General features: G+C 71.9%; 56 protein-coding genes and 4 pseudogenes (1 of these 60 only partly in view). 27 read left to right on the top strand and 33 right to left on the bottom strand.

The window, feature by feature from the left end; all coding sequences use genetic code 11:
* The coding region (locus RM445_RS11925; protein ID WP_311556266.1) for a hypothetical protein at positions 1-296 on the top strand (296 nt) is incomplete at its 5' end.
* A 65-nt stretch (positions 297-361) separates the two neighbouring features.
* Here RM445_RS11925 and RM445_RS11930 read toward each other — a convergent pair.
* Entirely contained in the window at positions 362-580 is a 219-nt protein-coding gene (locus RM445_RS11930) for a hypothetical protein (RefSeq protein WP_311556267.1), read from the bottom strand.
* Positions 581-906: 326 nt separating this feature from the next.
* Between RM445_RS11930 and RM445_RS11935 the strand changes: the two genes are divergently transcribed.
* The gene (locus tag RM445_RS11935; protein ID WP_311556268.1) at positions 907-1,200 is read left to right on the top strand and encodes a sigma-70 family RNA polymerase sigma factor; all 294 of its coding nucleotides are present in this window, start codon (positions 907-909) and stop codon (positions 1,198-1,200) included.
* A gap of 16 nt (positions 1,201-1,216) precedes the next feature.
* Here RM445_RS11935 and RM445_RS11940 read toward each other — a convergent pair whose 3' ends face one another.
* Entirely contained in the window at positions 1,217-2,323 is a 1,107-nt protein-coding gene (locus RM445_RS11940) for a MerR family transcriptional regulator (protein ID WP_311556269.1), read from the bottom strand.
* Between the two features lie 156 nt (positions 2,324-2,479).
* Here RM445_RS11940 and RM445_RS11945 point away from each other — a divergent pair, with 156 nt between their 5' ends.
* Entirely contained in the window at positions 2,480-2,797 is a 318-nt protein-coding gene (locus RM445_RS11945; RefSeq protein ID WP_311556270.1) for a WhiB family transcriptional regulator, read from the top strand.
* Positions 2,798-3,121: 324 nt separating this feature from the next.
* Here the strand turns inward: RM445_RS11945 and RM445_RS11950 are convergent, their stop codons facing one another.
* From RM445_RS11950 to RM445_RS11970, 5 genes are all read right to left on the bottom strand, one after another.
* Positions 3,122-5,389 (bottom strand): helix-turn-helix transcriptional regulator, encoded by a 2,268-nt coding sequence (locus RM445_RS11950; RefSeq protein ID WP_311556271.1) that lies wholly within the window; start codon positions 5,387-5,389, stop codon positions 3,122-3,124.
* A 68-nt stretch (positions 5,390-5,457) separates the two neighbouring features.
* Entirely contained in the window at positions 5,458-5,697 is a 240-nt protein-coding gene (locus RM445_RS11955) for a helix-turn-helix domain-containing protein (protein ID WP_311556272.1), read from the bottom strand.
* Positions 5,698-6,327: 630 nt separating this feature from the next.
* A complete protein-coding gene (locus tag RM445_RS11960) occupies positions 6,328-7,836 on the bottom strand; it encodes an ATP-binding protein (protein ID WP_311556273.1) in 1,509 nt (502 codons plus the stop codon).
* Between the two features lie 2 nt (positions 7,837-7,838).
* The gene (locus RM445_RS11965) at positions 7,839-8,669 is read right to left on the bottom strand and encodes a hypothetical protein (RefSeq protein WP_311556274.1); all 831 of its coding nucleotides are present in this window, start codon (positions 8,667-8,669) and stop codon (positions 7,839-7,841) included.
* A 213-nt stretch (positions 8,670-8,882) separates the two neighbouring features.
* On the bottom strand, positions 8,883-9,221 hold the full coding sequence (locus RM445_RS11970; protein ID WP_311556275.1) for a hypothetical protein: 339 nt from the start codon (positions 9,219-9,221) through the stop codon (positions 8,883-8,885).
* A gap of 259 nt (positions 9,222-9,480) precedes the next feature.
* Here RM445_RS11970 and RM445_RS11975 point away from each other — a divergent pair.
* Positions 9,481-10,056: pseudogene (locus tag RM445_RS11975) on the top strand (SDR family NAD(P)-dependent oxidoreductase).
* A gap of 28 nt (positions 10,057-10,084) precedes the next feature.
* Here RM445_RS11975 and RM445_RS11980 read toward each other — a convergent pair.
* Positions 10,085-10,897: a helix-turn-helix transcriptional regulator gene (locus tag RM445_RS11980; RefSeq protein WP_311556276.1), complete on the bottom strand. Its 813-nt coding sequence runs from the start codon at positions 10,895-10,897 to the stop codon at positions 10,085-10,087.
* A gap of 29 nt (positions 10,898-10,926) precedes the next feature.
* Here RM445_RS11980 and RM445_RS11985 point away from each other — a divergent pair, with 29 nt between their 5' ends.
* Both RM445_RS11985 and RM445_RS11990 read left to right on the top strand, forming a co-directional pair.
* A complete protein-coding gene (locus tag RM445_RS11985) occupies positions 10,927-12,075 on the top strand; it encodes an MBL fold metallo-hydrolase (protein WP_311556277.1) in 1,149 nt (382 codons plus the stop codon).
* 148 nt (positions 12,076-12,223) lie between these two features.
* A complete protein-coding gene (locus tag RM445_RS11990) occupies positions 12,224-12,565 on the top strand; it encodes a histone-like nucleoid-structuring protein Lsr2 (protein ID WP_311556278.1) in 342 nt (113 codons plus the stop codon).
* 43 nt (positions 12,566-12,608) lie between these two features.
* Here RM445_RS11990 and RM445_RS11995 read toward each other — a convergent pair whose 3' ends face one another.
* The 3 genes and pseudogenes from RM445_RS11995 to RM445_RS32375 all read right to left on the bottom strand — a co-directional run.
* Entirely contained in the window at positions 12,609-13,172 is a 564-nt protein-coding gene (locus tag RM445_RS11995; RefSeq protein ID WP_311556279.1) for an NADPH-dependent FMN reductase, read from the bottom strand.
* A gap of 56 nt (positions 13,173-13,228) precedes the next feature.
* A complete protein-coding gene (locus RM445_RS12000; RefSeq protein WP_311556280.1) occupies positions 13,229-13,684 on the bottom strand; it encodes a PPOX class F420-dependent oxidoreductase in 456 nt (151 codons plus the stop codon).
* A 440-nt stretch (positions 13,685-14,124) separates the two neighbouring features.
* Positions 14,125-15,261 (bottom strand): annotated as a pseudogene (locus tag RM445_RS32375) (peptidoglycan-binding domain-containing protein); the annotation flags it as partial.
* Between the two features lie 57 nt (positions 15,262-15,318).
* On the opposite strand from RM445_RS32375, the pseudogene RM445_RS12010 reads away from it, so the two are divergent.
* A pseudogene (locus RM445_RS12010) lies at positions 15,319-15,642 on the top strand (thiamine pyrophosphate-binding protein); the annotation flags it as partial.
* 248 nt (positions 15,643-15,890) lie between these two features.
* On the opposite strand, the gene RM445_RS12015 reads toward RM445_RS12010, so the two are convergent.
* A complete protein-coding gene (locus RM445_RS12015) occupies positions 15,891-17,663 on the bottom strand; it encodes a right-handed parallel beta-helix repeat-containing protein (RefSeq protein WP_311556282.1) in 1,773 nt (590 codons plus the stop codon).
* Positions 17,664-17,948: 285 nt separating this feature from the next.
* Between RM445_RS12015 and RM445_RS12020 the strand changes: the two genes are divergently transcribed.
* Positions 17,949-18,812: a hypothetical protein gene (locus RM445_RS12020; protein ID WP_311556283.1), complete on the top strand. Its 864-nt coding sequence runs from the start codon at positions 17,949-17,951 to the stop codon at positions 18,810-18,812.
* Positions 18,813-19,028: 216 nt separating this feature from the next.
* Here the strand turns inward: RM445_RS12020 and RM445_RS12025 are convergent, their stop codons facing one another.
* Positions 19,029-20,480 (bottom strand): hypothetical protein, encoded by a 1,452-nt coding sequence (locus RM445_RS12025; RefSeq protein WP_311556284.1) that lies wholly within the window; start codon positions 20,478-20,480, stop codon positions 19,029-19,031.
* Positions 20,481-20,679: 199 nt separating this feature from the next.
* On the opposite strand from RM445_RS12025, the gene RM445_RS12030 reads away from it, so the two are divergent.
* From RM445_RS12030 to RM445_RS12050, 5 genes are all read left to right on the top strand, one after another.
* Positions 20,680-21,180: a GNAT family N-acetyltransferase gene (locus RM445_RS12030; protein ID WP_311556285.1), complete on the top strand. Its 501-nt coding sequence runs from the start codon at positions 20,680-20,682 to the stop codon at positions 21,178-21,180.
* Between the two features lie 119 nt (positions 21,181-21,299).
* Positions 21,300-22,361 carry a glycosyl hydrolase family 28-related protein gene (locus tag RM445_RS12035; RefSeq protein WP_311556286.1) on the top strand — a complete coding sequence of 354 codons (1,062 nt, stop codon included), beginning with the start codon at positions 21,300-21,302 and terminating at the stop codon, positions 22,359-22,361.
* Positions 22,362-22,418: 57 nt separating this feature from the next.
* Positions 22,419-22,754: an ArsR/SmtB family transcription factor gene (locus RM445_RS12040; RefSeq protein WP_311556287.1), complete on the top strand. Its 336-nt coding sequence runs from the start codon at positions 22,419-22,421 to the stop codon at positions 22,752-22,754.
* Between the two features lie 3 nt (positions 22,755-22,757).
* Positions 22,758-23,258, top strand: coding sequence for an SRPBCC family protein (locus RM445_RS12045; protein WP_311556288.1), 501 nt, complete (start codon positions 22,758-22,760; stop codon positions 23,256-23,258).
* On the top strand, positions 23,258-23,878 hold the full coding sequence (locus RM445_RS12050) for a dihydrofolate reductase family protein (RefSeq protein ID WP_311556289.1): 621 nt from the start codon (positions 23,258-23,260) through the stop codon (positions 23,876-23,878). The genes RM445_RS12045 and RM445_RS12050 overlap by 1 nt, the downstream gene beginning before the upstream one ends.
* A 10-nt stretch (positions 23,879-23,888) precedes the next feature.
* On the opposite strand, the gene RM445_RS12055 is transcribed toward RM445_RS12050, so the two are convergent.
* From RM445_RS12055 to RM445_RS12065, 3 genes are all read right to left on the bottom strand, one after another.
* The gene (locus RM445_RS12055) at positions 23,889-24,782 is read right to left on the bottom strand and encodes an arginase family protein (protein ID WP_311556290.1); all 894 of its coding nucleotides are present in this window, start codon (positions 24,780-24,782) and stop codon (positions 23,889-23,891) included.
* Between the two features lie 7 nt (positions 24,783-24,789).
* Entirely contained in the window at positions 24,790-25,248 is a 459-nt protein-coding gene (locus tag RM445_RS12060; RefSeq protein WP_311556291.1) for an ABC transporter permease, read from the bottom strand.
* Positions 25,249-25,316: 68 nt separating this feature from the next.
* The gene (locus tag RM445_RS12065) at positions 25,317-26,363 is read right to left on the bottom strand and encodes a medium chain dehydrogenase/reductase family protein (protein WP_311556292.1); all 1,047 of its coding nucleotides are present in this window, start codon (positions 26,361-26,363) and stop codon (positions 25,317-25,319) included.
* A gap of 104 nt (positions 26,364-26,467) precedes the next feature.
* On the opposite strand from RM445_RS12065, the gene RM445_RS12070 reads away from it, so the two are divergent.
* The 3 genes from RM445_RS12070 to RM445_RS12080 are packed head-to-tail and all read left to right on the top strand — an operon-like array spanning position 26,468 to position 27,740.
* The gene (locus RM445_RS12070; protein WP_311556293.1) at positions 26,468-27,106 is read left to right on the top strand and encodes a TetR/AcrR family transcriptional regulator; all 639 of its coding nucleotides are present in this window, start codon (positions 26,468-26,470) and stop codon (positions 27,104-27,106) included.
* Between the two features lie 38 nt (positions 27,107-27,144).
* Positions 27,145-27,471 carry an alpha/beta fold hydrolase gene (locus tag RM445_RS12075; RefSeq protein ID WP_311556294.1) on the top strand — a complete coding sequence of 109 codons (327 nt, stop codon included), beginning with the start codon at positions 27,145-27,147 and terminating at the stop codon, positions 27,469-27,471.
* A complete protein-coding gene (locus RM445_RS12080; RefSeq protein ID WP_311556295.1) occupies positions 27,411-27,740 on the top strand; it encodes a hypothetical protein in 330 nt (109 codons plus the stop codon). Before RM445_RS12075 ends, RM445_RS12080 begins: the two co-directional genes overlap by 61 nt.
* An 8-nt stretch (positions 27,741-27,748) precedes the next feature.
* On the opposite strand, the gene RM445_RS12085 is transcribed toward RM445_RS12080, so the two are convergent.
* Positions 27,749-28,606, bottom strand: coding sequence for an NAD(P)H-binding protein (locus RM445_RS12085; RefSeq protein ID WP_311556296.1), 858 nt, complete (start codon positions 28,604-28,606; stop codon positions 27,749-27,751).
* A gap of 71 nt (positions 28,607-28,677) precedes the next feature.
* On the opposite strand from RM445_RS12085, the gene RM445_RS12090 reads away from it, so the two are divergent.
* Positions 28,678-29,397 carry a TetR/AcrR family transcriptional regulator gene (locus RM445_RS12090; protein WP_311556297.1) on the top strand — a complete coding sequence of 240 codons (720 nt, stop codon included), beginning with the start codon at positions 28,678-28,680 and terminating at the stop codon, positions 29,395-29,397.
* A 423-nt stretch (positions 29,398-29,820) separates the two neighbouring features.
* On the opposite strand, the gene RM445_RS12095 is transcribed toward RM445_RS12090, so the two are convergent.
* Both RM445_RS12095 and RM445_RS12100 read right to left on the bottom strand, forming a co-directional pair.
* Positions 29,821-31,311, bottom strand: coding sequence for a gluconokinase (locus RM445_RS12095; RefSeq protein WP_311556298.1), 1,491 nt, complete (start codon positions 31,309-31,311; stop codon positions 29,821-29,823).
* Positions 31,312-31,374: 63 nt separating this feature from the next.
* Positions 31,375-32,034 (bottom strand): hypothetical protein, encoded by a 660-nt coding sequence (locus tag RM445_RS12100; protein WP_311556299.1) that lies wholly within the window; start codon positions 32,032-32,034, stop codon positions 31,375-31,377.
* Positions 32,035-32,255: 221 nt separating this feature from the next.
* Here RM445_RS12100 and RM445_RS12105 point away from each other — a divergent pair.
* Positions 32,256-32,591: pseudogene (locus RM445_RS12105) on the top strand (histone-like nucleoid-structuring protein Lsr2); the annotation flags it as partial.
* A gap of 147 nt (positions 32,592-32,738) precedes the next feature.
* On the opposite strand, the gene RM445_RS12110 reads toward RM445_RS12105, so the two are convergent.
* Positions 32,739-32,954: a DUF4332 domain-containing protein gene (locus RM445_RS12110; protein ID WP_311556300.1), complete on the bottom strand. Its 216-nt coding sequence runs from the start codon at positions 32,952-32,954 to the stop codon at positions 32,739-32,741.
* Between the two features lie 154 nt (positions 32,955-33,108).
* On the opposite strand from RM445_RS12110, the gene RM445_RS12115 reads away from it, so the two are divergent.
* Positions 33,109-34,101, top strand: coding sequence for an NADPH:quinone reductase (locus RM445_RS12115; protein WP_311556301.1), 993 nt, complete (start codon positions 33,109-33,111; stop codon positions 34,099-34,101).
* Between the two features lie 282 nt (positions 34,102-34,383).
* On the opposite strand, the gene RM445_RS12120 is transcribed toward RM445_RS12115, so the two are convergent.
* Both RM445_RS12120 and RM445_RS12125 read right to left on the bottom strand, forming a co-directional pair.
* Positions 34,384-35,955, bottom strand: a complete 1,572-nt coding sequence (locus tag RM445_RS12120; RefSeq protein WP_311556302.1) for a Na+/H+ antiporter — start codon at positions 35,953-35,955, stop codon at positions 34,384-34,386.
* Positions 35,956-35,999: 44 nt separating this feature from the next.
* On the bottom strand, positions 36,000-37,175 hold the full coding sequence (locus RM445_RS12125; RefSeq protein WP_311556303.1) for a macrolide family glycosyltransferase: 1,176 nt from the start codon (positions 37,173-37,175) through the stop codon (positions 36,000-36,002).
* 153 nt (positions 37,176-37,328) lie between these two features.
* Between RM445_RS12125 and RM445_RS12130 the strand changes: the two genes are divergently transcribed.
* Positions 37,329-38,168 (top strand): amidohydrolase family protein, encoded by an 840-nt coding sequence (locus tag RM445_RS12130; RefSeq protein WP_311556304.1) that lies wholly within the window; start codon positions 37,329-37,331, stop codon positions 38,166-38,168.
* A 15-nt stretch (positions 38,169-38,183) separates the two neighbouring features.
* Here the strand turns inward: RM445_RS12130 and RM445_RS12135 are convergent, their stop codons facing one another.
* Genes RM445_RS12135 through RM445_RS12150 form a run of 4 tightly spaced genes read right to left on the bottom strand, consistent with a single transcriptional unit; the run spans position 38,184 to position 42,125 of the window.
* Positions 38,184-38,582: an ATP-binding protein gene (locus RM445_RS12135; protein ID WP_311556305.1), complete on the bottom strand. Its 399-nt coding sequence runs from the start codon at positions 38,580-38,582 to the stop codon at positions 38,184-38,186.
* Positions 38,582-38,935 carry an STAS domain-containing protein gene (locus tag RM445_RS12140; protein WP_311556306.1) on the bottom strand — a complete coding sequence of 118 codons (354 nt, stop codon included), beginning with the start codon at positions 38,933-38,935 and terminating at the stop codon, positions 38,582-38,584. Before RM445_RS12140 ends, RM445_RS12135 begins: the two co-directional genes overlap by 1 nt.
* Positions 38,932-41,034, bottom strand: a complete 2,103-nt coding sequence (locus RM445_RS12145) for a SpoIIE family protein phosphatase (RefSeq protein ID WP_311556307.1) — start codon at positions 41,032-41,034, stop codon at positions 38,932-38,934. Before RM445_RS12145 ends, RM445_RS12140 begins: the two co-directional genes overlap by 4 nt.
* A complete protein-coding gene (locus tag RM445_RS12150; RefSeq protein ID WP_311556308.1) occupies positions 41,031-42,125 on the bottom strand; it encodes an ATP-binding protein in 1,095 nt (364 codons plus the stop codon). The genes RM445_RS12145 and RM445_RS12150 overlap by 4 nt, the downstream gene beginning before the upstream one ends.
* 172 nt (positions 42,126-42,297) lie before the next feature.
* Between RM445_RS12150 and RM445_RS12155 the strand changes: the two genes are divergently transcribed.
* Entirely contained in the window at positions 42,298-42,741 is a 444-nt protein-coding gene (locus RM445_RS12155) for a hypothetical protein (protein ID WP_311556309.1), read from the top strand.
* Positions 42,742-42,749: 8 nt separating this feature from the next.
* Here the strand turns inward: RM445_RS12155 and RM445_RS12160 are convergent, their stop codons facing one another.
* On the bottom strand, positions 42,750-43,178 hold the full coding sequence (locus RM445_RS12160) for an Lrp/AsnC family transcriptional regulator (RefSeq protein WP_311556310.1): 429 nt from the start codon (positions 43,176-43,178) through the stop codon (positions 42,750-42,752).
* 173 nt (positions 43,179-43,351) lie between these two features.
* Between RM445_RS12160 and RM445_RS12165 the strand changes: the two genes are divergently transcribed.
* Positions 43,352-44,191, top strand: coding sequence for an EamA family transporter (locus tag RM445_RS12165; protein ID WP_311556311.1), 840 nt, complete (start codon positions 43,352-43,354; stop codon positions 44,189-44,191).
* Here the strand turns inward: RM445_RS12165 and RM445_RS12170 are convergent.
* Both RM445_RS12170 and RM445_RS12175 read right to left on the bottom strand, forming a co-directional pair.
* A complete protein-coding gene (locus RM445_RS12170; RefSeq protein ID WP_311556312.1) occupies positions 44,182-44,742 on the bottom strand; it encodes a TetR/AcrR family transcriptional regulator in 561 nt (186 codons plus the stop codon). The genes RM445_RS12165 and RM445_RS12170 overlap by 10 nt on opposite strands.
* The gene (locus RM445_RS12175) at positions 44,735-45,058 is read right to left on the bottom strand and encodes a DMT family transporter (protein WP_311556313.1); all 324 of its coding nucleotides are present in this window, start codon (positions 45,056-45,058) and stop codon (positions 44,735-44,737) included. Before RM445_RS12175 ends, RM445_RS12170 begins: the two co-directional genes overlap by 8 nt.
* A gap of 310 nt (positions 45,059-45,368) precedes the next feature.
* Between RM445_RS12175 and RM445_RS12180 the strand changes: the two genes are divergently transcribed.
* Complete coding sequence (locus RM445_RS12180; protein WP_311556314.1) at positions 45,369-46,154, top strand: SAM-dependent methyltransferase; 786 nt, start codon at positions 45,369-45,371, stop codon at positions 46,152-46,154.
* On the opposite strand, the gene RM445_RS12185 is transcribed toward RM445_RS12180, so the two are convergent.
* Positions 46,126-47,817 (bottom strand): IucA/IucC family protein, encoded by a 1,692-nt coding sequence (locus tag RM445_RS12185; RefSeq protein WP_311556315.1) that lies wholly within the window; start codon positions 47,815-47,817, stop codon positions 46,126-46,128. The genes RM445_RS12180 and RM445_RS12185 overlap by 29 nt on opposite strands.
* 62 nt (positions 47,818-47,879) lie before the next feature.
* On the opposite strand from RM445_RS12185, the gene RM445_RS12190 reads away from it, so the two are divergent.
* Together RM445_RS12190 and RM445_RS12195 are read left to right on the top strand one after the other, a co-directional pair.
* Entirely contained in the window at positions 47,880-48,491 is a 612-nt protein-coding gene (locus RM445_RS12190; protein ID WP_311556316.1) for an SDR family NAD(P)-dependent oxidoreductase, read from the top strand.
* Between the two features lie 136 nt (positions 48,492-48,627).
* On the top strand, positions 48,628-49,239 hold the full coding sequence (locus RM445_RS12195) for a hypothetical protein (RefSeq protein WP_311556317.1): 612 nt from the start codon (positions 48,628-48,630) through the stop codon (positions 49,237-49,239).
* 9 nt (positions 49,240-49,248) lie between these two features.
* Here RM445_RS12195 and RM445_RS12200 read toward each other — a convergent pair whose 3' ends face one another.
* A complete protein-coding gene (locus RM445_RS12200; protein WP_311556318.1) occupies positions 49,249-50,280 on the bottom strand; it encodes a Gfo/Idh/MocA family protein in 1,032 nt (343 codons plus the stop codon).
* A gap of 182 nt (positions 50,281-50,462) precedes the next feature.
* Here RM445_RS12200 and RM445_RS12205 point away from each other — a divergent pair, with 182 nt between their 5' ends.
* Together RM445_RS12205 and RM445_RS12210 are read left to right on the top strand one after the other, a co-directional pair.
* Positions 50,463-51,311, top strand: a complete 849-nt coding sequence (locus tag RM445_RS12205; protein WP_311556319.1) for a class I SAM-dependent methyltransferase — start codon at positions 50,463-50,465, stop codon at positions 51,309-51,311.
* Between the two features lie 103 nt (positions 51,312-51,414).
* Positions 51,415-52,008 (top strand): DUF5698 domain-containing protein, encoded by a 594-nt coding sequence (locus tag RM445_RS12210; protein WP_311556320.1) that lies wholly within the window; start codon positions 51,415-51,417, stop codon positions 52,006-52,008.
* 16 nt (positions 52,009-52,024) lie between these two features.
* Here the strand turns inward: RM445_RS12210 and RM445_RS12215 are convergent, their stop codons facing one another.
* Both RM445_RS12215 and RM445_RS12220 read right to left on the bottom strand, forming a co-directional pair.
* A complete protein-coding gene (locus RM445_RS12215) occupies positions 52,025-54,598 on the bottom strand; it encodes an ATP-binding protein (protein ID WP_311556321.1) in 2,574 nt (857 codons plus the stop codon).
* 50 nt (positions 54,599-54,648) lie between these two features.
* Positions 54,649-55,782, bottom strand: the 3' end of a protein-coding gene (locus RM445_RS12220; protein ID WP_311556322.1) for an ATP-binding protein. The gene runs 1,428 nt beyond the window's last position; 1,134 of the gene's 2,562 nt are visible here — the last part of the coding sequence; its start codon lies beyond the right edge, outside the window; its stop codon occupies positions 54,649-54,651.

Consider the following 55,782-nt stretch of genomic DNA (forward strand, 5'->3'; position numbering starts at 1 on the left):
GCGACGCCGACGCGCTGGTGGCGCCGGTCAACGCCGACAACCTCGTCACCGCCCGCCTCGCCACCGCCGGCCCGGTGACCGCGGCGACCGACCGCGACGACCGGGCGAGGCGGGACGCGACCCGCACAGTGCACACCGACACCGAGGGCGTCGTGGTCGTGGAATCGTGGACGGTGCACGGCGGCGGGCACGCCTGGTACGGCGGCAGCCCGGTCGGCTCCTACACCGACCCGATGGGACCCGACGCGTCCGCGGAGATGATCCGCTTCTTCCTCGCCCACCCCCGCCGGCCCTGACCCCAGCACACGGGACGGACGGCCCACGCCGTCCGCCCCGCACCGGCTTCGCTGCGGCCGATGGCCTACGCCACCGGGCTCTGCTCCACGGTGACCATCGAACTGGCCAGCACGAAGAACGCGGGGGCCCACAGGCCTACGAAGATCGCGGAGCGTTCGCCGTGGCCCGCGTCGTCGTGCTGAGCGCGGGCCCAGATCGTGACGCTCGCCAGGATCGAGGCGAGCCCGAGGCCGTTGAGGACGTCGCTGGACAGTCCGAGCCCGCGGAGTCTGTTCGTGATCATGATGTGTCCTTCTGTGGAATCGGATCAGCGCGGGTGCATGCCGTCTGCCCAGCGGTCACGTGCTGCTCGGTGACGCCGTGAGTTCACGAATGAATCGGCCGATCGATCGCCGACCCCGCTGAATTGCGGGGGGATCGCGATGGCCACGAGTGGGCCCTGAACGACTGTCGCACAGTCGCAACAGGACGGCGAGGTGGCGCCGGACTGCGGCCGAGTCGAGTTGCAGCGGCTCTGGCGCGGTTCTACCGTCAGGTTCTGAGTCGCAGGCTCAGCTCTACGCCCCGGACCCGGTGTAGTGCCTCTGCCGATGTCGGGACGGGCTGATCGTGGGTCGAAGCGCCGTGGAGCTGGACGAGGTCGACGAACTGTTGCAGGCCGCCGGGCGCGGGGATTTCGACGCCTTCGCTTCGTTCTACGATCGCACCGCACCCGCCGTGTTCAACCACCTCCACCACGTGCTCGGTGACACGACCGCGGCGGAGCGGGCCACCGTGCGGGTCTACGTGCGGGTGTGGCGGACCGCCCCCGACTTCGATCCGGCGGTGATGTCGGGAGCGTCCTTCCTGCTGCGCGCATGTCGGCCTGCCCCGGAGGCGCACCGACCGGGCGTGATCCCCTGACCGGGACCGCGTCCGGTCACCCTGTGGCTGCGGCGCTCAGCGCGTCGGTGGCCTCCTCGAGCGACCCGAGCCGTCCGATCTGCGGCGGGAGGTCCACTCCCGCCCAGCCGGGGCCTGCGACGAAGCTGCGGTAGGCGGGCCGCGTGCGCGGCAGCGACTGCACGATCTGCGCGTCGGCGGTGGATCTCAGCTGTGACCACAGGAGAAGTGCGGCCGGCGCGGTGCGCCGGATCGCCGTCGCCAGCGCCGTCGGAGGTAGATCGGCGCCCAGCGACCTGCAGGACACGCCCCGCTGCGCGAGTGTCGTGGCGAGCACGACCAGGGGTAGCCGGTGGTGATCGCCCGCCATCCCGGCGAGCAGTACCGGCCGCGCGGTAACTGTGGGAGCGGCGGTTGCCGCCACGGCGCTGAACACTGCCGTCACGCAGTCGCTGAGCAGGTGTTCGATCTCGATGCCGGTGCCGGTCTCCACCCAGCGCTGCGCCACCGCGGCCAGCACCGGTCGGGTCACGTCGTTCCAGGTGGCCGGCACTCCGGTCGCGGCGATCGACTCGGCGAGCAGTCCGCGGACGGTGTCGGCGTCGAGCGCGAGCGCGGCCCGCCCGACGGCCCGGGCTCGCCGTCCGGCGCCGGGCAGGCGCAGCGCCGTCCCGCCGGTGCGGGTCCGGCCCGGGTCGCCGTCGCCCACGCCCAGGCCGGCCTCGGTGTCGCCGATGGACTGTCCGGTGCCGCCATCTCCTGTACCGGGGGAGCGTCCGGTGGTGGTCGCCGGCGGGCGTCCGGCGTCGAGGTGGGGCGGCAGCGCGGTGAGTGCGTGGGCGGCGGCGTCGGCGGGGCTGGCACCCCGGATCAGGGCGCGGTGCATGAGATCGAGGCGGGCCAGGTCGTCGGGGGAGTAGCGGCGGTGCCGGCCGGGGGTGTGGTCGGTGGGTCCGATGCCGTAGCGGCGGTCCCAGGTGCGCAGCGTGGAGGGGGCGACCCCGACCCGCCGTGCGGCCGCGGACACCTGGAGTCGGAGCCTGTCGGTCTGCTCGGTGGCGGCGTGGGTGATCGCGACGGATGAGGAGGCGGGCGGCGGCCGGGGCACCGGCCCGGGCTCAGCGGCCGGGGTCGGAGGCTGCACGCCTCATCGTGCGGTGCCTGGACAGGGCGGGCAACCCGACCGTCTCGCGGTGGTTCCGCGAGTCACATGTGAACAAGGTTTGGCGCGATTCGGATTAGTGTATTCCGTGTACGAACTCATCCGAGCACGTGGTGCACGACAGGCGAAGTGGTGGACATGGCAGACACCCGAAGGCTCCCGGTCCCGGTCACCGACGTCTGGGACTGGCAGATGCGCGGCGCGTGCCGCGGTATGGACAGCTCGCTGTTCTTCCATCCCGAGGGAGAGCGCGGCCCGGCCCGATCCGGGCGGGAGGCCCAGGCCAAGCAGATCTGCGCGAGCTGCCCGGTCCTGGCGCAGTGCCGTGCACATGCCCTGGCCGTGCACGAGCCCTACGGGGTGTGGGGCGGGCTCTCGGAGTCCGAGCGCGACGTCATCGTGCGCCGCCAGGACCGACCGCTCCGCGTGGTCGGCCCAGGCGTTCCTGCGGTCTGAGCGGCGCGACCGGGTCGTGGTCGGCCCGACCGACTGGTGGGATCAGCGGCCGGGCCTGGGTTCCGGGGCCTGCGCGCCGACCCGGGTTCCGTGGGGTGAAGGTGATCCGCGGTGGTCGGGTCCAAACACCCGTCGGCGATGCGCCGTCGTCGCGGCGGATTCAAGTGGCCCGGTCCGGGCGTGAGTCTCACTCACGGCCGGCGCCGGGTCACCGCCGCGTCGGGGCGAGTGGAGGGGGTTACGCGCCACGACGCAGGTCCTCCGACCGCGAACCGCGCCCGACGAACCGACCGAAGAGTACCGGAGTTACCTAAGTAATGTCAGTCAGGACCGGGCGGGTGCGAGGCCCTGTTCGACGGCGTAGCGGGCCGCGGCGCCGCGTCTCTTGACACCGATCTTGCGGTAGATCGTGGCGAGGTGGGCCTCGACGGTGCGTCGGCTGAGCCCGAGCCGGGCGCCGATCTGCTGGCTCGTGAATCCCTCGGCGACCAGGACGATGACGTCGATCTCCCGGAGGCTCAGCGGCATCGGCGGAACTGGTGGGGACGGGTTCAGCGACGTCCGGCGGGGGTCGACGAGCAGGTGCCCCGGGTCCGGACAGCGCTCGAGCAGCTGTTGTGCCTCGACGAGGTGCCGTCGACCCGCCTCCGCGTCGCCGAGCCGGTGCTCGACGACGGCCAGCACGGTGAGGACTTCGGCGGTGTCCACCAGCAGGGGACTCCGCCGCACGAGTTGCAGGGCGCGGCGCAGCAGATCACGTGCCGGCTCCATGTCTCCTCGCTCGAGCGCCAGCCAGCCCCGGGCGAGCGGAACGTAGAACCGGTCGTAGTGCTCGGCCAGAGCGTGCACCTGGCTCCGGCCGTCCGCCTCGGCCGCCAGCCGCTCGGCCTCGTGGGCCGACCCGCCGACGGCGGCGATGACGGACTGCGCCCCGCGAATGGTCATGACCCCGAGATCGTTGCCCAGCTCGTGGGCCAGCGCACCGGCCCGGGTGAGCGCGACGTCGGCAGCCTGCAGCCGGCCGGCGCGAAGGCGGCTCAGACCTACGGCGCTCAATCCGCCGAGCCTGCGCACCGGAGACCCACCTTCGGCGAGCCGCTCGACGTTCTCGGCATGATGCAGCGCGGTCACCGAGTCGCCTGCGAACGAGGCGATCGACCACTGCGCCAGGGCGAGGCGGAACCGCACCTCGTCCTCGAGGTCGGGTTCGAGGTCCGAACGGTCGAGGACTGTCTGCGCGAGGTCGGTCCACCGCACCAGCTCCGCAGGGCGGGACGCGAGCGTGGCGACCGTCATGCCGGCCAGGCAGAGCCGGACGTCCGTGGTCCAGGCGTCCTCACCGAGCGACTGGAGCCATCCGAGCGCCGTGTCGGCGTACCCCTGAAGGGCCGCGACGGGGCCGTGCTCGGCCACCAGCTCGGCGGCCCGGACGGTGTCGCCGCTGGTGAGTGCGTGACGTACCGCGTCGAGCGGGAGGTCGTGGTCGGCGAACCAGTCGGCGGCGTGTCGGTGCAGCTGCGGAACGACGTCGGGCTCGGCGCGGTGCAGCTCCTGCCGCAGGACGTCGGCGAACAGATGGTGGTAGCGGTACCACTCGCCCCTGGTGTCGAGCGGGACCAGGAAGAGGTGCGCCCGTTCCGCGCGCGCCAGCAGCTCGGCCGAGTCGGACCGGCCGGTGAGGGTGTCGCACAGATCGGGGCAGAACCGGTCGACGACGGCGCTGCGCCGCAGGAACAGTCGCAGGTCGTCAGGGAGCTGGGCGAGGACCTCGGTGTGCAGGTACTCGCCGACGAACCTGTCGTCGCCGCCGAACCCGGCAGCGATCTCGACGGTGTGCTCGGCGTGGGTCCGCAGGGACAGCGCCGCGAGATGCAGTCCGGCGAGCCACCCCTCGGTGCGGGCGTGGAGCAGGTCGACCTCGGCGGGTGCACGTTTCGTGCCGGTCTCGCGACGGAGTAGTTCGGCTGCGTCGGACGCGGACAGACGGAGCTGCGCGACGGTCAGTTCCGCCAACCGCCCCTGGCCCCGCGATCGCGTCAGCGGGAGCGCAGGCGTGGTTCGGGAGGCGATCACGAGCCGCAAACCTGAGGGCTGCTGCTCGACGAGCAGCTGCATGCTCCGGTGCACCTCGACGTTGGTCAGCACGTGGTAGTCGTCGACGACCAGCGTCAGCGGCTCGGTCACCACGGACAGTTCGTTGAGCAGCGCCGGCACGACCTCGTCGACGACGGTGACCCCCGGCGCGGCGAGCAGCCGGGCAGAGGCGGCCAGAGAGCCGGGATCGTGGGCCCCCAGCGCGGCGATGACGTAGGACCAGAAACGCACGATGTCGTTGTCGCCCTCGTCGACCGACAGCCAGGCGTGCCGGTGGGCGTCCGGTTGCCGGTCGACCCACGAGGCGAGCAGGGTGGACTTGCCCCAGCCCGCTCCCGCGACGACCAGGGTCAGCCGGCCGGGTGCGGACACGGCCGACAGATGTTCGATCAGCTCCGTACGTGGGAGCGCCGCCGGACGCGGACGCGGAACGGTCAGCTTCGTGCGCAGCAGTCCTCCCGGCTGCGGAACGTCCGCGCGCTCCGGAGGCCTACCCACGACCCTGACGACCTCCCCCGCACCCCGACTCCGACCTGGGCGCCCACCGTACCTGCCGCTCGGCTTCTCTACGTCGGGCGGACGAACCCTGCCCGCACCGCCGTGGCGACCGCACGGGCCCGGTTGGGTTCTCCGAGCTTGCGTAGCACCGCGGAGACGTGGTGCCCGACGGTCTTCTCCGAGAGCACGAGACGGGCGGCGATATCGGCGTTGGACAGGCCCTCGGCGAGCGCCCCCAGGACCTCCATCTCGCGCTCGGTCAGCCCGGCCGGATTGGCACGGCTGGACGCACGGGGACCACGGGGCACGGACACCCCCGGCGGCGCAGGTCGCGGACGACCGCCGCATGTGCAGCCACCACAGCAGCTCACCGACGTCCCACGGGTTGCCGCGCGCGACCGCGAGGCCCCAGACCGTGTCGACCCGACGGCGGATGTCGTCGGGATCGTCGAGGGTCCAGGCCGCCTCGGCGAGCCCGGCCGCGCAGACCAGGAGCCGCTGCGCCTCGCCCGACGGCTCGGCCAGTCGCCAGGCCTCGGCAGCGGCCTTCGGCGTAGCCCCCGTGCGGGTCTCGAGCCGACCTCGCACCATCGTGGCCGTAACCACGCTGACGACGTCGGTGGACCTGCCCACGACGGCATTGGCATGGCGTCCCGCCTCCTCCCACCGCCCGGTCTCGAGGAGGAGGAAGGACAGCACTCCGCGCATGTAGGTCGACCACGAGTCGAGGTCGCGCTCGGTGCAGAAGTCGAGGCCGGCGCGTACGACATCCTCCCCGGCGGAGAACTGGCGGAGGGCGGTCTGTGCCGAGCCCAGGTTGGTGTAGGCGCGGGCTGTGTGCTCCTGCATGTCGTGGAGGAGCGCCTTGTCCAGGCTCTGGTGCAGCAGCGCAGCGCCCCGTTCATCGCCTGCCAGGAGCAGGGCCGTCCCGACGTTGTTCAACGCGTGCACCTCGGTGTCGACGTCGCCGAACCGCCGGGCCAGCTCGATGGCCCGGTTCCCCCAGACCTGTGTATCGGCCAGGTCCGCCGCGAGCATCCGGAGCTGGCGAGGTTGCTGTAGGCCATGGCCAGCTCCGGCCCCTCCGGTAGCTGCGACAGCGTGGCGACGGCCTCCTGCGCGTATCGCTCCGCTTCCGAGTTGCGCAGCCGGTACCAGGACAGCCGGGAGAGCCAGCGCAGGGATGTGCCGGTGCGGAGTGCGTCGCCACTGTCGCGACGCAGCGCGAGCTCGGCCCCTCGAGCCTCGACGGCCTCGGTCAGCTGACCGGTCAGGTAGCACTCGTAGGACAGTCGTTCGAGCAGGTCGCCGCGCTCCGCGGGGCCGAGCAGATGCCCCCAACGCAGAGCGGCGCGGTAGTGCTCGGCCGCTTCCCGATGGGCACCGAGGGCGGCCGCCCTCGCCGCGGCGCCCGGAGCGTGGGCGATCAGGTTCGGGCCGTCACCCGCGGCAGCGGCGTGGTGGGCGAGCTGCCGGTCGTCCGCCCCCGACTCGTGGAGCACCGCGTAGGCCGCACGGTGCAGCATCCGCAGCCGCCCCGGCAGCACGCTGGAGACCAACGCCTCCCTCGCCAACTCGTGCCGGAACGCGACCTCGGCCCCACCCCCGAGCAGGACCCCCGCCGCAAGACACTCGTCGACCGCGTCGAGCGCCCCACCGGAGACCGCCGCGAGCACGTCGATCTCCGCCCGGCCCCCGAGTACCGCCGCCGCGGCGAGCGTGTCCTGCGCGGCGGGGGAGAGCCGCGCCGTCCGGGCCAAGACGGCGTCGCGCACCGTCGGCGGCACCGCCCCGTCTTCTCCAGCGAGCACCTCGGTCACGTAGAAGGCGTTGCCGCCGGTGCGTTCGCACAGGGCGGCGACGTCGACGTCGACGCCGGATCTGCGGGCGAGCTCCGCCATCGCGGCCCGGCTCAGCGGCGGGACGCCGAGCCGGTGGACGCTGCGGACGGTCGCGAGCTCGCCGAGCAGTACACGCACCGGATGGCCCACGCCCACCTCGTCGTCGCGGAAGGTGAGCAGCAGCATCACCGGGCTCCCCTCACCGCGTCGCGAGAGGTAGCGGACCAGGTCCAACGTGGCCGCGTCCGCCCAGTGCACGTCCTCGATCAGCCAGACGGTGGGCTCGGCGACGAGCGCCGCGCGCACGGCCGCGAACAGCCGGACCCGGTCGACCGGCGCCCCGCCGTCGGCGGGTAGTTCGACGGCCAGGGCTTCCGCTACCTCGACGAGCGGGCCGAGCGGTGCCGCCGTGGTCGCGCCGTCGCAGCCGCTGCGCAGAACCCGGCACTCAGCCGTCGCCACGAAGTGTGTGGTCAGGGTCGTCTTGCCCGAGCCCGCCTCGCCCCCGACCAGTACGGTCGTGCCCGTACCGGTGCTGGAGTCGGCCAACGCGGATGCCAGTGCGCGCAACTCCGCGGCCCGCTCCAGAATCACGGGGCCGGCCACCGCTAGTGGATCTTGCTCAGCAACGGGCTCAGTTGCTCGGCCATGTCGCCAGCGGTGATCAGGTGACCGGTGACGGTGTCGACGTCGTTGGGGCCGGTCATGTTCTGCTCGGTGGTCACGACGGCTTCGGTGACGAATGCGATGACCGCCGCGATCCGCGTCTGCAGTTCCGGGTCGTCCTTCACCGATTCGCGGATGATGACGGCGATGTTGCGCATGTCCTCCAGCTTGTTGACGAGGATCCTGGAGTCGAGCGCCGTCTTCGGTTCGCCCTTCGCGGTGATCTGGTCGACGACCTCCTTGGCGTCGCCGGAGAAGCTCTCCTTCCATGCGCCCAGCAGATGGCTGTCGTCGGGCTTGGCCGCCACCCGCTTCTTCAGGAGGTCGTCGATCCACGTGGCGCTGTCGACCAGATGTCCGGGGAAATCCGATGCGTAGGGTGAACGCGTCCCCCGTCCCTTGCCGGGATCGACGTGGAGCTCCCAATAGAGGGAGTGGACCAGCCGGAGCAGTTGGTACACGGCCTCGTGCTCGGGACGCTGTTCGTCCAGGGTGCGCGTGCTGAACTCGGCGACGGCGTCGCCCACGCCGTCGGCGATCTTCGCCGCGGCTTCGAAGTGCTTCGGGCCCTGCTTCGCCAGCTTCAGAGCCTGCTGCAGTGGCGTCACGACCATCTTCTGCCAGTCGAGCCGCTTCTTCGACTTCGGCGGTGGTGGCGTCGGCTTCGCCGGCTCGGGTTCAGGTTGCTTCTTCTGCGACGGCCTCGGCCTGAACACCTGACGCTGAAGTACACCGACCACAGCCTGGTTACCGACGGTGCGCTGCAACTGCACGAGGAGTGGGACGGGTCGTCGATCTCCGGCCGCCGAGGTACCGGCATGCCCGCGTGATCGACCCGCGACGTCGCGGGACTCGAACGAACGTGCCACGTGCCGGCCTCCAGACGGTGGCCGTGCTGACCGCCAGGGCCGAAGCTTCCCACTCCGCACGTGACTGCGCTACGGAGCAACCTGGTGGTGTGGCCCGCTCCCGCCCTGCGGTCGAGGTCACCTGCGGCGGTTCGGCCGTCCCCGGGACTCGTGCCTGATCAGAACGGTCGTCTCGGACGCCTGCGAGTAGACGGCGATGGTCGGCAGGCCCGATCCGTCCGGCGGGAGCCAGCGCATGATCGATTGCTCGGGGGTGGCGTCGAACGAGGTCGTGTACCAGCGGGACGGATCGATGACCTCGACGGCCTGCGCGAACGGGTCCCAGTCGTCCGACTCACCCGAGTCTCCGTCGGAGGAGGGTGCCAGATACTCGATCAGGTCGCTGCCGAGCACGTGCGGCAGTGTGGTGATGTCGCGCGGCAGGACGTCCACAATGGTGAAGTCGGTCGACCGCACACACTTGTTAACGCCGGGTGGCGCTGTTTCAGGCTGCCGGTTGCAGGCGCTTCCGGGCCTCGGTGAGATGAAAGCGCTGCTGTCCCAGCCGCCGTCGGTGCTCTACGCGCCCTTCACCACCGGGGCGGACGAGCGGCGGGTGCCGGCCGGCCGCCGGTGACGCTTCGAGAGCGCGGCCTTCCCTGCGTGATCGGTACCGTCGCACACGACGAGAGGGGGCTGGGGTGGCACTCGGCATCGACCTGGGCGGACGGCTCGCCTGGTGACGGCATCGATCGAGGGCATCGGTCAGGCCATCGCGACGCGTCTGGCGGAGGCCGGTGCGGCGGTGGTGGTCAACGGGCGCGACGGATCGCGGGTCGACGCCGCGGTGGCGCAGATCCGCGACGCCGTGCCCGACGCGACCGTGCGGGGCGTTGCGGCGGACCTGGCCGACGCCGCATCCGGGTCGTGTCGATCGCGAGCGACTCGGCGGTCGTGACACCGGTCGAGATGGTGCACTACGGCGTCACGAAGACCGCGCAGCTGGCGGTGACACGCGGGTTCGCGAAGGTCGCCAAGGGGACGGGTGTCACCGTGAACTCGGTGGTGGCCGGCCCGACACACCGCAGGGGTGGAGGAGTTCGTCGAGCAGCTGGTCGGCTCGGACCTGCCGTGGGACGAGGCGCAGCGCACCTTCATGCGTGAGCACAGGCCGCAGTCGTTGCTCGAGCGGCTGATCGAGCCGACCGAGATCGCGAACATGGTCGCCTACCTGAGCTCGGACCTGGCGTCGGCGACGACCGGGGGAGCGGTGCGGTCCGACGGCGGGTACGTCGACTCGATCCTGCCCTGAGCGGATCGAGAAAGGTCGTCGGAGAAGGTCACTGTTCGACGAGCGTCTGTGTACCGAGGACGACCGCGAGTGCGAGGCGCTCGGCGTCCTCGGTGCCGGGCTCGGCGGTGAAGACCATGATGCGCACGTCGTCGGCGGCGACGACGAGGATGTCGCAGTCGAGGGTGATGCGGCCGACCGCGGGATGATCGATGATCTTGTGTCGGGACTGTTCCTGGCGCGGATCGGGGGCGCCGGACTCCCAGAGCTCGACGAATCGCGGGCTCTGCGCGGCGAGCTCCTTGACGAGCCGCGTGAGCGTCCGGTCGGCGGGGTACCGGGCGGCGCTCAGCCGCAGGTCGGCGACCAGTCCTGCTTCGAGGTCGGCATGCTCCTCCGGCGTCTGGACGGCCCGGGTGCCGGGGCCGACGAGGTGGCGCCAGATGGCGTTGCGTTCGATCGCGCGCAGGGTCGAGGTCTCGCCCATGAGCGCGTCGTAGGGGGCGTTGGCGACGAGGAGCGTCCAGGTGGCGTCGTAGACGGCCACCGGCGTGTTCGCCAGCCGGTCGAGGAGGCGCTGGACGCTCGCCGTGATGCGTGACGGAACGACGTCGCGCGCGGGGGCGGCGTGCCCGGCCAGCCGGTAGAGGAGGTCATGTTCCGCGTCGGGCAGGCGGAGGGCGCGGCCGAGCGACTCGACGACTTGCACCGAGGGCGAGGTGGCACGTCCCTGCTCGAGCCGGGTCAGGTAGTCGGCCGATATCCCGGCGAGCCCGGCGAGCTCCTCGCGGCGCAGCCCGGTGGCCCGGCGGCGCCCGCCTGCCGCGGCGTTCATCGGAAGCCGCAGGTCGGTTGGAGACACAATGAAGCGGTGCACGCCATAGTGACGACGTGCCTACGACACCTGCGCTCGGAGACGTCCTCGAAATCGACGACCGTACCCTCCTGGTGTTCGGTCAGGCGCTCGACGTCGCGCACGACCAGCCTGACGCCGCGAACGCCCTGGTGCACCGCGCCGGCGACACGCTGTTCCTGGTCGACACCGGTGTGACGGACGCCTTCCGGGTGGCCTTGCGGTCGGCGGTCGACCGCGTCGGCCCGTGGACCCGCCTGGTCGTGCTGACCACGCACGGCCACCCCGACCACGTCGGCAACAACGATCTGGCCGACGAGCTCGGCCGCGAGCGGAACGTGCCGATCGAGCACTACGTGCCGGCGCGCGACCTGCCGCAGATGCTCGACCCGGCCGCCTACTGGATCCGCTCGTTCTCCCGGGTCGCGGGCATCGTCGCGCTGCCGGCGCCGCCGAAGCTCGCCGGCGACAAGGTCGTGTCGCTCTTCCAGCCCCTGCGTCCCTTCGCCGCGGTCACCCGCACCTACGAGGAGTTGCCGCTCGAGCGGATCGCTCTCGGTGCGGTGCCGATGACCGGATGGTCGTTCGCCGACGGGGCGGTCCAGGTGCTGCGCAGCCAGGGCCACACCGCCGGGCACGTCGTCGTGCACCTGCGCGACAGCGGCCTCGTGCATCTGGCCGACGAGGGCAACGGGCCCTGCGGAGTCATGCAGGACGCCGACCAGCTCAAGCTGCAGACGGTGCTCGGGGCCGTCGCGGCCCTGTTCGAGAACGGCCAGGCCACGGTCCTGACCGACGGCCACACGTTCGCCGTCCGTCGCGCCGACGAGGCCGCCTCGTACCTGAACGGGCTGCTCGACCAGGCGATGGCCCTGCAGCAGCTCGCCTTGTCGGCGACGAAGGACAAGACGCCGGTGGACCCCCACGAGTTCGCCGAGCGGTATGGGCGCGGGGTCACGGAGCTCGGGGTGGGCGGCGCCAATCCCAACCCGATGTTCACCGGGATGACGGCGGTCAATCAGCTCGCCGAGATCGGCCTGCGCCCCGACGGTTCGGAGAGCGGTGCATCGTGGTCGCGACCCGCGCTGGCTAATCCCGCCCCGGTCGCCGGCATGCCCCGCGGCCTCGCCCTTGTTCCCGCCGCGATCGCCATGCTCCGCTGGAAGCTGCAGAAGAAGGACCGGTGAGCACACTCAAATGGGTGACGCCGTGCATCGGCCCGTGACCGTCCGCACATTCTCCGTATCTTCTTGACGGGAAAGTTGCGCTTTGTTGCTGTGATCCGCAGAATGGCGGCGACTCCTCACAGCACCGCAACACGGATGGAAGTGCGCAATGGCACAGCAGACGACCGTCAGGTTCATCGACGACCTCGACGGGTCGGACGCGTCGGGCACCTTCGATTTCTCCCTCGAAGGACGTCAGTACCAGATCGACCTGTCGGACGAGAACGCCGCCAAGCTCCGCGATGTGCTGGAGCCCTATATCGGCGCAGCGCGTAAGGCCGGCGGCCGTGGCCGCACGGCGCGGCAGACGGTGGTGGCGGAAAAGCCGGCCCGGTCGAACCGCGACCAGACGGCTGCGATCCGTGAATGGGCGCGCGAGAACGGCCACCAGGTCAGCGACCGTGGCCGCATTCCGAAGTCGGTCATCGAGGCGTACCAGGCCGCGCACTGATCACCGGCCCTGCCCGTTGCCGCCGAACCGGAGCGGCGACGGGTCAGGGGCGGTCCGTCAGCGATCTGACGTGCTCGGCCACGGCGCCGAGTACGGAAGCGAGCCGTGCACGAACGTCGGCGTCGTCGACGGTGCCGTCGGGCCTGACGGCATCCCGCTTGACCGGAATGCGGATGCAGGCCTGCTCCACGACGTCGGCGTCGACATATCCCAGAACCGTGGCCAACGTCGCCTCGGCGCCTGCTCCCCGGCCGGGATTCCCGACATTGATCCACGCCACCGGGGTGCGGTAGAGCTCGCCGCTTCCCACGAGCCAGTCGATCGCATTCTTGAAGCTTCCGGGCAGCGTCCCGGCGTACTCGGGCGTGCAGAACACCACGGCGTCGGCCGACGCCAGGAGGAATCGCAGCGCGCTCACGGCGCGAGGTGGTTCGGCGTCGTCGTCCGGAACGAAGGCGGGGACGTCGACGAGACGGTCCCAGAGAGTGGCGGCGACGCCGGGGATCTCCAATTCGGCAAGGGTGCGCAGCGCGGCGGTGTTGGTGGACCCGCTTCGCGTGCTTCCCGAGATGAGGACGACGTTCACCGAGTCGTCAGGCGTGGCCATCGGTGACCGACCCTCTCATCAATCGCTCGATCCGGACCGAGATCATGGTTCCGGGGTCAGGAACCGGGCGGGAAGCCTCCTGTGGCGATCGGGCCCCAGCGGTCGATGGTGACGCGGATCAATGACTTGTTCTGCCGGTGCATCGCGGCGCGGTAGTCGTCCCAGTCCGGGTGCTCGCCGGAGATGGAACGGAAGTACTCGACGAGGCCGTCGAGTGCTTCCGGCATGTCGAGCACGTCGGCGTGGCCGTCGATGTGGACGTAGGGGCCGTCCCAGTCGTCGGAGAGCACGCAGAGCGAGACCTTCGGGTCGCGGCGGACGTTCGCGGTCTTCGCGCGCTGGGGATAGGTCGAGATGACGATCCGTCCTGCGGCGTCGACGCCGTACGACAGCGGTGAGCTCTGAGGGCGTCCGTCGCTCCGGGTGGTGATGAGGACGGCGCGGTGGCGGGGCCGGATGAACTCGAGCAACTCGGGGAGTTCCACCCGCTCGGCTTGGGCGATGCGCGGCAACGTCTTCTCCTGGTCCGGCGAGGGTGAGTACGACGAGTGTCCACCTCTGCCCACGTCACCGACGTCTGGGCTCCCAGATGCCGCCGAGGCCTGCAGCGACGATCCGCGCGAGATGCCGGACGTGGCGCGGCTCGACCAGGAGTGCGTTCGTGCCCTGGGCCGACACCGAAGAGCACGACGTAGCGTCGGGCCACCTGCTGGGCGAAGGCGCCCTGCTCGAGTTTGTGGCCCTGCACCACGTCCTTGGCCTTCGTGCCCCGGCCGGCGATCGGTGTGCTGTGCACGGCGGTGTGCAGCTCGCGGGCGATGTCGACGGGATCGGCGTCGCCGCGGACCTGACCGACGGGAGCGGCCTTCCCGGTCTGGCGGAGATGGTCGGCGGCGGACTGCTGGTACTCGTCGGGCAGCCCGACATGGTGGCCGAACTCGTGCGCCGCGATCTCGGTGACGTCTTTGACGCCGTCGATGAAGTAGTGCGCGGCGTCGGTCTGACCCGTGCCCTTGACGAGCGTGACGGTGTTGTCAGCGGGCGAGGCCTCGGTCGGCTGGAAGTCGATCTCCACGGGCGGCCGGGCGGCCGCCGGGGGCACGGGAGACTCGGCCGCGGCGAAGACGTTCCACACCGTCCGGATCCCAGAGAGGATCTTCCCGACCTCGGTCGCCTTGTCGTCGACCGGTCGCGCCGGGTCGTTCTGGAAGTCGTAGGTCACGCGGGCGGCGAGTCTGGCGGGGGCCGTCCGGTCCGGCTCCAGAGCCCAGTCGAAGCCGGAGGGGGTCGCGAACTCCTTGCCCCGCGCCTTGTCGGGGGTGCCCTCCTGCTGCACCCGGCCCGCCCCGGCGCCGGGCACGAGTCGGTCGAGTGCGGCCCACGTGTTGAGGCCGACCTGCCCGTCGACGACGAGCGGGGGGTTGGCCCGCTGGAACGCTCGAACGGCCGTGTCGGTGGCGGCGCCGAAGACGATCGCGTCCGCCCCGGCGAGGGCAGGACCGACGGGGAGTCCACCGCCGACGCCGACCGCGTTGAGTTTCTCGTGCAGTTCGGAGACCGCGGGACCGTGTGACGTGAGCTTCACCGTGGGGTGGGTCGGGACGCCGGGGCGTGGCTGCGGTGTGGGATCAGCGGGGCCGAGCCCGGGAACGGGGCTCACCGAGCCGTCGGGCTGCAGGACTCCGCCGGGTGCCTTCACGTCGAGCTGCGCCCACGTGGCGGCGTCGAGCGTCCCGGACGGCGTCACGCCGTTGGCCGTCTGGAACTTCCGCACCGCGAGTTGTGTCCGCGATCCGAACTCGGCGTCGATCTTGAGTTCGGGCGTCGTTCCGAGGACGTTCAGCTTCTGTTGGGCGACGCCGACCTGCTGGTCGATGTCGCCCAGTCGGAAGATCGGGCGGGTGGTGGCCGCCGGCGCGGTGACCACCTGGCGCGCCGCTATGAGCCCGGCGACGGCGGCGTTCCCCGCTGCCCGCTGGAGCTGCAGGAGCCCGACCGGCGGTCGGGCGACGGCGGACGCCGATCCTGGCTGCGCACCCGGGCCGACCGCCAGAATGATTGCGCTTTCGGGCAACTCCGTCGACCGCACCAGCGGGAGGGGGGCCAGGGTTCAGCCATGGACGAGCGTGTGCCGGGTGGCAACGGGATGAACGGCGCCGAGGCGCTGCTGCGCACCGTTGCGGCCGCCGGCGTGGAGGTCTGCTTCGCGAACCCGGGGACGACCGAGCTGCCGCTGGTGACGGGGTTGGATCGGATACCGGAGATCCGGGCCGTCCTCGGTCTGTTCGAGGGGGTGTGTACCGGGGCGGCCGACGGCTATGCCCGGATGGCCGGCAAGCCGGCGTTGACGCTCCTGCATCTGGGCCCGGGTCTGGCCAACGGGCTCGCGAACCTGCACAACGCGCGCCGGGCCGGCTTCTCGGTGGTGAACCTGGTGGGGGAGCACGCAAGCGGGCATCGCCCGCACGACCCGGCGCGTGTGCGCCAACCACGGCTACCGCATCCTGCAGTTCGAACTGGCCCGGGCCGGGCAGGAACGGCTCGGCCCGGCTGCCGCGGCCCTGACCGACCTCGGCGGTCCCGGGATCGACTGGGTGAGCCTCGCCCGGGGCCTCGGCGTGCCGGCCAGGCAGGTCGGCACCGCCGAGGAGCTCACCGCTGGCCTGGAGTGGGGCTGGCCGAGTCCGGCCCGCACCTCCTGGAGGCCACGTTGTGACGTCAGCGGTACTCGAACGGCCCGACGTCGATTCGTCCGCCCTGAACGCGCGCGGCGCCGTCGACGTCCGTGGTCAGGCCGGTGCTGTTCGGTGTGCTCCCGGCACCGACGACGGTCGGCTTGGCCCGGCTCACGCTGTCGCGGTAGAACGTGGTGAAGTCGGTGGGCTTGACCGGCGGGTAGGAGACGGTCGTCGACCGGGCGAAGGCGTCGTGCGACGACTTGACGGCCGGATCGACCAACGTGCGGTTCGCGGTGTTGTCCGCCGGAGTGCCGTCGATGTACCGCGAGCCGCTCGTCGCCCGCACCAGCACGCTGTTGCGGACCTTGACGTTGGTCGACCGTTTGCCGCCGCCTCCGGCGTTGGTGAAGTTCAGAACGGTTCCCTGGACGCCGGCGACGTAGTCGTTGTCCATGGTGATGTTCGGGATGCCGGTCATCTCTATGGTCTGCCAACCGTAGGTCTCGCAGACGTTGCCGCGGATGACGTAGTCGTGCAGTTCGGCGGCGTTGCGCAGGTTGTTCTGGGCGATGAAGCACTGGCCGGTGACCCGGACGCAGTAGTTGTTCTCGTACAGGATGTTGCTCGAGAGCCGCGGTGAACCGCTGGCCTGGTAGGACTGGTAGCAGTCGGAATGCGGCGAACCGGCACTCTTGCCCGCGTTGATGTCGTGAAAGTAGTTGTTGCGTATGACGTGGTTCGTACCCCATGCCCGCATGGCGTCGACGTCGTCGACGCTCTGGGACTGGAAGAGGTCGAACACATTGTTCTTCTCGACGGTGATGCGGTCGCCACCCCACAGGAAGATGCCGAAGTTGTGCACCCCGGTGATGGTGTTCCCGGCGATCAGGACGTTGCGCCCGCAGCCTGCGCTCTGCTCACAGCCGATGGCGTACCAGATGCCGCGACCACGGACGAGGTTGTTGACGATCTTGTGGCCGGTGCCGCTGAACTTGATGGCGTAGTTCGGGTTCCCGAGCGTGCCGCCGACGACGTTGAAGCCGTCGACGACCGCGTTCGAGCCGGTGACGACGATGTTCTTCAGGCTGACCACACCGTTGGCCCGCACCGTCACGGCCTTGTCGACCGTGAGCGTCGCTGTGGAGTAGTTGCCCGGCTTGACGCAGATGACCGCACCGGCACGGGCGTTCTTGACGGCCGTCTGCGGGTTCGTCGCGGTGGTCACCGTGCAGTCGTCGGTCTTCGGGTTGCCTCGTCCGACCGTTCCGTAACGGATGGGCGTGGCCAGCCCGTTGGGCGCCGTGTTGACGGCGCTGTAGTCGCTGTAGGTCGGCAAGGGTGCCGCTTTCGCGGCGGAGCGCGCGGCCGTCGCCGACGTGCATGCCAGGTTCGACACGGCGCGGCGCACCTGGTTGTCCACGAACGCCGCGCCCTCGTCGAACGTGCACGTGACGTCGCCTGCGACGACGACCCCGGCGCGTGAGGCCTCACCCTGGGAGCTGCCCGACCTGCGGGTCAGGTCCAAATCGAGATGTTGCTCCTCGCTCCGGTGCAGAAGGGCGCCGTTGTGCTTCAGCTCGCGGGTACCCGTCAGACTCAGTGTGTAGAACGGCGCGCCGGCAGGCGGCACGACCTGCTGCGCCGTGCCTTTCTCCGTCGTACAGAGTTGGTAGCCGGCCGCATTGACCGGTGTGCATCCCGTGTTGTCGAAGCCCTGTGGCCCCGGCGGTTGCGCCGCTGCGAGGCCGGAATTGCCGAGGGCGCCGGTGACCAACACGAGCAGGACGACAAACGGGCGGGTAATGCGGAGCAAGGAGTTCTCCGAATGGGTACGCGAAAGCGGAGTACGACCGGGGTGCGCGGGGAGATGTGGTGTGGTTCGCGTGCAGTCTGGCCAGCACGCATGCCGTCGGCACACCGGCGCCGTCGGTTTCACCGGATCGTGGCGCGCCGTCGTGTCCACCGGCCTCGGGATCTGTTAGGCCGAATGGCCGTACCGTTCGGCGACGGAGAGAACCTGCAGCCGAATGACCGTGACCTCGGTCGTTCCCGGGCTTCGCGCGAGTCGTTGAGCGCGGCGATGAGACGATCCGCGCAGGTGCCGGTCTTGCAGGCAGCGCCGCAGTTCTCCGGCCACATCCGTCCGACCGGAGTGCCGCGGCACGCACAGCGGCGCGCACCGCTGATGACGCTTCTCGGCGGGCCCGCGCAGAAACGGACCCTCGCGGTCGGGGGGTTGGCCGTCGGTCTCGTGGCCACGCTGATCATGCTGGCTCATCCGCTCCCCGCCTGGTGCGCGGCGATCGCGATCGCGGTGCGGCTCGTCGGCAGCGGTCAGTACGCCGTCGCCGTCGCGCGGAGGCGGGCGCGCCCGAACATCGTCACGTGGTTCCTGTGGGGCGTGACCCCGATGATCGCCGTCGCCGCACAGGTCGACGGCTATCTGCGCCCGGAGGTCGCGGTCACTTTCGTGCTCGGACTCGGCCCCCTCGTCGTCTCCGCCGTCGCGTTCCGCACGGATCGCTCCGCATCCCACCTCACGCCGTTCACGCTGAGTTGTGCCGCTGCGTCGGTCGCGGGGATCGTCGCGTGGCAGGTCACCGACAATCCCGCCCTGGCCATCGCTTCCTGCGTCCTCGCTGATCTCCTTGCGTCGCTGCCGACGCTGCGGAAGGCGTACGGCGCCCCCGAGAGCGAGTACGCACCGCCGTACCTGCTCTCGATGCTCGCCATGCTGGTCACGCTCGGCACCATCGACGGCGGCGACTTCACCTCGTACGGCTTCCCGCTGTACATCCTGCTGATCAACGTCGCGCTGTTCGCCTTCGCCGCGATGCCGGTCGCCCGGATCGTCGCGGGAACGACGGACACCGAACGGCTGGCGGACGTGGTCAGTCCGGCACGCCCGCGGCGGCACGGGATTCCTCCGGGCTACCGACCGGTGGTGCCGTCGCCGCGGTGACCGCGTCCGCTGCGTGCGTTGACCGTGGTCAGCTGATCGTGCGGCGCGAATCGGCCGGGTTTGGTGCCCGGATGGCTCCCGACGATCAGCCTGGTTGATCGTGCGGCGGGTACGGGCGGGACTTGGCGCCTGGATGGCCCCGGAAGATCAGCTTGGTTGATCGTGCGGCGCGTACCGGCCCGCTTCCCGCGCGCGACTCATGGCCCGGGCCCGCGGTCAGTACCGCGGAGCCCCGCGTCCGTGTCCGGGAACGGCACCGGCGGGAAGGACGCCGGGGGGAAGCTGGCCGTTCACGCCCGGGGTGACACCCGCGACCTGCGCGCCGTGCCGACCCGGACGCGCCGTTCCGGCCGCCTGCTGCTGGGCCGCCCGCTTGGCGGCTGCGGCCTTCTCCCGCGCAGCGTTCTGCTGAGCGCGTTGGGCGGCCGCTTCCTTCTGTGCGGCTGCCTTCTGCGCCGCCTTCCGGGCCTCGGCCTGTGCTGCCTTCGCCTGCGCCGCCTTGGCTTGTGCGGCCTTCTCCCGCGATGCCTTCTCGGCGGCTCGCTTCGCAGCCGCCTTCTCGGCGGCCCTCGCCGCGGCGGCCTTCTGCGCCTCGGCCGCCTTCCGGGCTGCGGCCTTCTCCTGCGCGGCGGCCGCCTCCCGAGCTGCAGCTTTCTCCTGCGCGGCGGCCTGCTCCCGCTCGGCAGCCTTCTGTCGCGCTGCTGCCTTTTCCTGGGCTGCTGCCTCTTCCTGAGCGGCCGCCTTTTCCTGAGCAGCGGCCTGCCGTTGCGCCAGGGCCTGCCGTTGCGCGGCCTCCTCCTGCGCGACCAGCTGCTGCTGCGCGGCGGCCTTCGCCTGTGCGGCTGCCTGGCGTCGTGCGGCTGCCTGCTGTTCGGCTGCCCGGTTCGCCGCGGCCTTCGCCGCAGCTGCCTTCTCCGCGGCGGCCTGGTCCGCTGCCTCGCGCCGGTCGGCTTCCTGCTTGGCCGCGGCCTTGTCCTCGGCGGCCTCCTGCTCCGCGGCCCGCTCTTCGGCGGCCTGGTCGTCGGCCGCCTTCCGGGTGGCCACCCTCTGCTCGGCCTCGCGGTCCTGCGCGGCCTGAGCTGAGGCGGCGCGCTCGTCAGCAGCCTTCTTCGCGGCCGTTCTCGCCGCATCTTCCTTCTCGGCGTCTTCGCGAGCGGCCGCGCGTCGCGCGTCAGCCTGCCGGTCGGCCTTCTCGCGCGCGTCCGCCTCGCGGGCCGCAGCCTTCGCCGCGACCGCCTGCGCCGCGAGCCGGCGGAACGCCGCCTGCTCGGCCGCCGCTCGCTGCTCGGCCGCCGCTCGCTGCTCGGCCGCCGCTCGCTGCTCGGCGGCCTGCTCCGCCGCCGTCGCCTCGTTCACGGCCCGCTGCGCCGCGACTTCGTCCACCACGGCTGCCGCGCGCTGGCGGGCGTCGGTGGCAGCGCCGGCCACGGGCAGCTCCGGCGCCGGATCCACGCTCAGGACCGCCGCGCGTGCCACCTGCCGGGGTGGCGACGCGGCGTCGGGCAGGCCGGCCGTGACCCGGGCCGCACTCAGGGCTCTCAACGGAACGGGCGTCCGTCCGGTGGCGACGGCCGTGGCGCTGAGGGCGACCACGACGACCAACGCGGAGAGCCCAACCCGGCTCGCCGCCCTGAGCATGTCGAGCACGTGCGTCCACCGTGCCATCACGCGGTCAAGGTACGGCAGAGCGAACGGCGTTGACCAATTGAAGGAAAACCGCAAAACGTACCGCGGATGGCGGTTTCGCGACGATCAATCATCACATCGTGCGACGGGCAACCTGCCGCCCATGCGGTGGCGGCCGCTCCGGTCCGGATGCCTTCGGTCGTCGTACCGTGATCGGACTGTCGACGGGACGAGGTGAGAGATGATCTTCGAGGGACTGGTGAAGAGTCTCGTGCTGCCTGCGGGATTCCACCCGCCGACCGAGCTCGTCCACGACGACCTGCGGGCCACCGTGCTCGGTCGCGCGGACCTGGACGAGGACGTGCGCGGCATCAACGACAGCCTCGAGCTGATCCAGCGGACCCGCGGCGGCGGGTGGCCGACCGAGGCGGTGACCGAGGAGTTCGATTTCGTCGACCTCGTGTGGCACGAGTGCGAGTTCCGGGAGGGCTACTCGTTCTCCTACGCCGTCTACGACACGGGCGGCGACTACGTGGGCTGCTGCTACCTCTACCCGATCGGCAGGCGCACGCCGCTCTCCGAGCAACTGCTCGCCCACGACGTCGACGTGAGCTGGTGGGTCACGCCTGCAGCCTACGAACGCGGGCACTACGTGACGTTGTACCGGGCGTTGCAGCGCTGGGTCGGGGAGTCGTTCCCGTTCGTCAACCCTCACTACTCCAACCGCGAGATCCCGGCCTGACCCGTGCGGCCCGGCAGACACGATGGGGGGTCGGCACTGCCGGCACGGTCGGGTTCTCCGGCAGCATGACCGCCGATGCCGATCGGCGTCACCTGGGTCGGCTGACTGGAGGCCGCTGCGTGTCGGACGCCGGGGCGACACGGGGCGACGCCTGCTTCGACGTCCGGCTCGACTACGGCGCGGTGGGCGACGGCGGTGCCAACGACGGGCCGGCGGTGCAGGCAGCGCTCACCGCGGCGGGCACGGCCGGGGTGCCGGCCGTCGTCCACCTCCGCGCGGGCACCTACAGCACCGACCGCTGCCTCGACGTGCCCGACAACGTGACCGTCAGAGGCGACGGCATCGGTCGGACGATCATCAAGGGCCGCTCCGGGCTGGCGTCGGTCCGGTCGGTGAACGGCGGATACACCCTGCTCGGCCAGGCGTCGGGCGCGTCGGAGAACATCGCCGTGCGGGACCTGACGGTCGACGCACATCACGCCGGTGTGGGCGTGACCTCGTCGTCGACCTACCGCGAGCATTCGTCGATCGTCGACTTCCGCGGCATCGCCGGGCTGACCTTCGAGAACGTCGAGGTCAAGAACGGCTGGTTCTGGCATCTCACCTCGTGGCACTCGAGTGACGTCATGGTCCGCAACTGCCGAGTCACCGGTCCGGGGACGACCGGGATGTACGACCAGTGCGACGGCATCCACCTCGCGAGCGTGACCCGGGGCAGCATCATCGGCTGCCACGTCGATCAAGGAGCCGGGCAGGACGGCGACGACGGAATCGCGATCCACGTCTTCCCGGGCGACGGCGCCTGCACGGACGTCGTCATCGCGGACAACATCGTCCGCGGCGGCCACCACGGCTCGGGGATAGATCTCGCGAACTCCGACGGCGTCATCACCGGCGTCACGATCGGTAACAACGTGATCTGGGGATGCCGTCGCGAGGGCATCGCGACGAACTGGTTCTCCTCGTTCACCGGCTCCACGCAGGACGTCGTGATAGCGAACAACGTGGTACGCGACTGCGGGGCCGGCATCGTGCTCGGCGACAGTTCGGGAAACGACGCCCCGTACAGGAACTTCGTGGTGAGCGGGAACCTGTGCAGCCGCAGCGGAGGCGCACCGTCGCAGGTGTCGACGGCCAACTCGTCGAACATCAACCTCGTGAACAACTACACCGGCGCGTGACGGTCCGCCGGACCCCGACCGGTTGACGTATTCCCGTATGGGAATACGATCGGCGGCGTGGCACGCGCAGCGACGACGTCGGACGTCTTCAACGCGATCGCCGAGCCGCAGCGTCGGGACATCCTGGCGCTGCTGCGGGCCGGTGAGCGGCCGGTGACCGACCTGGCTCAGGAGCTGGGGATGAGCCAGCCGGGGGCGTCCAAGCACCTGCGGGTGCTCCGGGAGGTGGGGCTGGTGCGGGTCCGCGAGGCCGGCAAGCAGCGCCTCTACGGCCTGGACGCCGGCGGGCTGCGGCCGGTCCACGAGTGGGTCGGCGGCTTCGAGCGGTTCTGGAACGAGAGTTTCGACCGGCTCGACACCTACGTGCAGGACCTCAAGCGGACGGAGGAATGACCGATGGCAGGGGCGAGGCAGGAAGCGGAGCCGTCGACGGCCGACCGGGAGATCGTGATCTCCCGGGTCGTCGACGCCCCGCCGGAGCTGGTGTTCGAGGCGTTCACACAGGTCCGCCACCTGTCGCGGTGGTGGGGTCCGGAGGGGTTCAGCACCACCACACGGTCCTTCGAGTTCCGCGAGGGTGGAGCCTGGGACTTCGTGATGCACGGGCCGGACGGGACGGACTACCAGGAGTGGATCACGTGGACCGAGATCGCCGCGCCGGAGCGGATCGCGCTGCTGCACGGTGAGTCCCGCGACGACCCGAACGCCTTCGAGTCGGTCCTCACGTTCGCGCCCGACGGTGCGGCGACCCGGATCGAGATGCGCACGGTCTTCCCCACCAGGGAACTGCGCGACGAGGCGGTCGAGAAGTACCGCGCGATCGAGGGCGGCCGGCAGACCCTGAGCCACCTGGCGGCCTACGTCGTCGAGATCGTTGCGAAGAGAGGGGAGGGCTGATGGCCGGCAAGGTGTTCTTCAGCGTGTCGATGTCGCTGGACGGTTTCATCGCGCCGGAGTCCAGCGAGGACCTGATGGGGCGGCAGTGGATGGAACTGCAGCGGTGGATATTTCCGACTCGGTTCTTCCGGGAGAACCTGACGATCGGGAAGGGCGGCGAGGAGGGGCGCGACAACGACATCGTGCAGGAGACCTATCTGCGCACCGGAGTAAGTGTGATGGGCAAGCGCATGTTCGACGCCGGCGAGCGGATGTGGCCGGAGGAGGCGCCGTTCCACACGCCGGTCTTCGTCGTGACGCACGAGAAGCGTGACCCCTGGGAGCGGCCGGGCGGGACCACGTTCCACTTCGTCAACGACGGCATCGAACCCGCGCTCGAGCAGGCCCGCGAGGCCGCCGGTGACCGGGACGTCCGCATCGCGGGCGGCGGCGAGACGATCCTGGAGTACGTGAACGCCGGCCTCGTCGACGAGTTCTCGATCGCGCTCTCACCGGTGCTGTTCGGCTCCGGGATCCGCCTGTTCGAGGGCGTGGACGCGGGCCGCGTGGCCCTGGAGCCGGTCCGTTCCGAGGCGTCGTCGCGGGTGACGCACCTGACCTACGCCGTGCATCCGCGGTAGGCGCGAAGGTTCAGCCCAGTGCCGGCGCGATCGTCCGGATGAGCTCGACGACGGTGCGTGCCCCGCTGCGGTCGGGGTCCTGGTCCGGGTCGTAGATCGCCAGACTGAGCCCGGCGCATCCGCCCGCACCGGCTGCCGTCGACAGCAGCGTCGCGAGTTGTGCTCCGGTCAGCCCGCCGGGATCGTCGGCGACGTCGGGCAGGCCCTGGGCGGGGAACTCCACGGGGTCGAGCACGTCGAGGTCGACGTGCAGCCACCAGCGATCTGCTGCCGAGGTCACGTGCTGCACCGCCGCGCGGGCGGTGCCGATCGGGTCCGCGGCGACGTCGTCGACGTCGGCGAGCCAGATGCCGTGGTCGCGGAGCGAGCCGACGTTGAACTGCCGGCGCCAGTCGCGGTCACGCGGGCCGAGCACGGCGAGCCGGTCCGCGGTGAGTGTTCCGCGGCGGTGCGTGAGCGGCCCGCGGAGGAGGCGGCCGGTCAGTCCGAGCAGCAGCCCGATCTCGGTGTTGGCGGCCTCGCCGTCCTCCGACACGTCCAGAGGCATGGTGTCCTCGTGGCCGTCGACGAACAGGAGGCCGCCCCCGAAGGCGGGGACCGAGCCGAGAAGGGTGGTGCAGTCGCCGCCGTACAGCACCGGCATCCGTCCCTCGGACAGCGCGGCCCGGACTCGGGTCTCCACGGCGCCGGTCATCGCGACCAGCGCAGCCTCGTTGATCAGGCTGGTCGCTGCACCGCGTTCCGGCCGGCCTGCCGGGATGTCGAGGTCGCCGCCGTCGTGGACGTCGTGCCCGGCGAACGAGCCGGCGATGCCCGCCTCGCGCAGTACCGCTGATGTCCGGGCCTGGTTCCCCGGCCGTCCGTAGCCGTCGAACGGCACGCCGATCAGCTCGATCCTCGCCATGGCTGGATCATGCCCGGCGAACGAGCCGGCGGGTCTCCAGGAGGGCCGCGACGGCGAACCCGCCGCCGCCCGCGACGGCGAGGACCCAGAACAGGCCGGGCGTGCCGAGGAAGAGGGCCGCGGTGGAGGTGAGACCGGTGATGGCGAGGAACAGTGCGGCGAAGGCGCTGACCCACGAGAGTCCGAGCAGCTTCGCGGAGAGCACGTCGTGTCGGCCGGCGCCGCGCTGAGCCCTGTTGGCGGCGAGAGCAGCGAAGACGGTGCCGGCGGCGAGGCTGATGCCGAGGAGGGTCGTCGGCAGCCAGGGCGGCAGGGCGATCAGCGGGTCGGGCCCCAGTGAGACGGCGGAGGCGCCGTGGCCGAGCACGTAGGCGAGCCCGAAGCTGGTGTAGGCGGCGCGGCTGTCGATGTCGATGCTGCGGGTGGACGCGGGCGCGGCGGGGGAGGGCAGGGTGGCGGTGGTCATGACGTCTCCTCTGAGGTGGGCCTCGGTCGGTGCCGCGGCCGGATGGGGTGGGTGACGGTGGCGCGCGGTCAGGCGTCGGGGACGATGACGACCTTGCCGGCGACGGTGCGTGATTCGGCCAGTGCCAGCGCCGATCCGGCCTCGGACAGCGGGAACCGCGCGGCCACCTGAGGGCTGAGGACGCCGTCGGCCAGCAGCGTCAGCACCGAGGTGAGGTCGTCGCGCAACCGGTCGCGGAAGGCGCCGAGACGGCGGCGGCCCGCCCAGAAGTTGTAGAACGTCGCCGACCGGCCGTTGGGCAGGACGTTCCAGGCCACGAGCCGGGCGATCAGCGTCAGCACCGGGAGCCGGGAGTCGCCCTCCGCGTCCTTCGTTGCCGCCGTCCCGTAGGACACCAGTGCTCCGCCACGGCGTAGCAGGCGCCACGAATCGACGATGCCGGGGCCGCCGACGTGGTCGAACACCGCGTCCACGCCGTCCGGCGCGATCTCGCGAATTAGCCGGTACATGTCGGGATCGTGGTAGTCGACGGGGGTCGCGCCCAGCTCGCGCAGGGCCGGATGGTGGCGCGGCGAGGCGGTTCCGATCACGGTGATCCCGGCGTGGCGGGCCAGCTGCACGAGCGTCGACCCGACACCACCGTTGGCACCCAGGACCACGATCGTCGCTCCGGGGCGGACCCGGGCGGTCCGATGCAGCATCTGCCAGGCCGTGATCCCGTTGACCACGACGGTCTCGGCGTCGGCCGCGTCCACTCCGTCCGGCACGGGTACCAGGTCGGCGACGTCGATCAGCTGGTGGGACGCCCAGCTCCCGGTCTTGGTGACCGCGGCGAACCGGCGCCCGATCATGGCGGGATCCACGTCGGGTCCCGTGACGGTCACCGTGCCGACGACGTCGTAGCCGGGCACGAAGGGAAACGGCGGCTGGTTGTAGTACTTGCCGAGGCGCATCTGCTGCTCGGCGAACGAGACGCCGGTCGCATCCATCCGCAGAACGGCCTGGCCGGCCGCAGGAGCCGGGAGGTCCCGGGCGTGGACCTGCAGGCCGCTCGACTCGACCCTGCCCGGCAGGACGATCTCGGTGGTGCGGGTGGTGAGCGTGGTGTCGTTCATGGAAGCCTCCCGGAGCTCGTTGAGCTAACAGATGTAAGGCTACGCATGTTCGTCTTCGAAATACAAGGCTAACGCCAGTAAGCTTTGGATTGTAAGGTGATGTCATGCCCAGTGAGCGGATGACCGCGACCCGTACCCGCAACCGCCGTGGTGAGGGTGCGCAGCTGCGGGACGACATCGTGGCCGCGGCCGTCGCCCTGCTCGACGAGACCGGCGACGAGTCGGCCGTGACCCTGCGCGCGGTCGCCCGGCGGGTCGGGATCGCAGCGCCCTCGATCTACCGCCACTTCGCCGACCAGCCCAGCATCATGCTGGCCGTCGTCCAGCAGGCTTTCGACGAACTGAACGCGGAGCTGTACGGCGCGCTGGACGTCGCAGGCGACGACCCCCGGACGCGGTTGTTCGCCGTCTGCACCCGCTACCTGGAGTTCGCACGCAGGCATCCCGGGCGCTACCGCACGATGTTCGGCGGCCTCTGGATGCCGGACCTCGAGGCGAGCTCGCTGACCGAGGCCGACCTGCACGCGCTGGGGCGGGTCAGCATGGAGGTGCTGGTCGAGGTCCTCGGCGGGTGCGTCGCAGCGGGGATCGCCACGACGACGGACGTCTCCGCCGATGCGGTCGCGCTCTGGGTGGGCCTGCACGGGCTGGCTCACCAGCAGTCGGTGACCGTCAGCTTCCCGTGGCCGCCGGACATCGAGGAGCGTCTCGTCGTCGCGCTGGCGCACCTGACCGACGGCTGAGCCGGGCGGCGGTGCGGCAGGCTGAGGAGATGGTGGCGGTGCGGTACGCACAGGTCCACGGACTGCGGATGGCCTATCGGGAGGTCGGGCGCGGCGATCCCGTCGTGTTCCTGCACGGCAACCCCACGTCGTCGTACCTGTGGCGGGACGTCCTCGGCCGGGTCGAGCACCGAGGCCGCTGCCTCGCGCCGGACCTGGTGGGCATGGGTGCGTCGGACAAGCTGCCCGGAGCCGGACCGGGCAGCTACCGGTACGTCGACCACCGCCGCCACCTCGATGCCCTGGTCGACGAGCTCGGTGTGCAGTGCTCGCCGAGAACGTCTTCGTCGAGAAGGTGCTGCCGGCGGGGACCCTGCGCCGGCTGACGACCGACGAGATGGACGCTTATCGCACTCCGTATCGCGAGCCGGGGGAGTCGCGGCGGCCGACGCTGACGTGGATGGCGGCGTCGCCCGTGCCGAAGCTGTTCGTCAACGGCGACCCCGGTGCACTGCTCACGGGGCCCCTGCGCGAGCAGTGCCGACGGTGGCCCGCGCAGGAGGAGGTCACCGTGCCGGGCCTGCACTTCCTGCCGGAGGACTCGGCACCGGCGATCGCGAGCGCGCTGGACGCCTGGCTCGGGCGACTGGCCTGAACACGGCTCTACACGGCGACGGGCTGGGCCAGTAGGTCGCGCACGGTCTGCGGTTCGCGACCGAGGAGCTCGCCGAGCAGTGGGTCGACGCCGGCGAACCGGCCTTCGGCTGCGGCCAGGTACATGCCGAGGGTGAAGTGCGCCGCGAACTCGTTCATGCCCTGGGTCACCTGCGCCGCGATCCACTCGTCGGGATCGGAGACGACGCACGTGATCTCGTCGCCGGTGAGCTCCGAGGCGATCACGGCGACGTCCTGAAACGTCGGTGCGGAACCGGCGGTGAGGGTCGTCGGACCGTCGTAGGCGCCGTTCGAGGCGATGACGACGGCGGCCGCCTCGGCGGCGTCTTCGCGTGCGGTCCACGAGACCGGCCCGTCGGCCGGAACGGGGATGACGCCCGTCTCCCGCCACGACCCTGCCAGCCAGTTCAGGCTGTGCGCGTAGAAGCCGTTGCGCAGGGACGTCCAGGCGACGCCGGATTCGGCCAGCAGCCGCTCGGTCGCGGCGTGGACGCGCGCGGGGGCGAAGGCGCTGTCGATGCCCGCGCCCTGGTGGCTCGTGTAGAGGATGCGTCCGACGCCGACGGCCATGGCCGCCTCGATTGCGGCACGGTGCAGGCTCACGGCGTCGGCACCCGGGTCGTTCGACGACACGAGGAGCAGCTGGTCGGCGCCCTCGAAGGCACACGGGAGCGAGCCCGGATCTCCGTAGTCCCCGCGGCGGACGCCGACCCCTCGCTCGGCGAACCGCTCGGCCTTCGCCACGTCGCGGACGGCGACGGTGATCTCGTCGGCGGGAACCCGTTCGAGGAGGTGGTCGACAGTCGCGCCGTTGAGTGCGCCGGTGGCACCGGTGACGATGATCATGACGAAGCCCTTCGTCGGCGGGGATCCCGCAGCTGTTATCGACGGTATCACGACGGTGATATCGTCGATACATGACCGACGTAGCAGCTCGTCAGGACGTTCGATCGAGCATCGTCGACGCGGCGTCACGTCTGCTGCAAGACGAGGGCGCGCAGGCGGTAACGACACGCGCCGTCGCGCAGGCGGCCGGGGTGCAGGCGCCGACCATCTACCGGTTGTTCGGCGACAAGGACGGCCTGATCGACGCCGTGGCTGAGCACGTCATGGCGACCTACGTGGCTGAGAAGACCGCCGTGGCGGACGCCGAAGCTCGAGCTGAGGGCGATCCCGCCACGGACCTGCGATCGGCGTGGCAGATGCATGTCGAGTTCGGTCTGGCGAACGCCCAGCTGTATGCGCTGCTCAACACCCCGGACCGCGCGTCGCGGTCGCCGGCGACGACAGCCGGCCTCGACGTACTCCGCAAGCGCGTGCGGCGGATCGCCGCCGCCGGACTGCTGCGCGTCGACGAGCAGCGCGCCCTGGACATGATCCATGCCGCCGGGACCGGCACGATTCTGGCCCTGCTGGGCACACCCGCACACGAGCGCGACCTCGACCTGCCCGACGCGATGTTCGACGTCCTCGCCGCCGGCATCCTGGCCGCGCGGCCGGCGACGGACGACTCGTCAGTGGGAACGGTCGCCGTCACGTTCATGACCGTGCTACCCGAGCTCCCGGCACTCACCGACGCCGAGCGCACGCTCATGGCCGAGTGGGTCGCCCGATCCCTCGTCGGCCTGCGACCCTGAGCCGGTGGGTCCGTGGTTCGGTCAGAAGGGCACGCCCGTGGTGTGTGCGGCACGGACCGCCGTCGCCACGCACGTCACGAACCGTCGGATGCGCCGCACCCGCGGCACCGTCCGGGGGCCTGCCGCAGTGGGCTGCGCAGGCTGATCAGCGGATCCCGGCGACGCGGTGGCAGCCGGGACAGGAGCGGCGCTCATGGTGCTCTACCTCGAAGACTCGATCAGTCGGACGGCGCTGTTCCGCGGAGAGACCTCGGCGGGAGGTCAGCGACGCGGCGAGGCTCCGCGACACAGACGGTCGTCGATCGACAGTTGGTCCATCGCCAGCAGGCACACGCAGAACGCGTGACGCGTGGCGGGACCGGTGGGCACGCGACAAGTTCATCACCCCGCCGACCCCGCGCGCAACGTCGTCGTCGGTGCAGTTCACGGGGTGGCGATCACCGCGCGGTAGAGCCGGTCGTACTGCTCGGCCCGGTCGCGGTAGTACTCGCAGTGCGCGGACACGGGGTTCAGCGTCGCCGCGGTCGGGACCGGGGCTCGCGGCGTGTCCGGCGCCAGCACCTCCAGCGCGTGCAGCGCGGTGCCGTGCAGCGTCGCGCGCTTGAGCGTCACGGGTTCCACCGGGGTGCCGAGGACGTCGGCCAGTACCTGCAACCAGCTCGGCAGGTCCTGGGTCACCCGGCCACTGGCCAGGATGCGGGTCGGGTTGGCGGTGGTGCGCAACTGCTCGGCGATCCGTTGGTAGGACAGGGCGACGCCCTCCATCGCTCCGCGGAACAGCTGAGCGCCGGTGGTGGCGGTGGAGGCGCCGGTGATCACGGCACGGGCGTTGGCGGCCCACCCGGTCGAGCGTTCGCCGGACAGGTAGGGGAGGACCAACGGCGTCGTCGGCTCGGGGGCGGCGGTCATCAGCTGGTCGGGGTCGACGCCGGCCAGTTGCACGGTGTCGTGCAACCAGGTGACGACCCGGCCGACGTCGTTGAGCGCTCCGCCCAGCAGGGATCGGCGGGCGTCGACCCGGTAGCACCACAGACCCGACGGGATCTGCTCGGGAATCTCGGGAACCAGCACACGGATCGCTCCGCTGGTCGCCGCGGCCACTGCGGCGGTGGTCTCGTCGGCGGCGCCGGCACCGAGATTGCTGGCGAAGCCGTCGGAGATGGGGGCGAACCAGTGCGCGCCGGCGAGGACGGGCCAGCGCTGCGTCACGGCGTCGTCGACGTCGATCAGCGGTCGGTCCGGATCACGCACCTCCGACAGCTGGTCGGCGCCGATCCCGGCGGTGGCGAGCATCCCCGGGTCCCAGCGTCCGGTGCGACGGTCGAGCAGACCCGTCCAGGCCGCCGTGGCCGTGCCGGCTGCCGTCGACCCGAGCAGGCGGAGGTAGGCGTACTCACCCAGCGACAGCCAGCGCCGGGCCGCGGCGAACCGGTCCGGGTCGGTCTCCCGCAGCCATCGCAGCCGGGCAGGGAGGTAGCTGCTGTGCAGCCGGCAGCCGGTGCGCTGCTGCACCTCCGCCTCGTCGAGCTCGCTACGCAGGGCCGCCACCTGCTGTCCGCACCGGGAGTCGGCGTAGGTGTAGCAGGGGGTGACAGCCCGCCCGTCGGCGTCGACCCCGATCAACGAGGAGGCGAACGTGTCGAGTGCCACGCCGGCGATGCGGCCCTGCAGCGGCTCGACGGCCAGCCCGGCGATGATCTGTCCCAGCTCGTCGACCACCTGGTCGGGGTCGATCTCGCTCGCGCCGTCCGCGCCGGTGCGGAACGCGTGCGGCACCTTTTTCCGACCGCCCTGCACCGGTCGGCCTGCCGCGTCGTAGACGTCGCCCCGGCTGGCCGTCGACCCGACGTCGAGAGCCAGGACGAGGGGGTCCAGCGCGTCGTCCCGGCTGACACGACTTCCGTTCCCGGGCATCCGGCCTCCACCCTCTGTCGACACCGACATGCGAATCGGCACGCTACCCCCAGTCGGGGCATCTCACCGTGCTGCGATCACCTGCTCCAGCAACGTGATCGCTTCCTGCTTCTTGTCGCCGATGTCGGTGCCGCCGGAGTTGAACACCTCGACCAGGATCAGCGAACTGTCGACGACGGCGATCGCCCCGCTGCGGCCGGAGCCGCCGAAAGCCTCGGCCCGTTCACCGACCGGGATCGCCTCGGGGGTCGCCCCCTGTGTGGCGGCATCGGAGGCGAAGCTCTGGAACTGCTCGTCGGCGACGAGTGCCGCGCCGGTCGTGATCTGCACGTCCGCGCCCGTGGACTTGTCGACGGCGAAGTAGCTGCACCCCTTGGCGACCACGACGTTCCCACTCGCCACCAACGTCACCGGCGACCCCACGATCGACGACACGTCCTGTTCGGCCGGGCACTTCGCCTCGCCGAAGGGCCAGGCACCCCCCGCGACCTCGGTGACCGCCGTGACCCCGCGGTAGACGTAGTACGCGCCGATGCCGCCGCCGATGAGCACGAATGCCACCGCCACGACCACGGCGACGACGCAGCCGCGGTTCCTCGTCCGCGGCGCCGGAGCAGGCTGCTGCGTGTACTGCTGATACGGCGCGGCTTGCGGGGGTTGCGGCGGGTACCACCGACCGTCGGAGGCCTGCCACCAACCGGGGCCTTGAGGTTGCGTGGACATCGGCGGCTCCTTCGCGGTGGTGCCCGGGAAGAGTAGAGCTCCGTGATCTCAGTTCAATCTCTTGTGGACAGAGACGCACCTGCGGGAGGGGAGTGCGCCGACGAGGACGCGATGTGACGGAGTCGGCGGGGTACGACGTCGGGTGAGTGGTCGCCTGCTGTCGCGTGATGTGCTGTATTGGAGAATGGGCAATCCCCATAGGAACCAACGAGAAGCGGAACATGGCACAGGTCACCAAGGTTCGACTGGTCGATGACATCGATGGAAGCGAAGCCGACGAGTCGGTCGAGTTCACGCTCGACGGCATGTCCCTCGAGATCGACCTGAGCAAGGACAATGCCGCGAAGCTACGCGATATTCTCGCCCCGTACGTCGCCGCCGGTCGACGCGGCGACCGGCGGCCGGCTCGTCGGCAGCAGCGCGTGGAGAAGGCACCGGCGGCACCGGCGGCACCGCGGGAGTCCACCGGGCCGATCCGGGAATGGGCTGCGGCGAACGGTTTCACGGTGTCGGACCGCGGTCGCATCTCGGCCGAGGTGACGGAGGCCTACCAGAAATGGGGCGAGCGCAGAGCCGAGAAGCCCGCGCGGCCGAAGATCGCCGACCCGTTCCAGGTCACGTCGGTCTGAAAGAGACAGGTGTCGAGGGGCCAGCGCTGTGCGCTCCGGCCCCTCGCCCTGATCACGGCTTGCCCGGCTGAGCCGTCAGCTCCCGTGGGTCTTCGCCTCGTCGATCCACGTCTGGCAGGTCTTCTCGGAGAGCCCGACGACCTTGCCGTGCCTCTCCTCGATCGTCTCCTTGAGCTTGGCCGCGTTCCGGTGCCGCAACTCCTTGATCGAGTCGACGCCGATCTCCTTCAGCATCGCTGCGTGCTTGGGCCCGATGCCCTTGAGTTCGGCGAGGTCGTTCTCCACAGCCACGACGGTCGTCCCTTCGTTCGGAAGTTTTCCGGGCGCCAGCATGCTCGCCACGGGCGGTGGCCGCCAGTGGTGATCCTTTAGTGGAGCCTCCGGACGACTCGCCAGGCGGCCGGTGACGGGATTGCGGGGCCGCGCCGCCGGGAAGGCGGGGGGCATGAGAGCTGCCGCCTACACCGCCATCGGAGCCGCGCGCGACGTCCTCACCATCAGAGAGGTCGACCGGCCCGATCCCGGCCCCGGCCAGGTCCGCGTCCGGGTGCAGGTCTCGGCCGTCAACCCGACCGACACCAAGACCCGTGACGGCACCACGCAGCGCCCGTTCGACGGTCTGCGGATTCCGCACCAGGACGGTGCAGGCGTGATCGACGCCGTCGGCGCGGGTGTCGACCCGGGGCGCGTCGGGCAACGCGTGTGGGTCTGGCTCGCCTCACCCGGCGGGCCGGGCGGGGCGCCGCTGGCCGAGTGGGGGACCTGCGCCGAGTACACCGTGGTGCCGGAGTACCAGGCGACGCCGCTGCCCGACGGGGCGTCGGACGACCTGGGCGCCTGCCTGGGAGTACCGGCCATGACCGCGTACCACTGCCTGACCGCCGACGGCCCGGCCGACGGGCTCACCGTCCTGGTCACTGGTGGGGCGGGTGCGGTCGGGCACTACGCGATCGAGCTGGCCCGCTGGGCCGGGGCCCGGGTGGTGACCACCGTGAGCGGGCCCGAGAAGGCCGAGCTGGCGCGGAAGGCCGGCGCGGAACACGTGGTCAACTACCGCGAAGGCGATCCAGCGGCCGCCATCCTCGACGCGGTCGGGCAGGTCGACCGCGTCGTCGAGGTCGCCATCGGCCAGAACCTCGACCAGGACCTGAAGGTCATCCGCGTCGGCGGTGCGGTCGTCAGCTACGCCGCGGGCTCGGACGACCCGACGGTGCCGGTCCGGGTCGCGATGACCGCGAACGTGAACCTGCGGTTCGTGTTGCTCTACGGGGTGCCGCACGACGTGTTGCGGACGGCCGCGCAGCAGGTCACCCAGGCCGTCGCGGCGGGGGCACTCACCGCGCTGCCGGTGCACCGCTTCCCCCTCGACGAGGTCGCCGCGGCCCACGAGGCCGTGGAGTCCGGGGTGACGGGAAAGGTGTTGGTGGACATCGGCTGACACCCGCGGACGGGCTTCGCGCCGGCCCATGATCGGCGTTCGGGTGGCAGAAGCTGCACAGCTGCAGCTTCTGCCGCCGAACCGTCGATCACATGCGTTGCGGCCGCGCGGATCTCCTGCGCATCTTCGCCATGCCCTTCCTCCGCCTGCGCACAGGAGATCAGGTCCGGCACTGGTCCGGGCCCACCCCGACGCGTGAAAGGCGCGCTGTCGCTGCCAGCTCGAGATCAAACAGCAATGGCGCGCCCTTGAGGCGTATCCCTGCGGGGCATCCACCCGGCGTCAGTCGTTCGACACGGGCCCCAGCAACCGGACCTCCTCGGCGTCCATCCCCGCCTGCAGCTCGCGCAGCACGATGTCGTCGATCTCGTTGGCGTCGCGCAGGGCGGTGACCGCCTGCCGCTTCTCCCAGAGCACGGCGAGCCGCAGCCGCCGGTCCAGGTCCCGCATCGCCCCGGTCTCGCCGGCGTCGTCGGCGGCGAGCTCGCGGTACTCCTCGTACTCGGTACGCAGCCGGTCGAGGTGTGCGCCGTCGACGCCGAGATCGGCCGCCAGCCGCGGCAGGGCGGCGAGGCCGGCCTCGGCGGCGCGCACACGGGCCAGCGCCAGCTCCTCGGCGCGGCCGGTGTCCTCGGGCAGCCGGGCCCAGCGCACGACGAGGGGCAGCGTGGTGCCCTGCACGAGGATGGTCAGCAGGATGACCACGGCCGCAACGAACACGATCAGGTCGCGGTCGGGGAACGGCGCACCGCCGGCCACGGTCGCCGGGACGGCGAGCGCGGTGGCCAGCGACACCGCGCCCCGGAAGCCGGACCAGCCGCCGACCATGCGCTGGCGCCATCCCACGCGCCGCGTGCGCTGCACCGCCCGGCGGTCGACCGCGCGGATGACGTAGGGGGTGGTCTGCACCCACAGCAGGCGGGTACCGATGACGACCCCCGTGATGGCGACCGCGACCCCCAGCGCCCCGACGAGGGTCTTCCCGTCGAGGCTCTCCACCACCCGGCGGAACTGCAGGCCGACCAGGACGAACAGGCCTCCGTTGATCATGAAGGTGGCCAGGTCCCAGAACGCGAAGGCCGCAACCCGGGACCGGGCGCGGATGACGCGCGGCGACGCGTGGGTGAGCACCAGACCGGCGACGACGACCGCCACCACGCCGCTGGCGTGCACGAGCTCGGCGAACAGGAAGGCGAGGAACGGCGTCAGCACGCTGAGCGTGCCCTCCCGCTGCGGGTCGTCGAGCCGGCGGCGGACGAGGACGACCAGGCCGCTGGCAAGCAGGCCTGCGGCGATGCCGCCCGCGTAGGAACCCACGAAGCTGCCCGCGATGGTGAACGGTCCTGTCGACACCGCGCCGACCGCTACCGCCGTCGCCACCCCGAACAGGACCAGCGCCGTCCCGTCGTTGATCAGACTCTCGGCGCGCAGCGTCGTCAGAGTCCGCCGCGGGAGACGCTTCGCCAGGCCGGCCACCGCCGCCGCATCCGTCGGCGCGAGCACCGCGCCCAGCACCCACGCCGCCCGCGGGTCCATGCCCAGTGCCCGCCCCGCGTAGGCGACCGCCGCCATCGTCACGATCACCAGCACCACGCTCGACAGCACGATCACCCGCAGGTTCGCGCGGATCTCCCGCAGACTGGTGTTCAAGCTCTCCCAGTACAAGATCGCCGGCAGGAAGAGCAGCAGAACGACGTCGGGATCGAGCTCGACCGCCGACAGCCCGGGAACGAGGCCGAGCAGGCCACCGAGGCAGATCAGCAGGACGGGCGGCGCCACACGGTAGCGGCCGCCCAGCGTCGTCCCGATCAGAACGGTGCACCCGAGCACCACCACGATCACGAGGCCTAACACGGGAGCACGCTACCGGCGCCCGCGGCGCGCGGCAGGCCTCGCGGTCACCGACGCGCAGCCTCGGCCTCGACGATGTCGGCTGCGCCTGCCGCTCCGCCTGCCGCCCGCAGCTCGCTACGCAGCGCAGCGCACCGGGCGGCGACCTCCGGTGAGGACTCCAGCTCGACCACCGCCACGCGCAGCTCGTCGGCGGTGGCGTCGACGTCCAGCCGCCTGCCCACGCCGAGCTCGACGAGCCGGTCCGCGTTGCCGAACTGGTCGACCGCCTGCGGCACCGCCAACATCGGGACGCCGTGCCACAGCCCCTCGGAGCACCCGCCCATCCCCGCATGGGTGACGAACGCGGACGCGTGCGCCAGCACGGAGAGCTGCGGCACCCAGCGGTGCACTGACGCGTTGGCCGGCACCGGGCCGAGCGCGTCCGGATCCACCGCCGGACCGACCTTCACGACGACGTCGCGGTCGAGGCCGGCGAAGGCGTCGAGGCAGGCGCGGTAGAACCCGACCGGCGCGGAGTACGCCGAGCCGAGCGAGACCAGCAGCACCGGACGGTCCGGAACGGGCCACTCTTCCTGGTGGGCGCGGACGGCCAGGGCCGGGCCGACGAACGTGTAGCGGCGCGGGTCGACGTCGTCGGCGTGCGGCTGCATGGCCCGGGGCACCAGCACGACCGAGCGGGGCGGCCGCCCGGTGAACGCGTCGACGTCGACGGGTACGCCTTCCGCGGCCAGCCACGCCGCGAAGCGCTCGTGGTAGGCGGCGTAGCCGGGGGCCCCGCGCAGGCCGTCGAGCACCTCGGCCATGTCGTGTTCGTAGCTCTCCCAGGCCACGTAGGTCGGTGAGAGCTGCACGAGCGGGCGCGACCACTGGTGGGCCAGCACGCGCGCCGGATACGAGCCGATGTCGCCGAGCAGCACGTCCGGCCGGTCGTCGTCGAAGGCGGCCCGGGCCTGCGGCAGGACGTGCACGCCCTCGTCGAGGAAGCGGGCCATCCCCGCGACGGGGTCGTCGGGCCAGGTCTCGCCGCGGTCCTCGTCGGGGAGCACGGAGGTGACCGGAACGGCGGTCGCACCGGTGCCCGCGACGGCCCGCGCGAACCCCGACGGTGTGGTGACCTCGACGCGGTGGCCGCGCGCGACGAGCTCGGCGAGCACCGGCAGGTGCGGGTTCATGTGCCCGTGGGCGGGCACGCCGATCATGAGGATGTGCAGGGCGTCCACCGGCCGTGACGTTAGCGGTCAGGCGGTGTCGTGCGACAGCGAGATCGACAGGTCGCGGTGGGTGTGGACCTGGGCGAGCAGGTCGTCGGCCTTCGAGAAACGCCGACGACGAGCAGCAACGTGAGCCCAACGGCATAGGGGAACATGTCCGCCGTGGAGCCGGTTCGGATGGTCGACTGTCATGTCCACGTGTTCGACCCCGCCCGCTTTCCCTACGCGCCCGACGCCTACTACGCCCCCGCGGGGCAGGAGCTCGGCACGCCGGCCCGGCTGGCCGCGGTCCTGGACTGGCACGGTGTCGACCATGCCGTGCTCGTCGGCCCCAACTCGGGCTACGGCGAGGACAACCGGTGCCTGCTCGACGCGCTCGACGCCGGCGACGGGCGCTACCGGGGCATGGCGGTCGTGCGCAACGACATCCCGCGCGCCGAGCTCGCCGCGCTGAAGGCGGCGGGGGTCCTCGGCGTCACGCTCAACGCCGCCCTGCTGGGCGTCGACCACTACGCCGACGCCGGCCCGTTGCTGAGCCACCTCGAGGCCCTCGACATGATCGCCGACGTGCAGGTGATCGACGATCAGCTCGTCGCGCTGTCGCCGCTGCTCGACCGTTCCGGGGTGCGGGTCCACATCGACCATTGCGGTCGGCCCGATCCGACCGCGGGGATCGATGCCCCCGGCTTCCGCGAGCTGCTGCGCCGGGGCCGTGCCGGTCGTGCGGTGGTGAAGCTGTCGGGATGCGTCAAGGTCTCCCGCGAGTCCTACCCGCACGCGGACCTGTCGCCGTACATCGAGGCCCTGCTGTCGGAGTTCGGGCCGGACCACTGTGTGTGGGCCTCGGACTGGCCCTTCCTGCGGATGCCCGAGCGCATCGACTACGGCCCTCTGCTCGCACTCCTGGCCCGGCAGGTGCCCGACAGCGCCGACCGCCGCCGCATCCTGTGGGACACCCCCTGCCGCGAGTTCGGCTTCCCCACCGGAACCGCAACGGCCTGACCGCTCTGGTTCCCGTCAGCTCGTCGGGCGTGGCTCCAGCTCGAACCAGACGCGCTTGCCACCCGCGCACAGCTCGCTGCCCCAGCGGTCGGCCAGGGTGGCGACCAGCCGGATGCCGTGCCCGCCCTGGGGCCCACGGAGCACGGGCGCGGGGAGGACGGGCGAACTGTCGATCACCGCGATGTGCAGGCCCGGCTCGGACAGCGCCATCTCGACCCGCAGGGCGACCTGGCCGGAGACGTGCCGCACGACGTTCGTCACGAGCTCGCTGACCAGCAGGATGGCGTCGTCGCGGAACGCGTCGGCGGCCCAGGCGGCGAGCAGTTGCGCGACGACGTGCCGTGCGGCCGGGACGCTGCGGACGGCGGGTGGCAGGTCGACGGCCGCGTGCAGCGTGCCCGGCGCCGCGATCATCAGCGTGACGCGCCGTCGACCGTCGCGTCGTCGGGCGCCGACAACGGCACGACGTCGAGCTTGTCCATGAGGCCGAGCGCCTGGAACACGCGCAGGGCGTGTCCGGTGCCCAGGCGGACGGCGACCCGGCGGCCTGCGGCGCGTGCCCTGTCGTCGGCCAGCAGGGCCAGGCGCACGCCCGACGAGTCGACGAACTCCAGCCGCGACAGGTCGATGACCAGCAGCGGCGGCGACCCGGCTTCGGCGGCCTCGATCCGCCCCTGCACCTCGTCGACGGTCGCAATGTCGAGTTCGCCGGTGAGGACGACCTCGACGGTGCCGGATCGAGGATCGTCCGCCTGCGCGGCGGTCACGGTGTCGCCTCCACCACGAGGATCGCGACGTCGTCGCGCAGCCGTCCCTGCTGGAAGCCGACGACGTCGTCGAGCAGGGCGGCGGCGATCTCGTCCGCCTGCCTCGCGGTGCTGGTCCGGAGCAAGCGGATCAGCCGCTCCGTCCCGTAGAAGCCGTCCACGCTTCGTGCCTCCGTCACACCGTCGGTGTAGAGCACCATCATGTCGCCCCGGTCCAGCCGGAAGGTCGCCTCGGCCAGCTCGACGTCGGCGTAGACGCCCACCACGGTGCCGGGCGCCGTCACGGCCTCCACCCGGTCGCCGCGGCGGAGCAGCGGCGGCGGGTGACCCGCGCTCGCCAACCGGACGCTCGCCCCCTCGGCGTCGACCGTGACCTCCGCGTGGACGACCGTCGCGAACCGGCACGGCGCCTCGCCCGCCCCGTGCAGCATCGCGCGGTTGAGCCGGCGCAGGGCCTCGACCGGCCCGAGGCCGTGGTCGATCTCGGCCCGCATCGTGTGCCGGATCAGCGCGGTCAGCGCCGCCGCGTGCGGTCCCTTGCCGCAGACGTCGGCCACGACGGCACTCCAGCGCCCGGGCGCATCACCCGCGACGACGTCGTAGAGGTCGCCCCCCACCTGGATCCCCGGGTTCTCGACCGACTGCGGGCGGTAGCGGGCCGCGAGTCGCAGGCCGGGGACGTCCGGGAGCGCGGCGGGCAGGAGGGCGGCCTGCAGCGTGTCCGCGATGGCCACCTGCTCCTCCCAGAGCCGCGCGTTGTCCAGCGCGATCGCGGCGTTCGCGGCCAGCTGCTCGGCGAAGGCGACGTCGCCCTCGTCGAACCGCTGCCCGGACTCGGCGTGCGCCAGTGTGAGCGCGCCCAGGCTGCGGCCGCGGACCAGCAGCGGCACGACCACCGCCGAGTGCAGGCCGATCGACCGGATCAGGGCGAGGTGCTCCTCGTCGACCGCGCCCGCGACGAGGAGCTCGTCGGGGATCTCGGGGAAGAGCACGGGGCGGCCCGTGCGGCTGACCTGGATCGCTCCGCCGTCGGCGTCGGGTTCGGGCGGGTAGCGCTCCTGGAGGCGGGCCACGAACGCGACCTTCTCCGGGTCGCTGTGGGCCACGGCCACCTGGTCGACCCGGTCGTTGCGGACGAGGTGGACCGCGCACCAGTCGGCGACGCCCGGTACGGCCAGGTCGGCGAGGCGGCGCAGTCGGTGCTCGACCGACATCGGTGCCTGCAGCAGGCGTCCGGCCTGCGCGAGGAACATCGTCCGGTCGAGTTGCCGCTCGGCACCCGCACGGGCGTCCTGCTCGGCGACGAGCAGCCGGGCGCGGTCCAGCGCCTGTGCGCACAGGGCCGCGACGGCCGTCAGGTACTCGCGCTCGTCCGCGGAGAAGGCGCGGGGCACCAGGAAGCTGAACACCAGTGCGCCCAGGTCCCGGTCCTCGACCCGCATCGGCAGGCACGCGGTGGCCTGGAACCCGCTGGCAGTGCCCGCGAGCGCCATCTCGGGGTACCGGAGCCGCCACTGCTCGGCGTTCTCCAGCCAGACGGGGACGCCGGTGAGCACCGCATCGGACAGCGGGCGTCCGCGCTGGACGGGAATGCGGTCGAAGGGAGGGGCGACCTCGGTTCCCCACCCAGTCCGGTGCAGGGCGGTGAGCGTCGCGCCGGTCCGGGAGTAGACCCCCGCCCGGTCCGCGCCCAGCAACTCGCCCGCGCTCGTCACGACCAGTCGGGCGATCGCGGACGGTGTCGGCGCGCCCGACAGCGCGCTCGTGAGGTGCTGCAGCGCGGTGGTGCGAGCCCGCTCCGCCCCGGAGGCGTCAGCAACTGTCATGTGCAGCAGCACCCCGTCGCGGATCGGCGCGCAGCCGACCGTCACAGGTGGGGCAGGCAGCGGCACCGACCCCGGCCGGGCCTCGTGAAAGGCCGCGTCGAGGGCCGCGAGCAGGTCGGGGTGGGGGAGGGTCGCGCACACGGGACGTCCGACGACGTCGCCCAGCAGGGTGCGGCCCGCCGTGTTGAGCGCGACGACGACGTGGTCGGCGGTCGCGGTGATGCCCACGGGGAAGGGCAGGTAGCCGATCGCGTCGGCGAGGTCGGTGGTCATCGGTCCGGCGCCCAGCCCTGGGTGACCCCCTTGAGCGGCCGCTCCCCGAGCGGCGGGAGGTCGTTCGGCACGGTGAAGGCGATCTGTGTGCCGTGGTCGGAGAAGTCGAGCGACACGTCCTCGGCGAGGTTGTGGATCACCGCGAGGCCCCGGCCGCGGTATCCGGGGTCTTCCGGAGGTGGACGCCACCGGCCGAAGTCCTGCACGACCACCCGGACGCCGGCGTCGTGGCGGCGCCGCACCGAGTAGACGAACTCGCCCGCCTCGGACTCGCAGTAGGCGTGCTCGACGGCGTTCGTGATCGCCTCGCTCAGCAGCAGCTGCAGGTCGGCTGCCGCATCCTCGGACAGCGCCGCCTGCGCGCTCCACGCTGCGACGGCACGGCGCACGGCCGAGAGCCTCCGGGGGTCGGCCGGCAGCCGCTGTTCGAGCGGCGCCGGCATGACGCGGGCGAGGAACAGCGTGCGCTCGCGGCGGTCCCGCGACCGGTTGCCGGCGTGCTCGGTCAGCGCCTGCGCGAGCGCGGCCGGCGGGAGACCGTGGCGCGGCACGAGCGCGGCGACCACCGGATCGTCCCCGCCGGTCGGGACGCCGAGAGTCTGCTCGGCACTGGAGCAGAGCACCACCGTCGTTCCCGCAGCCAGCGACTCCTCGGCCTCGGCGGCGGGCGTACGGCCCGCATGCCCGAGCGGCTCCACCTGCCCTCCGTCCAGGTAGCGGGCGCCGTCCGGACCGGCGACCAGCGGCGGAGCGTGCCCGGCTGCGATCCAGCGCAGGACGCCGTCCGGGTCGAGGGTGAGGCAGAGCGCGGCCGACCCAACCAGCGCCGGCATCGCGCGGGCCGCCTGGTCCAGGCACCCGAGCGTCGCGGCGGGGGAGCGGTGCGCGGGGTCGAGGCCGGCGAGGCGGCGGCGCATTTGCGTCGCGGCGTCCGCGTCGCGGACGGCGCCCAGGGCCACGGCGACCGACCCGTCGGCACCCGCGGCGACCTCGTACCAGATGACCGTGCCCGACTCGTCGCCGTCGCTGCGGCCCGGAAGGTGTGCGGTGGCGAGGGCCAGCCGGTCCAGCGCGGGCAGGAGGTCACCCATGAACCCTCATCCGCGGTACCCCTCCTCGGTGGCAGTGCGAATCGTGGCCGACCGGATGCTCAGTGTGGCAGGTGGCGCCGACGGCGCGGTGCCGGGTTTCTGTGTGACAGTGCGCCCCGTGAACGGTGTGTCTGGTCGCTTCGGCGTCACCCGATAGGGAAAGCTGCCCGGCATGTCGGTCCTTCCGGCCAGGGCACGCCGCACGCTTCTCGCGCTCGCAGCGCTCGCCGGCTTGATGCTCACCACCGGACAGTCGTGCGCGGCCGCGTCCGGAGCCGGAACGTCCCATTCCGTCAAGGATTCGAACTCGCGGCACGACAGCTCGTCGAAGAAACAGAAGTACGACGACGACGGCTACGACCAGTACGGGTACAACCAGGCCGGTTACGACCGCGACGGGTACAACCGCAACGGATACGACGAGAACGGCTACGACGAAGACGGTTACGACCGCAACGGGTACGACCACAACGGTCGCAACCGGTACGGATACGATCGCAAGGGCTTCGACGAGTCGGGATGCAACCGGGCCGGGTACGACACCGACGGCGACACGTGCGATTCCGACGGCGGCAGCAAGCACAAGCACGAGGACAAGGACGACGGCGACAGCTGAACCGGCGATCAGTCGGGCGGCGTCGGCGTGCGGTGAGCGACGACCGTCGCCACCACGACCGCCGTGGTGGTCTGCCCGAGCAACAGGAAGCGGTCGAGCACCGGTTCGAGTTCCGCGATGCCGGCAGCGTGCACCTTCAGCAGGAAGCAGTCGTCGCCCGTCACCCGGTGGCATTCGCTGACCTGCAGCGTCTGCTGCGCCAACTCCGCGATCCTGGCCAGCTGGCCCGGTCCCGGGCGGACACGCACCCAGGCCGCCACCGGTAGGCCCAACCCTTCTGGGTCGATGTCGGCGCGGTAGCCGCGGATGACCCCCGCCTGTTCCAGTCGGAGAATCCGCTCCCGCACGGCAGGAGCCGACATGCTGACCTGCCGGGCCAGGTCCGCGACGCTGCTACGGGCGTTCTCGCTGAGGGCGTTCAGCAGATGGCGATCCACCCCGTCGAGTATGGCTCCGTCGTTCTGAAGGCCGTTTGGTAGTCGATCATTCCTTTTCGACACCACAGCGCCGCACCTGCCTTCTGATCGGTATGCCGTTCTCGGCTCTTCCCTTCGACAATAACGGCATGCCGAAATCGGGCTTCGAACCCTTGCTCGCCCGTGGAGGGCGGGTGCCGCCGCATGCGTACTTCGTCGTGTCGGCGATCTTCCACTACCTCGGGCCGGCGTTCGCCGTGCTGCTGTTCGTGCGCGTCGAGCCCCTCGGCGTGGCGTGGCTGCGCATCGCCTCGGCTGCTCTGATCTTCGCCCTCTGGCGCAGGCCGTGGCGCGTCTGGCGGGTGCTCGACCGGCGTACCCGATGGCTGCTCGGCGTCTGGGCGGCGGTGCTCGCAGTGATGAACAGCCTCTTCTACCTCGCCATCGACCGACTGCCGCTCGGCACCGTCGCCGCGATCGAGTTCCTCCCCGTCGTCGCACTCGCCGCGATCGGCACCCGCACCGGCCGCAATCTCCTCGCGCTCGGGCTCGCGGTCGGTGGGGTGTATCTGCTCTCGGACGTCCGCCTGGTCGCGGAGCCCCTCGGCTTCGCGTTCGCCGCGGCCAACGCCGTCCTGTTCGCGCTCTACATCGTTCTCGGGCACCGGGTGGCGCAGAGCCCGCACGTCCGCGGGATCGACGGCCTGGCGCTGTCGATGCTGCTGGCCGCCGTCGTCGCCGTTCCCCTCGGTGCCGTCGACGCCGCACCCGCTCTCCTCGACCCGATCGCGCTGGCCGCGGGCGTCGGCGTCGGGATCTCGTCGTCCGTCATCCCCTACGTGTGCGATCAGCTCGCCATGGCCCGCCTGACGCGCAACGGCTACGCCCTCCTGGTGTCACTCCTCCCGGCCACCGCCGCGGTGATCGGTGTGGTCGTCCTCGCCCAGTTCCCGACGATCCTGGAGGTGCTCGGTGTCGTGCTGGTCGTCGCCGGGGTGGCCGTGCACCGGGAGGCGCCGCAACGTCAGTCCTGAGTACGCCGGTCTCCGGTGACGTGGCGCAGGATGGCCTCGAGCTGCTCGACGCCGAACCGGCTGCTGGTGACGGCCTGCCAGTAGTAGCCGTTGAGCACCGCGACGAGCGCGTCGATCGCGCACGGGTCGTCCGTGAGCCTGGCGGCCGCGTCGCGCAGCCCGGCGTTCCAGCGGTCGACCTCGCCGCGCAGCGTCTCGCGCCGCGTCGCGAGCATCCACAGCTCCAGTTCGGCGAGGACCTCGACGCGACGCCCTCGGGTGCTCTCGACGGTCGCGACGGCGATCGCCCGCAGGGCGTCGTCGCCGTCGGGCAGGGCAGCGAGCTCGGCGAGGAACCGGTCGTTGACGTCGACGAGCGCAGCCGTGACGAGGTCGTCGAGCGTCGGGAAGTAGTAGTACACCGCGCTGGGCGGGAGCTCCGCCTCGGCTGCGACCGCGCGTTGGGTGACGGCGGCGAGCCCGTCCCGGCCGATCACCTGCAAGGTGGCGTCGAGCAGGGTGCGGCGGCGCCGGTCTCCGCGGCGGCGCCGGCCGTCGACGCGCTCAGGCATGCGCTGCGCCGAGTTCGAGGGCGAGAACCCCGCCGATGACCAGCGCGATGCCGCCGATCTGGATCACCGTCAGGGACTCGCCGAGGAAGATCGCTCCGATGAGGGCGACGAGGGTGACCCCGATGGCGGCCCAGACGCCGTAGGCGACCCCGACCGGCATGCCGCGGACCAGGGCCTGCGAGAGCGAGAAGAACGCCACGCCGTAGCCGAGCACCACCACGACCGACGGGCCCAGCCGGCTGAAGCCCTCGGAGAACCGGAGGGCGATCGTCCCGGTCACCTCCGCGATGATCGCTCCGACCAGCCAGAACCACATCGGTGTGCCTCCACTTGTTGAGCGTTTGCTCCACAACATACCGAACTAGTGGAGTGAATGCTCAAGTTCTGGAGGCTCGGTAGGTGCCTGACAGCAGGCGCAGGTCGTACTACTCTGTCGGCGTTGCTCCTGCCGGGCTTCCTGTCCGGCCGATCACCGAGAAGGCGATGCCATGGTCCCCCCGGTTCCTCCGGGGCGGATGCCGACGCGGTCTCTCTGACGACCGCCGCCACGCGCACCGGCGCGTGTGCCGTCATGCCCCGGTCCTCATCGCTGGTTCACTGCTGTTCGAGCACGGGAGCACCCTGAAATGACGCACGAGATCGCGTCCACCTGGTACGACGACTTCTTCACCGAATTGCCCAACGCCTTCTGGCGTGCCGCCGTCCCGCCCCAGGCCACGGCCGCGGAGATCGACTTCCTCGCCCGCGTGACCGGGCCGCGGGCCGGCCACCGCGTGCTGGACGTCTGCTGCGGCAGTGGCCGGCACGCCCTTCCCCTGGCGCGGCTGGGCTGCCGTGTCTCGGGTATCGACGTGTCCGTCGAGGCGATCGCGCACGCCCGGCGGTCCGCTGCGGACGAGCGGCTGGAGGTCGATCTGCGGGTCGGCGACGTGCGGAACCTGCCCGCGGACGTGCGGGCCGACGTCGCGATCTGCATGGGCAACGCCTTCGGTTACCTCGACCACGACGCCACGCAGGTGTTCCTGGCCGACCTGGCCCGGATCGTCGTGCCCGGTGGCGCACTGGTCCTCGACTACGGCTTCGTCGCCGAGTCGTTCCTCCCCGGCCTCGCGCTGGAGGAGGAGCCGATGACCATCGGCGGGGTCGAGGCGACGTCGGTCAACACCTACGACACGGCGGACAGCCGCTGGCTGACGGAGTTCACGTTCCGCCGCGGTGACGAGGTGCACCGCGGCACCTCCGTGCAGTACGTCTACACCGCGGCCGAGGTGACCCGGCTCGTCGCCGGCGCCGGATTCACCGGCGTCGAGCGGTACGGCGATACCGACGGGTCGCCGTACCGGTTCGGCAGCCCGCGGCTCCTGCTGGTGGCGCGGCGCCCCGTCACGACAGATGGCGGAGGGGATTCGTGACGGGGAGGTAGGTGTAGTCGGTCACGGCTCCGCCGACCCACATAGACAGCAGGGCCTTGTTCGGCCACGGCGTCGACAGCAGCGCCGCCGCGTCGGCCTGCGCGGCGGCGCGGACGCCGGGCTTCCGGGCCAGCATGTCGAACGTCTCCCGTGCCGCCGCCGCGACGTGCCGCCAGAACGTCCGCGGCGGCGAACCGGACAGGTGGGCGAGGCAGCTCACCAGCTGGGTGGCGTCGTTGACGAACTGGGCGTAGTACGTCTTGTTCCGGACCTCGTCGGCGTCGTCGGTGAGCAGGTGGTTCCCGGGCAGCAGGTCGACGCGTCGGCCTGCCCCGGCGAGCCGCTCCGGGTGGATCCGGATTCCGCCGAGATCGCGCAGGACGGCGCGCACCGGGCGCCCGCCGCGGACGACGAGAAGGGTGTTCTCGCCGTGGGCCTCCATCGCCACGCCGTACTTCGTCAACAGCGTCAGGATCGGGGGGAGCACGAGGCGGGCGTAGTCGTGGACGAAGAGCTCCGCCGCTCGGGCCCGGTCCGGGGCGTCGAGCTCGTCGAGCAGTTCGCCGAGGATCGGCCGCTGCGACAGTGGCGAGGTCGCCCACAGCGCCCCGGTCGGCAGCACGACCTCGGAGGGGTCGAGCCCGTCTTCCGGGTTCTGCCGCGCGATCGCGGACATGGCGGCACTGCGGGAGAGCCCCGTGGCGTCGTCGGTCGTGGAGCCCGGCGCGGCGAACCGAGCTGATGCCGGTTCGGCCAGCACCGTCAGCCGACCGTCGAACCCGGCCTCGTCCTGCACGATCCCGGCCAGGAGCGCGGAGACCTCCGGCGCGTTGTGCACCGCTGCGGGCGAGTTGCCGCGCATCGCGTTCGTCAGCCGGACGCTGAGCGCGGTCTTGAGGTGGTGCGGGTGCCGGGCGCGCGGCGTCGGCAACGGGACGAGCGTCCGGTAGGACACCAGCGGGCGTGCCGGGATCGTCGGCTTCAGGATCCGGAGTTCGTGGCTTCGTAGCTGGGGGTCGTAGCGATCGGCGACGACGTTGCGGACCTGCCACGGGTGCAGGGGGATCAGGGTCGTCGAGGCGGCGGGCAGACCCTCGTCGGCGAGGGCGGTCTGCAGGTCCGGATGCTCGGCGAGCAGCAGCCGGCTGAGCGCGCCGTGTTCGACGGCGACCGCCGGGGCCAGCGCGGCGACGGCCAGCGGCACGACGTTGCCCCACTCGGGGCAGGTGTCGAGCACGTCGGCGGCGCTCATGGGCTCGCGCACCTTGGTGGCCGGATGCAGCGGATGGCCGTCGATCACCCACTGCTCGAAGAAGGCCAGGACGCTCCAGCCCGGATCGGTCAGGCGCCGCGCCGTCGCCCAGGACGCCATTGTGTGCCCGCCACCCGTCTGCTCGAGCAGCCGGCAGCCCCTGAGCTGCGCTCCCAGCAGGCCGAGGGCGTAGTTGGCGACGCAGTTCCCCAGCCGGCGCATCGCGGCGTCGGGGAGTTCGTCGAGCGCGACCCGCTCGGCCGTCGCGGCGCGTCCGAGCCGTTCACCGATGATGCGCGTCGCGGAACGGACGTGATGGCGGTAGCTGTCGAGAAGGCCCGGGTCACGCTGCGCGAGCTCCGCCAGGACCGGCTGCTCCGCCCGCGCGACGGCGGAAGCGCTGACGGCCACGCTGCCTATCGTAGGCAGCGGACGTCGGCCGATCGTCGCAGAAACCGCCCGCGAGGAGAGCAATGATCGACTGGAGCATCCGCCTGCCCGACCAGGTCGTCGTCACCGGGACGTCCAGCGGCCTCGGCCAGGAGACGGCGAGGCTGCTCCTCGACACCGGGGTGCGGGTCTACGGGGTCGACGTCGCCGAGGCCGCCGTCGACCTCGGCAAGAGCGAGGCCTTCACCGTCGTCGCGCTGCAGGCACTCCTGCCGCTGCTGACGGCGGCCGACCACGGCGCCGCGGTCGCGGTCAGCAGCGTGAACGCACAGTTCGGCGAGCAGCAGCTGGCTGCGTACTCCTCGTCGAAGGCCGCCCTGACGGGTGCGGTCCGCACCATCGCCCTGGACTACGCCCGGCGTGGAGTGCAGATCAACATCTTGGCGCCGGGCCCGATGCGGGCCGGGTTGTTCGAGCGGCACCTCGCGTCCGCGGCCGACCCCGCGAAGTTCCTCGCCACGCGGCAGGCCCGCCAGCCCATCGGCCGGATCCCCGGCGCCGACGAGGTCGCCCGTGCCGCGCTCTTTCTCCTCTCCTCGGCCGCGTCGGCCGTGTTCGGGTCGACGCTCACCGCGGACGGCGGCCTGACCGCGGGGTTCGACTTCCGCACCGGCGAGGAGGGCTCCTCGGCCTGACGACGAGCAGGCCGAGACGGACGGGTGACGGCCTTGTCGCAGACCGTGCGCGGGAGGAGGGTGGGGTGGACCGGTGGGGCCGCCGGGGCACCACCCCGATCCCGGAGGGGGGTGGACCGTGTACGCACGTTCCACCATGGCTCAGGTGCGCGTGTCGTCGATCGACGCGGCGGTGGCCCGCGTCCGCGACGAGATGATGCCGGCCGTGCTGGCGGCCGACGGGTCCGTGGGCCTGTCCATGCTCGTCAACCGCAGGTCCGGCCGGTGCATCGTCACGAGCGCGTGGCGGACCGCGGAGGCGGCGACCGCCGAGGAGCGGATGCGACCCATGATCGACAGCGCTATGATCGACAGCGCGGCGGTCGGGTCCGAGATGCCGGAGGTCGAGGACTGGGAGATCGCCGTCCTGCACCGCGACCATACGTCGGGCCCGGGCGCCTGGGTCCGGGTCACCTGGGTGCACGTCGAGCCGGATCAGTCGGACCGCCTCGTCGACCTCTACCGGATGGTGCTGCTGCCCCAGATCGCGGAGTTCGCGGGCTTCTGCAGTGCCAGCCTCCTTCTCGACCGACCCTCCGGGCACGCCGTCTCGTCGGTGACCTTCGACAGCGAAGACGCCATGCACAGCACGCGCATGCTCGCCGCCGGCGTGCGGGAGTACGGCGCCGGGCACGTCGACGGCGAGGTCCTCGAGGTCGACGAGCTGCAGCTGGTGCTCGCGCACCTGCGGGTCCCCGAGTCGGTCTGACGGCGCCGCTCAGTCCGGCGGCAGCTCGACCACCCGGTTCTCCGCGGCGCTGAGCCGGGCGGCGTCCAACACCTCGAGGGTGTGCACCGCCTGCTCCGCCGGCACCGGGAAGTCGCCGTCGCCGCGCAGCGCGGCGGCGAACCGGGTGTAGTAGTCCTGGTAGGCGCCCCGCTCGGACGGCACCTGCCGGGAACCGGCGGCGGTGTGGAGCGTGCCCCAGTGCCCGGGGGCGTCGTAGCCCCACTTGTCGCCCTCGTCGACCGGTCGCCTGCCGGCGAAGACGGCCTGGGCCTGCACGTCGGTGCCGTGGGCGACGTAGGAGCCACCGCTGCCGTAGGCCCGCAGCTCGCGGTCCTCCAAGTAGTTGATCTTGCTGGCGGACACCCGGGAGTGCACCCCGTCGTCATGGGTGAGGGACAGGTTGAAGCGGCAGTCCGTGCGGCCGCCCGTGGGCTCGACGTGGTCCAGCTCGGCGTACACGGTACGGGCCGGGCCGAGCAGCCAGAGCATCTGGTCGACCAGGTGGCTGCCCAGGTCGCGGAGCAGCCCGGCGTCCGGGCCGATCTCCAACGTGGCCGCGTTCGCCTGGTCCATCCGCGACTCGACGCCCCACAGCTCGCCGAGCTCGGCGCTCTCGAGCACCGCGGCCAGCGTCTGGATGTCGGCGTCCCAGCGCCGGTTGTGGAACACGTTCAGCGGGACGCCCGCCTCGGCCGCGGCCGCAACGAGCTCCCGGCCACCCTCCGCGTCGGGGGCGAAGGGCTTGTCGGCGATCGTCGGTACCCCCGCCGCGATCGCCTCGAGCACCAGGGCACGGCGGGTGTGCGGCGGGGTCGTGATCGTGACCGCGTCGACCCCGGCGGCCAGCATCTCGGTCAGCGAGTCGTAGACGGGTACCCCGGGGAGCTCGGCGGCCAGTTCGTCGCGGCGGGCGAGGGAGCGGGTGACCACCCCGGCCAGCTCGACGCCCTCTGCCGCGGCCACGAACGGTGCGTGGAAGTACCGGCCGCCGACGCCGTACCCGACCAGTCCCAGCCGCACATGTCCTCCAGAGGTCGCCGGTACCCGCGTCGCTGCACGCTGTCGATCGGCAGGCCGAGCATAGGGTGCCCACCCCGAAATAGGGTGCCGTCCGCCGGAGATGGGGTGGTTCGCCCGACGAGTCGGGACCGGTCCCGCTCCTAACGTTCTCCTCGTTCGCAGAACCGAATGAGGAGAACACAGTGAGCGAGACGACCAGCACGATCGACACCACCACCGATCGGGCGCTCAAGGCGAAGCACCGGGCGATGTGGGCGCTGGGCGACTACCCGGCCGTGGCGATCGACGTGATCCCCGAGCTGGGACCGACCCTGGTCGCGGCCACCGGCGTACGCGCCGGCGACCGCGTGCTCGACGTGGCCGCGGGCACCGGGAACGCGGCCGTGCCGGCCGCGCTGGCCGGCGCCGAGGTCGTGGCGTCGGACCTGACACCGGAGCTGTTCGTCGCCGGGCGGCAGTTCGCCGCCCGCAACGGTGTGGAGATCACGTGGGAGGAGGGCGACGCCGAGGCGCTGCCCTACGACGACGACAGCTTCGACGTCGTGCTGTCCTGCGTCGGCGTGATGTTCGCGCCGCACCACCAGATCGCTGCGGACGAGCTGCTGCGGGTGTGTCGACCGGGAGGGCGGATCGGCCTGCTGAGCTGGACCCCCACGGGGTTCGTCGGTGAGCTGTTCCGGACGATGAAGCCCTACGCACCCCCGCCGCCGCCCGGGGCGCAGCCGGCGCCGCTCTGGGGCGACGAGGACCACGTCCGGGCACTGCTCGGCGACCGGGTCACCGACGTCGTCGCGAAGCGGCAGACGATGACCTCGGACCTCTTCGCGTCGCCCGAGGCGTGGAAGGACTACTGGAAGACCGTCTACGGACCGACGATCGCCGTGTACCGCTTCGTCGGCGACGACCCGCAGGAGGTCGCCGCGCTCGACGCCGACCTCACCGCTCTCGCCACGCGGTACGACCGCGGCACCGGGTCGACGACGGTCATGGACTGGGAGTACCTGCTCTTCACCGCCCGCAAGCAGGGCTGAGCAGCACCGACACCGACACCGACACCGACACCGGCACCGCGCTCGCCCCCGGCCTCAGCGCCGGGCGGCGAGCGCTGCGTTGAGCGACCGATGAGGAGTAGAGATGTGGTCCACAGTCGTCCAGCCGGTGCTGATCGCCGGGATGGTCGTCCTGGAAGTAGCCGTGTGGCAAGTCCGGGTCGCGCTCGCGACCCGTGGACGAAAACGGGTCGCGGCGGTGCTCGGCGCCGTCAACGCGGTGCTCTCGGTCGTCGCGCTCGGGCAGGTCGTGACCAACCTCGACCGACCGGCCAACGTCGCCGGCTACGCCGTCGGTGTCGCGCTCGGTGTGTACCTGGGCGTCGTCGCCGACGGGCGCTTCGCCGGCGATCCGGTGGAGCACCGGGTGGTCGTGCCCGGTGACGGCAGCGGGCCTGCCGGGGAACTGCGGGCCCGGGGCTGGCCCGTCACCGCGCACCCTGCCGTCGGGCTCGGTGGTGCGGCGACGGTCCTGTTCGTGGTGGTCGACCCCGGCCGGACGGCCGAGATCGAGCGCGATCTCGGACTGTTCGCGCCCGACGGGTTCCACACCAGCATCCGCCTGCGGTCGGCGGCCCGGGTCGCGCTGCCGCCCGGCTTCGTCGGGGTGGCCGAGGGTGCCCGGCTGCTGCGGAGCATCCGCAACGCAGCTGACGACCCCGTGCCCGTCGCGTCGTGACGGCCGCGCGGGCGGTTCATGCCCGCGCGGTCTCCGGCGTGTCCACGGGAGCGTCCACCACACCCAGCCTCCGCGCGACGGCGGCGGCCTCGCCGCGGGTGCGGACGTCCAGCTTGGCCAGGATCGCCGACACGTGGTGGTCGGCGGTCTTCGGGGAGATGACCAGGCGTGCGGCGATGTCGCTGTTGCTGAGGCCTTCGGTGAGCAGGGCCAGCACGTCCAGTTGGCGGGCCGTCAGCCCGGCCGGGTTCGCCCGGGTGGCGGGCAGCCGGCCCCGGGGGACACTGCTGACCCCGGCCTCGCGCAACCTGGCGCGGAACAGCGCCGAGACCGCGCGCGCGTCGAGATCGTCGAGCAGCGGGAGGGCGGCCAGCAGGTCGTCGGTCGACCCGGCGTCCCACAGCGCCATCGCCCGCTCGTAGGGCTGGTCGTCGGCGACGGGCGCGGTCGCCCCGGAGGCCCACGCCGCTCGGTGTATGCCGGCGTCGGCGAGGCGCCGCGACCACCGCACCAGCGGACCCAGCGCGGCGTCCCGGCCGGCGTAGGTCCGGGCGAAGAGCCCGGTCACCAGCCGATCGTCGAGCCGAGGATCCGGACGGCGGGTGATCCAGGCGTTCTCCGCGAACGCGGCCGCGGCGGCCGCGACCATGCCGGGATTGTCGAACTTGGCCACCAGCCGCCACAGCTCGTCGAGGTGGGGGTTCGCCGGCAGCCCGTCCTGGCGGGCGACGAGCACGCCGAGCACGAGGTGCGGCCACAGCTGGCTCATCGGGAGGTCGCCCGACCGCAGCACGGCGCGGGCGTCGTCGTCGGCCTCGGTCCAGCGCCCCTGCAGCAGCCGTAGCCGCGCCCGCACCCCGAGCTGGTAGGCGGTGCAGATCGGGGTGTCGCGCTCCTCGCTGATGCGCAGCGCCTGGGCCACCGACTCCTCCGCGTCGCCGAGGCGCCCGTGCTCGACGTCGTAGTGGCACAGGTTGCTCATCGGCGTCGTCGCCAGGTCGTCGAGCCGGAACTGCAGGCCGACGGCGGTGGCGTCGAGCAGGTCCGCCCGACCACTCAGGTCGCCCTCGAGCAGACGTGCCACCGCGACCCCGATGGACGCGGTGCCGCGCAGCACCGCGTCGCCGTCCAGATCGCCCGCGATCGCCGTGACGCGTTCGCCCGCCCGTCTGGCCTCAGCGGTGTCGCCCGCCCACGCGGCGAGGAAGGCGTGCCGGGACAGGGCGAAGCCGAGTGCGCGAGGGTCGTCGGCGGACGAGAGGATCTCGACGGCGGCGTCGACATGCTGCGCGGCCAGGGCGCGATCGGCGGCGTACCAGGCGAAACCGGCGAGTGCGGTGTGCCCGGCACCGACGGCGACGATCTCTCCCAGCGCGCGCCGCAGCTCCAGCGCCTGCTCCCTCGCCGCGATCGCGTCGTGGAGGCGGTCGGTGAGGTACAGGTCGAGTGACAGCGCCTCAAGCAGGCCGGCGCGGGTGGCGGCGTCGTTCCCGACGTGCCGCAGCGCGGTCTCGAAGAAGGCGACGGCTTCCCGGTGTGCTCCGGAGCGCGACGCCTCGGCCGCGGCGTCGGCGGCGTACCGGAGCGCCCGGGAGGTGTCGCCGGCCGCAGCGGCGTGGTGCGCGAGCACACTGGCGTCGCCGCCGGCCGCCTCGAGCGCGTCGATCATCGCCGCGTGCAGCGCCGACTCGGAGCCGGGGGCGGTCGCCTCCAGGACCGCGCACCGGGCGATCTCGTGCCGGAACGCCACACCGCGTCCGTGCCGGTCGACCAGGCCGACAGCGGCGAGCGCGCCGACGACGGACGGCGACACGTCGAGCGCGTCGAGCAGTTCCCGGCCGACCGGCTCGGGGGTGCAGGACAGCAGTTCGAGGCACTGCCGGGCCGACGGGTCCAGCCCGGTGATGCGGGCGAGCACGGCGTCGCGGACGCTCTCGGGCAGCGGGGAGCCCGGCTGGGCAAGGATCTGGCTGACGAAGAACGGGTTGCCCGCGGTGCGGCGGTGCACCTCGGCCGGGTCGGGCCCGTGCCCGTCGAGGAGAGCGGCGACGGCGGCCCGGCTCAGCGGGGTCAGCTGGAGCCTGCGGGCCTCGGGTGACGCGACGAGGTCGCCGAGGACGGCCCGCAGCGGGTGGTCGAGGTCCAGGGTGTCGCGGTAGGACAGCACCAGCAGCAGCGGCAACGTCGCGATCCGGCGGGCGAGGAACCGCACGAGGTCCAGCGTCGCCTCGTCGCCCCAGTGCAGGTCCTCCACGACCAGCACACGCGGGCGGGTGCGCAGCGCGTCCAGCGTCGCAGCGAAGATCTCGTGCGGGGCCGCCGTGCCGCGCAGCAGTTCCGGCACGGACGGATCCAGGTCGTGCGCGACGTCGCGCAGCGGGCCGAGCGGGCGCGGCGTGCTCAACGAGTCGCACATGCCCCACAGTGGCTGCGCCCGGTCCCGTACCCGATCGACGAAGGCGCGCAGGAGGACGGTCTTGCCGATGCCCGCCTCGCCCGCGACGAGGACCACCGACCCGTGACCGGCGATCGCCCCGCGGACGTGCTTCTCGAGCACGTCGAGGGGATGCTCGCGCTCCAACAGCCGCACTCCGGGAACTGTAGGAGAAGGGGACGGCCGTGAACACCGTCCGGTCGCGGTCAGGCCGGCGCCGTCCTCGCTGCGACCGTGACGCCGAGGCGGCGCGCGGCCGCAGCGGCGTCACCGCGCGAGTGGACCCCGAGCTTCCCGAGGACCGCCGACACGTGGTGGTCGGCGGTCTTGGGGGAGATGACCAGGCGTGCGGCGATCTCGGTGGTGCTCAGTCCGTCGACGAGCAGGGCCAGCACGTCCAGTTGGCGGCCGGTGAGTCCCGCCGGGTTGGCCCGGGTGGCCGGCAGCCGGCCGCGGGGGACGGCGCTCACGCCCGTCTCGCGCAGCCGGGCACGGAAGAGGGCGGCCACCGCCTTGGCGTCGAGGCGGTCGAGCAGTGGGAGGGCGGCCAGCAGGTCGTCGGGCGACCCCGCGTCCCAGAGCGCCAGCACCTGCTCGTACGGCTGGCCGTCCGACGCGGGCCGCGGCGCGGCATCGGGGACGGCCGGCCCGATTCCCGGCAGGCCTGCGCCGGCCAGCCGCCGGGACCACCGGCGGAGCGGAGCGACGGTGGCGTCGCGGCCGGTGTATGTCTGCGTCAGGAGCCCGGTCACCAGCGGATCGTCGAGCCGGGGGTCGGGCCGCCGGGTGATCCAGGCGTTCTCGGCCAGCGCGCACGCGGCGGCGGCGACGATGCCGGGTTCGTCGAGCGTGGTGACCAGGCGCCACAGCTCGTCCAGGTGCGGGTTCACCGGTGGCCCGTCGCTGCGGGCCACGAGCATCCCGAGCACGAGGTGGGGCCACACCTCGCCGAGGGGGATGTCGCCGGACCGGAGGGCGGCGCGGGCGTCGTCCTCGGCGTCGGCCCAACGCCCCTGCAGCAGCCGCAGCCTGGCGCGCACCGACAGCAGGTACGTGGTGCAGATCGGGGCGTCGCGTTCCTCGCTGATGCGGAGCCCGTGGGCGAGCGACTGCTCCGCCTCGACCAGGCGCCCCTGCTCGACGTCGTAGTGGCAGAGGTTGGCCATCGGCGTGGTGGCCAGGTCGTCGCGCCGGTGCGCCAGGCCGACCTCCGTGGCCGCGAGGAGATCGGCTCGACCACCGGTGTCGCCCTCGAGTAGGCGGCTGACCGCGAGCCCGATGGACGCCGTGCTGCGCAGCACGACGTCGTCGCCCAGTTCGTCGGCGATCTTGGCCGCGTG

The sequence above is a fragment of the Pseudonocardia charpentierae genome (genome assembly GCF_031845345.1).
Lineage (GTDB): Bacteria > Actinomycetota > Actinomycetes > Mycobacteriales > Pseudonocardiaceae > Pseudonocardia > Pseudonocardia charpentierae.

What these genes read in the sequence shown, in the direction of transcription:
- RM445_RS12060 (WP_311556291.1), bottom strand. Translation starts at nt 25,248, where the DNA reads ATGACCACCGCCACCCTGCCCTCCCCCGCCGCGCCCGCGTCCACCCGC.
- RM445_RS12095 (WP_311556298.1), bottom strand. Translation starts at nt 31,311, where the DNA reads ATGCCCGGGAACGGAAGTCGTGTCAGCCGGGACGACGCGCTGGACCCC.
- RM445_RS12190 (WP_311556316.1), top strand. Translation starts at nt 47,880, where the DNA reads ATGATCGACTGGAGCATCCGCCTGCCCGACCAGGTCGTCGTCACCGGG.
- RM445_RS12175 (WP_311556313.1), bottom strand. Translation starts at nt 45,058, where the DNA reads ATGTGGTTCTGGCTGGTCGGAGCGATCATCGCGGAGGTGACCGGGACG.
- RM445_RS12155 (WP_311556309.1), top strand. Translation starts at nt 42,298, where the DNA reads ATGTCGGTCCTTCCGGCCAGGGCACGCCGCACGCTTCTCGCGCTCGCA.
- RM445_RS12180 (WP_311556314.1), top strand. Translation starts at nt 45,369, where the DNA reads ATGACGCACGAGATCGCGTCCACCTGGTACGACGACTTCTTCACCGAA.
- RM445_RS12195 (WP_311556317.1), top strand. Translation starts at nt 48,628, where the DNA reads ATGGCTCAGGTGCGCGTGTCGTCGATCGACGCGGCGGTGGCCCGCGTC.
- RM445_RS12145 (WP_311556307.1), bottom strand. Translation starts at nt 41,034, where the DNA reads ATGACCACCGACCTCGCCGACGCGATCGGCTACCTGCCCTTCCCCGTG.
- RM445_RS12070 (WP_311556293.1), top strand. Translation starts at nt 26,468, where the DNA reads ATGCCCAGTGAGCGGATGACCGCGACCCGTACCCGCAACCGCCGTGGT.
- RM445_RS12210 (WP_311556320.1), top strand. Translation starts at nt 51,415, where the DNA reads ATGTGGTCCACAGTCGTCCAGCCGGTGCTGATCGCCGGGATGGTCGTC.
- RM445_RS11945 (WP_311556270.1), top strand. Translation starts at nt 2,480, where the DNA reads ATGGCAGACACCCGAAGGCTCCCGGTCCCGGTCACCGACGTCTGGGAC.
- RM445_RS12055 (WP_311556290.1), bottom strand. Translation starts at nt 24,782, where the DNA reads ATGGCGAGGATCGAGCTGATCGGCGTGCCGTTCGACGGCTACGGACGG.
- RM445_RS12170 (WP_311556312.1), bottom strand. Translation starts at nt 44,742, where the DNA reads ATGCCTGAGCGCGTCGACGGCCGGCGCCGCCGCGGAGACCGGCGCCGC.
- RM445_RS12135 (WP_311556305.1), bottom strand. Translation starts at nt 38,582, where the DNA reads ATGATCGCGGCGCCGGGCACGCTGCACGCGGCCGTCGACCTGCCACCC.
- RM445_RS12065 (WP_311556292.1), bottom strand. Translation starts at nt 26,363, where the DNA reads ATGAACGACACCACGCTCACCACCCGCACCACCGAGATCGTCCTGCCG.
- RM445_RS12045 (WP_311556288.1), top strand. Translation starts at nt 22,758, where the DNA reads ATGGCAGGGGCGAGGCAGGAAGCGGAGCCGTCGACGGCCGACCGGGAG.
- RM445_RS12090 (WP_311556297.1), top strand. Translation starts at nt 28,678, where the DNA reads ATGACCGACGTAGCAGCTCGTCAGGACGTTCGATCGAGCATCGTCGAC.
- RM445_RS12100 (WP_311556299.1), bottom strand. Translation starts at nt 32,034, where the DNA reads ATGTCCACGCAACCTCAAGGCCCCGGTTGGTGGCAGGCCTCCGACGGT.
- RM445_RS12085 (WP_311556296.1), bottom strand. Translation starts at nt 28,606, where the DNA reads ATGATCATCGTCACCGGTGCCACCGGCGCACTCAACGGCGCGACTGTC.
- RM445_RS11990 (WP_311556278.1), top strand. Translation starts at nt 12,224, where the DNA reads ATGGCACAGCAGACGACCGTCAGGTTCATCGACGACCTCGACGGGTCG.
- RM445_RS11995 (WP_311556279.1), bottom strand. Translation starts at nt 13,172, where the DNA reads ATGGCCACGCCTGACGACTCGGTGAACGTCGTCCTCATCTCGGGAAGC.
- RM445_RS12115 (WP_311556301.1), top strand. Translation starts at nt 33,109, where the DNA reads ATGAGAGCTGCCGCCTACACCGCCATCGGAGCCGCGCGCGACGTCCTC.
- RM445_RS12150 (WP_311556308.1), bottom strand. Translation starts at nt 42,125, where the DNA reads ATGGGTGACCTCCTGCCCGCGCTGGACCGGCTGGCCCTCGCCACCGCA.
- RM445_RS12050 (WP_311556289.1), top strand. Translation starts at nt 23,258, where the DNA reads ATGGCCGGCAAGGTGTTCTTCAGCGTGTCGATGTCGCTGGACGGTTTC.
- RM445_RS12030 (WP_311556285.1), top strand. Translation starts at nt 20,680, where the DNA reads ATGATCTTCGAGGGACTGGTGAAGAGTCTCGTGCTGCCTGCGGGATTC.
- RM445_RS11930 (WP_311556267.1), bottom strand. Translation starts at nt 580, where the DNA reads ATGATCACGAACAGACTCCGCGGGCTCGGACTGTCCAGCGACGTCCTC.